Origin of the sequence: Pseudomonas sp. B22129, from assembly GCF_044218875.1 — a bacterium.
Taxonomy (GTDB): domain Bacteria; phylum Pseudomonadota; class Gammaproteobacteria; order Pseudomonadales; family Pseudomonadaceae; genus Aquipseudomonas.
The window spans coordinates 3,502,148-3,558,826 of the sequence record NZ_CP162592.1; the positions used below are offsets into that span (position 1 = coordinate 3,502,148).

Here is a 56,679-nt window from a genome sequence, read left to right on the forward strand (position 1 = left end):
CACATTGTCGCCCGCCGCATGGCCGTGGGTGTCGTTGATTTTCTTGAAGTGATCGATATCCAGCATCAGCAATGAGAGCGGGTGCAGATGCCGCCGCGCCATGTCGATTTCCCGTTGCAGGGTCTGGTCCATGGCGATGCGGTTGCCGGTTTCGGTCAACGGATCACGCAGTGCACTGCGAGTGGCGGCGCGATAGAGCAGGGCATTACGCATCGGATACAGCAGCGTCGCCAGCAGGGACTCAAGCTGGCTCAGTTCCTCTTCGATCAGCCGCTGGTTGCGGCGGAATATCAGCTCGCCAAGGTGCTCACCTTCATGGCTCAAGGAGTAGCTCACCGAGTGGTGGCCGCGGTGGCCAAACTCCAGGCGCAGGTCGCTGGCTTCGTGGCGGTATTGCAATGCGTCCAGCGGTACCAGGCGTTGGATCTCGCGAAAGAACATGCCGAGAATACGCTCCGGCTCCAGGCTGGTCTGTAATTGTTGGCTCAGTTGCTGGCGAAGTTGTGTGAACGTAACGGGGCGGCGAGGGCGCAGTGCTGGTTGACCAAACCCCAGGCGTTGCAATTTGGCACTGTCGAAGTCAATTGCGTTGGTCTGGGTCGGTGTTTTCATAAGCGGGCGGCCTCTAAGCACTTAACTGTCTTACAGGCTCGATGAGAGTGGCGGGTGCCAAGCGTCTTACTGTTCCTTCAGTTCTGTAAAACATTGGATACAGTTTAAACCGCTTTGGCCCGGGTTTATAACCCCTGGGCGCTGCCACACGTCCTGTCATCGCTTAACCTGTTGATAAAAGTTAGAGCGAGATTCATGCCACTTCGGATAACTTAATAAAAGTCCTTATAAATCAATCGGCTGATTTGGAAGTTAACTTCAGCCGATGGTTGATGGCGCCAGTTATTTGGCAAGTTGCGCGTCAGCTTTGTACCAGCGTGTTGCGGTCGATCTGCTCAATTGAGGTGACACCCGTCAAGGTCATGGCGACGCGCATTTCCTTGGCAAAGATGTCCAGCAAGTTTTCCACGCCGCGTTGGCCATCGGCTGCCAGTGCATAGGCTGTTGCGCGGCCCAGCAGGCAGGCCTTCGCCCCCAAGGCGAGCATGCGCACCACGTCGAGGCCTGAGCGAATTCCTGAATCCACCAATACCGTCAGGTCATCACCGACCCTTTCGGCAATGGCCGGCAGGGCTTTGGCAGTGGACAACACCCCATCCAGTTGCCGGCCGCCGTGGTTGGAGACCACGATGCCGTCGGCACCGAAACTCACTGCGTCCTTGGCGTCCTGCGGGTCGAGGATGCCCTTGATGATCATCGGGCCTTTCCAGAACTCACGGATCCACTCCAGGTCTTTCCAACTGATGGAGGGGTCGAAGTTGTTGGCCAACCAGCCGACGTAATCTTCAAGGGTGGTGGCTTTGCCAAGGTACTTGGAGATATTGCCCAGGTCATGCGGGCGGCCCATCAGCCCGACATCGAAAGCCCACCGTGGCTTGGTGACGGCTTGCAACATACGCCGCGACGCGGCGAACGGCCCGGACATGCCCGAGTGTGCATCCCGGTAGCGCGCGCCCGGTGTTGGCATATCGACGGTGAACACCAACGTCGTCACTCCGGCGGCCTGCGCGCGCTCCAGCGCATTGCGCATGAAGCCGCGATCCTTGAGCACATACAGCTGAAACCAAATGGATTGCGGGCTCTGCGACGCCACCTCTTCAATCGAACACACCGACACCGTCGACAGGCAGAACGGAATGCCCTGGCTGGCGGCTGCCTTGGCCGCCTGCACCTCACCACGCCGCGCATACATACCGGTCAGGCCCACCGGGCTGAGGATCACCGGCATCGCCTGTTCCTGGCCGAACAGTGTGGTCTTCAAGCTCAGGTTGTCGACATTGCGCAGGATGCGCTGGCGCAGGCTGATCTCGGCCAGGTCCGAGCTGTTCGCGCGCATCGTGTGTTCGGCGTAGGCGCCGCCGTCAATGTAGTCGAACAGGAAGCGCGGCAGTTTTCGCTTGGCGGCTTCACGGTAATCGGACGCGGACGAAATGATCATGAACAGTGTCTCCACAGGGGCAAGGTGGGTTCACGATAAGCAAACATCTGTCATGATAAAAACAACTTTTATCACTGCCATGAAGTCGAAAAAGGAATACCGATGAACTTGAGAGCGTTGCGTGCGTTTGTCGAGGTGGTACGCCAGGGTGGTTTTTCCCAGGCGGCCGAGGTGGTGTCCCTGACGCAATCCACGGTGAGCAAGGCGGTCAAGACGCTTGAAGAGGAATTGGGTATGCCGTTGCTCAATCGCCTTGGTCACAAGAATGAGCTTACCGCTGCCGGCGAAATTGCCTATCGCCGCGCCTCTGTGTTGCTTGCCGAAAGCAATGACTTGATCGCCGAGATCAATGACCTGCGCGGCCTCAAGCGTGGCCAGTTGCGTATCGGCCTGCCGCCGGTGGGCTGTGGTGTGTTGTTTGCGGCGATGTTTGCGGCTTATCGCAGCCGATACCCCGACATCGAAATCGAGCTCACCGAATATGGCAGTAAAAAACTGCGCGAATGCCTGGACGCGGGGGAGGTCGATCTGGCGGCGTTGCTGCTGCCGGTGGACGAGGGCTTTGACTACCAACCCGTGCGCAATGAACCGCTGATGGCTGTGCTGCCGCTGAAGCACCCATTGTCCCGTCGCAAGCGTATTGATTTTTCCGACCTTGCCGACGCCCCGTTCATTTTGTTTGAAGCCGGTTTTGCCTTGAACGCGAAGATTCTTGCCGCCTGCGAGCTAAAAGGCGTCACGCCGAAGGTGACCGCCCGCAGCGGGCAGATCGACTTTATCGTCGACCTGGTGGCGGCGGGGCTGGGCGTCGCGTTCCTGCCGCGCATGCTTGCACACAAGCATCAACACGCGGGCATCGCACTGATTCCCTTGGATGAACCCCATACCGACTGGCACATTGCGTTGGCCTGGCGCGCCAGCGCTCACCTGCCACCAGCGGCGCGCGCCTGGCTGGATTTGGCCACGGAAATGGCCAGCCCGGCCTAGCCAGGCAAGCGGTGATTCGGCCGGATACCTGCAAGTGCTTGACTTCTTCTTTTTAATCAGTAACATACGGCGCATTCCGCGATAGCTCAGTTGGTAGAGCAAATGACTGTTAATCATTGGGTCCCTGGTTCGAGTCCAGGTCGTGGAGCCAGACAAGGTTCCAGAGAAGGCTTTCAAAATCTCTGAAACCCCCGAAAAACCCGCCTTATGGCGGGTTTTTTCGTTTTGGCGTTCTGTCGGATTCCGGTAAGTACCAGCCATTTTAAGGGTAGAGTTTGGGATAAAGGTCAGTTCGATAAAAGGGAGTACCCTAATGTCGCGCACTACTGCTCCACTCTCCGACGCCGCTTGCCGTTCGGCCAAGCACACAGACCGCGCCTATAAGCTTTTCGACGGCGACGGCCTTTACCTTCTAGTCCAACCCAATGGCCGCAAAGGCTGGCGTCAGATATGTCAAACCTGATGGCCGGGAAGGACTGACCTCATTCGGCAACTACCCCATCGTTGGCCTCGCGGATGCGCGCCGCAAGCGCTTGGAGGTCAAGCGCTTGCTGGCGGATGGCATTGACCCTATAGGAGCCAAGCACCAAGCCAAGACGGCCGCTATGATCAAAGGCCACACCTTTGAAAGCGTTGCCCTCGGCTGGCACACGGAAATGTCAGCCAAGTGGGCACCGGACTATTCCAAGACAGTGATGAGTCGCCTCAAAACTCATCTCTTCGCGCTGATCGGCGCCCGCGCCATTGTCGACCTTGATACCCACGACCTTATGCGGCCCCTGGACGCGATTAAGAAGCGCGGAACGATAGACATTGCTTTAAGGATACAAAACTACCTGCAGAGCATCATGCGCGAGGCAAAGCGCCTCCGGCTTATCACCGTAAACCCTGCTTACGACCTGGTAGGCTCGATCAAAGCCTCGCGGGTCGTCCACCGCCCCGCCTTATCCTTATCGCCGCAAGCGATCGCCCTGCTCGAGCAGATCAACGCAATCACAGGAAAATTTGACTTGGTGTTCGCAGGCGATACCAAGTCTTGGAAACCAATGTCCGAAAACACGGTGAACAGCGCGCTTCGGAAGATGGGGTACGACACCAAATCCGAGATCTGTGGGCATGGGTTTCGTTCGATGGCCTGCAGCGCACTGATCGAGTCAGGTTTGTGGACGGACACAGCCATCGAGCGGCAGATAAGCCACAAGGAACGCAACAACGTCCGCGCCGCTTACATCCACAAGGCCGAGTTCATCGAGGAGCGCAGGCTGATCATGAACTGGTGGAGTCGCTACCTTGAGGCTAATCAGCAGAAGCATGTCAGCCCACGCGAATTCGCCAATCAGACGGGTGCTAATGTCTCTCGACTAAAAGCAAAGCGTGGCGCAACCGAGTAAGCGCTCGGTACTCAGTATCTCAGTGATCCGCTTGTCCACGCGGGTCCATCCAAACAGGGCTGCAAAGCCGCCCTGTTTGGATGGACCTCACTTAAAAAATCTAAAGCCCACACAATTGTCTGTGGAAAACCACTGATTTCCACCAGTGGGTAATTTCATCCACAGTCGCAGAACTCCCGAAAATTCGAGCCTTGACCCGAATTATCTACAGGCGTAGAAAAGATCGGGCAAAACGCTGTCGTTGACAGCAACCCAGGTAGCCAGAACCTTTAAGGCTACGCCACACCGTGGTGGTTCTCCCAAAGTGCGATTAGCGTCCGGCGGCTCGCACGGTCACAGCAATGTGATGGATGCCTACTTTTACCAATGTGCCCACTGCAGCAACTCATCCCCTTTCATAGCTGGCCTGCAGCAACCTATCCGCTTGGCCATTTCCTTGCACCAACCTGCGCCCGTCTCTTTCCCCCGGAAAGAGACGGGCGCTCCTACCGCTGCTGCAGCCCAACTCGTACAAGGCTTTGCGGCATTCCCCTTCGTGACAATCGGCGTGACAAACACCGAAGTCACCAGCAACAGCGATGCAGATGATGGTGCCGCAGCTCATGGGATGGACTGCGCCTGACTGACAGTCAGGCACGCCCCAGTCATCGCATTACTGCCTTCACCCGACTCAGGATCTCGCGGCATTGGTCTCGTCAGCCAGTGCAGCCTCTACCCGCCCACTTCTTTGGAGGTGTTCAGGAGGCCAGATCATGAGATGCCCAAGCTCCTGGTCGTAAAGAGCCGCCAGTCCCGCGTTAGTGGACAACCCTCACAGGTCGCAGGGGCCTTGATCCCTGATAACACTCAACATTCTTGGCGGGATGACGTGGGGAAAGTTTTATAAGTTTTGGCTTCGAGAGGAGTTCGATCATGGCACTGTTGGGCAGGCGAGATGGACGCAATTTTGGCTACGGTCGGCAGTTGAGCTATACCGGGCCACAGGCATTGAAAGATCTGTTTGGCGGTGGGCATTACGGGACCGTCAAAGCACACAGTGATCGCTGGCAGGCGTTTGTGCGCTGGTGTCGCTCGGAGGATGGGCCGGGGTTTAACGATGCCCGGCAAATTGATCGACAGACCCTGCGTGACTATGCCGAACATCTGCGTCACCACGTTGAACAAGGTGAGCTCGCCATCACCACTGCGCAAAATCGATTATCCAGCGTTAACCGGACTATGGCTGCGCTTCGCGGTGATCAGTATGTGAAAGTGCCGAATCCGAGCAAGGCGCTGGGTATGCGGCGCACCAGTGTTCGCTGCTCGGTGCCGCAAGGCCAAGACCCCGAACACGTGAAGCAGATCGTCGACGCGCTCTGCGAACACAAAATGCTGCGCGAGGCGGCCATCGCTCAGTTAGTGAGAGCCACCGGCATGCGCTTACGCGAGGCCATTTTGGCGGACCTACCGCGTTTAAAACGTGAGGCCGAACACTACGGCAAGATCAACATCCAGAATGGCACCAAAGGTGGCCGCGCAGGTGCGTCGGCACCTCGCTGGATCACGGTGAACGATCACATCCGCGGTGCACTGGCATTCGCCCATCATGTCTCGCCCGACGGTAGCCACAACCTGCTTGCACCGAACGAAAGCTACCTCGATTTCCAACGGGGAATCGTCCGTCCTGCACGGGACATCCTCCATCAGTACAGTCTCAAAGGTTTCCACGAGTTGCGCGCGGCCTATGCATGCGAACGCTATGAGCAAATCACCCATCATCCCGCACCTATCAACGGTGGCCGTTGCTGCCATCTCGACCAACACCTTGATAAGGATGCCCGAGTGAAAATCAGCTATGAGCTGGGACACGGCCGTATCGGCGTGGTGTCGGCTTACATTGGTAGTCGAGCATGAGCAAGCCATTCGACATGGAGCTATTCCTAGTAAGCGTCTTGACCGGGTCGCACTCCACGCGCCAAAGCCACCTACGCCAGGCGAAAGCTATCCAAACAGCAATCGCTGATCGCTGGCAACGCGACAATCCATGGACATGGAAGCAAAAGCATCTCGCATGGTTCATAAATCACCATGTGAACCAGCACGCTGAATCGACGCGCTATTACTATCTGCTTACCATGCACTTGCTTGCTCATCGCCTAGGAAAATCATGGCAGTTCAACCGTCAGACCAAGATCAACAACCGGCCGAGGCCGTGTAAACACGTACTCAAATACTAACGTCGGACGAGAACAGCTGAAGAATCGCTCTTCTACGCAAAATTCAGATCTGCTGATTAAACGAGCTTTTGCAGATTTCACATAGCGATGCAATCTTAATTCAGATCTGCTGATTAAACGAGCTTTTGCAGATTTCACATAGCGATGCAATCTTAAGCATTCGCACAATGGAAAGGTTCATCTCAGTACCATCTACCACAGCCGTTTTTTTGCTTGAAAACTCAGCTCTTCTGCGGCAAAAAGTCATCCACAAGGCTCCTTTGGTAATTGCACAGACTTGTCGAGCCATTTGCATTCGATCTGACCAGCACACTTCGTGGCCGTAACCGGCAGAGAGCGATTCTGAGCAGCTAGAAGTGACAGGCAGAAACCTGCAAGAAGCCGTCAACACGCGACTCACAGATTTGTTAGATGCCTACCGAAAATTCGGCTACAGATCCATGGCAGTCTTGATTCCGATGTTATCCAGATGCTGCTAAAAGGACGCCCACCGGGACTTGGGAAGAGCAAAACGGCAAAGGTATGTCGTTTTCGAGGTCTTGGATGATAAAGCTCATGCTGGCTTCTATAAATACTATGCGAATGTACGGCTAACTTTGTAGAGAGGCTTGCGGCCAATTTATCTGCAAGGGATTTCAATAGGCGGAGCATTGGTTTTCGGATGCAAATTAGGTGAGCGACCGGGGCCCCGAAGCACGCGACCATCAAGTTGCTCCCTACATATCTAACGTTCTGCATCAGGTTTTCTTACCTCTGATTTTGCGTGCCTCTTTGAATCAAATTTCAGCAGCCCTCCACTACACCAAGGGATGTTTACATAAGGGCTATACATCGGTACTGTATTTATCTATAAATGGAGTTTTATATGCAAACCAGTTATATACCTAGTGCTATTGAGCTGCACTGGCGAGAGTATTGGGAAGCGCGTGATTTCTATGCACCGTCGGGGAAGGGGCAGTCGTTTACTATTTCCCTTCCTCCTCCTAATGTCACCGGAAGTTTGCATATAGGCCACGGATTTGAGCATTCATTAATGGATGCCTTGATCCGCTTCCGCCGTATGCAGGGTCGCAACACCCTGTGGCAGCCAGGCACCGACCACGCCGGTATCGCCACCCAGATGCTGGTGGAACGCCAACTGGAAGCCACCGGCCAGAACCGTCACGATCTGGGTCGCGAGAAATTCCTCGAGAAAATCTGGGAATGGAAGGATCAGTCCGGCGGCAACATCAGCCGTCAGATCCGTCGCCTGGGTTCGTCCGTCGACTGGAGCCGCGAGCGCTTCACCATGGACGACGGCCTGTCGGAAGCCGTGAAAGAAGCCTTCGTGCGCCTGCATGAAGACGGCCTGATCTACCGCGGCAAGCGCCTGGTCAACTGGGACACCAAGCTGCACACGGCGATTTCCGACCTTGAAGTGGAAAACCACGACGAGAAAGGTTTCCTATGGAACCTGAAATACCCGCTGGCTGATGGCGCGAAGACCGCCGAAGGCAACGATTACCTGATCGTCGCCACCACCCGTCCGGAAACCATGCTCGGCGACGCCGCTGTCGCGGTTAACCCGAACGATGAGCGCTACCAGGCGCTGATCGGCAAGTTCGTTGAGCTGCCGCTGGTCGGCCGCCGCATTCCGATCATTGCAGACGACTACTGCGACCCTGAATTCGGCACCGGCTGCGTGAAGATCACCCCGGCCCACGATTTCAACGACTATGAAGTCGGCAAGCGCCACAACCTGCCGCTGTTGAATATCTTCGACAAAAACGCCGTTGTGTTGCCGGCCTGCCAGGTGTTCAACCTGGACGGCTCGCTGAACGACAGCATCGACGGCAAGATTCCGGCCGAATACGCCGGCCTCGACCGTTTTGAAGCGCGCAAGCAGATCGTTGCTGCCTTCGACGCTGCCGGCCTGCTGGTGAGCGTTGACGACCACGGCCTGAAAGTACCGAAAGGCGACCGCTCCGGCACCGTCATCGAGCCTTGGCTGACCGACCAGTGGTACGTGTCCACCAAACCTCTGGCCGAGCCGGCGATTGCTGCCGTGGAAGACGGCCGCATCGCGTTCGTGCCGAAACAGTACGAAAACATGTACTTCTCGTGGATGCGCGACATCCAGGATTGGTGCATCAGCCGTCAGCTGTGGTGGGGCCACCGGATCCCGGCCTGGTACGACGAGTCGGGCAAGGTCTACGTTGGCCGCGATGAAGCCGAAGTGCGTGCCAAGCACAACCTCGGCCCGGACGTGGCGCTGCAACAGGATAACGACGTACTGGACACCTGGTTCAGCTCGGGCCTGTGGACGTTCTCCACCTTGGGCTGGCCGGAAAAAACCGAGTTCCTCGAAAAATTCCACCCGACTGACGTGCTGGTGACCGGCTTCGACATCATTTTCTTCTGGGTTGCCCGGATGATCATGCTCACCATGCACTTGGTGAAAAACGACGACGGCACCCCACAGGTACCATTCAAGACCGTGTACGTGCACGGCCTGGTACGTGATGGCCAGGGCCAGAAGATGTCCAAGTCCAAAGGCAACGTCCTGGACCCGCTGGACATCATCGACGGCATCGACCTGGAGACCCTGGTGCAGAAACGCACCTCGGGCCTGATGCAGCCGAAACTGGCGAAGAAGATCGAGAAGCAGACCCGCGACGAGTTTGCCGACGGCATCGCCAGCTACGGCACCGACGCCCTGCGCTTCACTTTCTGCTCGCTGGCGTCCACCGGTCGCGACATCAAGTTCGACATGGGCCGCGTCGAAGGCTATCGCAACTTCTGCAACAAGATCTGGAACGCCGCGCGCTACGTGCTGGATAAAGGCGAAGACTGCGGCCAGAACGGCGAGGCCATCGAACTGTCCCTGGCGGACCGCTGGATCATCTCCCAGTTGCAGCGCACCGAAGCCGAAGTAACCCGTCAACTCGACCAGTTCCGCTTCGACCTGGCGGCACAGGCCCTGTACGAGTTCATCTGGAACCAGTATTGCGACTGGTACCTGGAACTGTCCAAGCCGGTGCTGTGGGACGAAAACGCGCCGATGGAACGCCAGCGCGGCACCCGTCACACCCTGGTCCGCGTGCTGGAAGTGGCCCTGCGCCTGGCGCACCCGTTCATGCCGTTCATCACCGAAGAAATCTGGCAGCGCCTCGCGCCGCTGGCTGGCAAAGACGGCAAGACCATCATGCTGCAACCCTGGCCAGTGGCCAACGAAGCGCGCATCGATGAGGCCGCCGAAAGCGACATCGAATGGCTCAAGACCTTGATGCTCGGCACGCGCAACATCCGCGCCGAGATGAACATCGGACCGGGCAAGCCATTGGCGGTGTTCGTGAAGAACGCCAGCAGCGAAGACCAGCGCCGTCTCACCGAGAACGATGCGCTGCTCAAGAAGCTGGCGAAGCTGGAGTCGATCACTGTATTGGCCGCAGACGCCGAAGCACCGTTGTCCGCGACCGCTCTGGTGGGCGAGATGGAAGTGCTGGTGCCGATGGCTGGCCTGATCGACAAAGGTGCCGAGCTGGCGCGCCTGGACAAGGAAATCCTGCGCCTGCAAGGCGAAGTGCAGCGGGTGGGCGGCAAGCTGTCCAACGCGGCGTTCGTCGACAAGGCTCCGGCTGAAGTCATCGACAAGGAACGCGCCAAATGGACGTTAGCTAATACTCAATTAGAAGAGTGCATCAGAAAACGCATGAGGTTGGATGAGGCTTAACTAAGCCGGTTTGGAGACTGGTGGTATTTACCCTCTAAATAGGAGGTGAATATCACGTGCGTGTTTAAAAAATAGAAATTAACAACGATATTATCTGACCCCCAAGTAAAATCGGCCAACGCCGCATGTTGCCGGATATATCAATATGGTTATTTAGTCTAGCAATTAAAATTGAAAAGTCATGATGTCAACTCTAGGCTGTTTCTTTGAGTTCGCCAGAATTCACAGACAGAAATTAGCGCGGAGTTATATTCATGAACGCAAATGTTTTTGATATAAGCACCAAAGAAAAGCTTCCAACTTGCAGCGGCCTTATTTCATTGACTGGGTATGAGCCTTGGCCACCTAGATTCATTGCCGGGGTGAAAAACACCATCCAGGATAACCATCCGGTTATTATCAGGTTGCATGGAGCAGCAGAATACCCCTCAACCGCTATGGATAGGTATGCGATCGACTTAGAGTCCCACGCAGTTATGATCGTGGGGTTCGATGATTCTCGTGCTGCCTTTGAAATAATTGACCCGTGGAATAATGCGTTTGGCGGGATCAATGGTGGGAAACGCTGGCTCCCTTATGAAACTGCTGCGTTAACAATTGTAGACGCCAGCCTTGGGATGATGATGGTTGGTAGCCCTCCACTTATAAATATACAAAGTACGGTAGATAAAGCAGGGAATACATCGTTAAAATTCAGGCTTGATTAGGATAATCGTAGGGATATGAATTCTAAAAATTAGCATAATTTCATTTTAAAACAGGTAGTTATTTTTTTATTCGAGTCCAGGTCGTGGAGCCAGATAGAGAAAAGCCTGCAGCGATGCAGGCTTTTTTTTGCCCTGGATTTGGCCGGCCAACCTGCGTTCATGCCTTGGGGGCAGACATCCTGGCCATTTGCGCCATCATGAAATCCGGTGCAAGCCGGCTCATCACGCCGAGTATTTTGGCCAAGCCAGGGCGTATTTCTTGCCGCCCGGCCTCGATGCCTTTGATCGCCTGTTTGACCAGCTCAATAACCGGCATCCCCTTTTGCCCTTTCATTTCCTTCTCGAACTCACCTCGAAACAACGCCGTTTCGGTGCCCGGTGGAAGCAACTCTACAACGCGTACCGAGGTGTTTTTGACCTGTGCCCGCAAGCATCTCGTATAGGCGTGCATGCCAGCCTTGGCGGCGCTGTACACGGGGGCAATCACAAAGGGTACCAAGGCCAGCCCGGACGACACATTGACGATCAGTGCCGCAGGCTGCTGGCGCAACAGCGGCAGCAAATATTGCGTCAGCAGGATAGGGCCGCTCAGGCCTACCGCAATTTCATCCGCAATGCGTTCGGGCTGAGCTACGTGGCTCAGGTCCAGGTTGCGCATGATGCCGGCGTTGTTGATCAGCACATTCAGGGTTGGAAATCGCAGGCGGACCTCTTCGTATAGTGCGGCGATTTGCACCGGGTCGCTCACATCGCTTTGAATGGCATGAACACCGGGGAGCGCCTGGCGAACGCTGGCCAGGCCGGCCGCACCGCGCGCGGTGACCAGTACGGTATTGCCTGCCGCCAGCAGTTGTGTGGCCAGTTCCAGGCCGATGCCGCGTGTGCCGCCAGTGATCAGTATCGTCTTGCCGATGAGTTTCATGGGGATTGTCCAGAAGGCTGGCCGTCGTCAGCGAGGGTTGAATGAACAAGGCCGACACCCTGTTACGCGTGCAATGTAGTCACTGGCAACATAAGTTGTCAATGGCAACATTTGGTATCATGCGTGCTCTCTCAAGAAAGGACCCAGCCGTGGAAGACCTGGAAAAACCGCAGCCCTATCATCACGGTGACCTTCGCTCGGCGCTGTTGACCGCTGCTGAGGCCATGTTGGAGCGTGTCGGTGTGGAAGCATTGTCCCTGCGTGAGCTGACGCGGGAGATTGGCGTCAGCAACAACGCACCGCGTCGGCACTTTCCCGGTAAACAATCGCTCTTGGATGCACTGGCGTTGCAAGGCTTCGAGCGGCTTGGGGCTGCGCTGGACCGCGCTGCCTCCAGCGATGAACCCGAATTTTTCCCACGCCTGATCGCGGTGGTTAACGCCAATATCCGTTTCGTCACGCAGCATCGCGCGCTTTTCCGTTTGATGTTTGCCTCGAAACAGCGCGAAGGCGCCTCAGCACAAATGCTGGAGTCGAGCTATAAATCGCTGCTCGCCGGGCCACAGACGATTGCCTACGGCCAAAGCATTGGCGCGGTCATCGAGGGCGATACCGTGCAATTGGCGCTGACGGTGTTTGCCGCCGTAGAAGGGCTGATTTCTCTGTCAGTGGATGGAAAATTGGGAGGTGTGCCGATTGAGGAGGTCGCCGAGGTGATCGTCGGCAATATCATGCGGGGTCTTAAACCGCGCTGAAGGGACGTGACCGAACTCATCCAGATAAGCAACGTATTGCACAAATGGCGATTTCCCCAACCGTGAAAAACACGAAAGCCCACGCGATTTCTCGCTGCGGGCCTCGGAAGGTGGGCACAGGGTTTCCCATATGCGTTGGGGAGGCATCTAGCGAAAAAATCCCGCTGATACCAACCGAATCCAAAGAGTCAGGCAGATCCTGCATGTCTTCAGGATTCGGCTTTATTTCATGATTGCACGGTTACATTTTGTGCAGGCAGCTCATGCTGTTTGCGCCCCTCCCACTTCGCAATCACCAACGGCGCCAACGCATTACCCAGCACATTCAGCGCGGTCGTCGGCATTTCCATCAGCCGGTACACCCCGGCAATAAACGCGATGCCTTCCAGCGGCAGCCCGGCGCTGCCCAGGGTTGCCGACAGAATCACAAACATGAACCCCGGCACGCCGGCCGCGCCCTTGGAGGTCAGCACCATGGTCACCACCAGCAACGCCTGGTCGGCCAGGCTCAGGTCAATGCCATACAGTTGCGCCACGAACAGCGTGCCGATACCGAGGAACAGCGAGGCGCCGTCGAGGTTGAACGAATAGCCCACCGGCACCACAAAGCTCACCAGCGAAGGCGGCACGCCGTAGGTTTCGAGTTTTTTCATCAGTTGCGGCATCACCGCGGCCGAGCTGGCAGTGGAGAAGGCGAGGACCAGTTCATCCTTGATATGGCGCATCAACGCAAACAGGTTGATCCCGCACAACCGCGCGATGAGGTTGAGCACCACCAGCACAAAAAACACGATGGACAGGTAGCTGACCATGATCAGCTTGGCCAGCGGCAGCAGCGAGCCAAAGCCGAAGTTGGCCACGGTCACGGCGATCATGCCGAACACACCGATGGGCGAGTAGGCCATGATCATCGAGGTGACCTTGAACATCGCATCGGACACGCCGCGCATGAGTGCGATCACCGGGTCCTTGCGCTCAGCCGGCAGGCGCGACACGCCGAGGCCGAACATCACGGCGAAGAACAGCACCGACAACAGGCTGCCCTGGGCCATGGCACTGATCACGTTGTCGGGGATGATGCCGACGATGATCTGCCCCAGGCTATGGCCGCCACCGTTGCTGGTCGGCAGGGTGATGTTCGCCGCCTGCAAGCTGGACAGTTCAGTACCGGCGCCGGGCTCAAGCAGGTTGCCCATGATCAGGCCGACGATGATCGCCAGGGTCGTGATACAAAAGAAGTAACTCAGGGACTTCATCCCGATACGGCCCAGGCTCTTGCCATCGCCGTGCCCGGCGATGCTGACGACCATGCACGCGAACACAATGGGCACCACGATCATCTTCATCAGCTTGATGAAAATATCACCGGCCGGTTGCAAAACGTTGTCTACCAGCCATGGTCGGGACTCGGGAAAACGGTGCAGCAGGGCGCCGATGGCGATGCCGGCGAGCAGGCCGATCAGGATTTGCCAGACCAGCGGAATACGGGGCGTATGCATGGGAATGCCTCATCTGGGATCAATGATTTTTGAGTTGTTGTTGTTCTAGGCAGTCAAAAGGCGGCCTTCCATTGGCCGCCGGGTGTAACCGGGGGTGTTCAGCGCAGGTCGTGGCAGGCGTCTTTGAGGCGACGGCAGCCTTCTTCGATCTCAGCCCGGGAGCTGGCAAACGAAAGGCGCACATACGGCGACATGCCGTACGCCGCGCCGCTCACCGTGGCCAGGCCATAGTCGCGCAGCAGGTAGTCGACCAGGTCGGTGTCGCTCTCAAGGCGTTTGCCCTGTGGCGTGAGCTTGCCCATCAATCGGCTGACATTGGCGAACACGTAGAACGCGCCATCCGGTGGTGTCACGCTTAACTCGCCAATGCCCGCCAGCAACCTCAGCATCAGGGCGCGGCGCTGGCGGTATTCCTCACGCATGTCGGCGATGGGCGTTTGGTCGCCGGCAAAGGCTGCTACCGCCGCCGCCTGGCTCAGGGAGCTGGGGCAGGTGGTGGTTTGCGAGAGCAGCTTGGCGATGGCGGTGATCAGCCAGGCCGGCCCGGCACCAAAGCCCAGGCGCCAGCCGGTCATGGCATAGCCTTTGGACGCACCGTTGACGATCAGCGTGCGCGGCTTGAGGTCGGGCGCCAGGCGCGTCAGCGGTATGTGCCGGGCATCGCCATACACGAAGTGCTCGTAGATTTCGTCGGCCATGACCAGCACGTGGGGATGGCGGCGCAACACCTCGGCCAGCGCCATCAGTTCGGCTGCGTTGTACACCGCGCCGCTGGGGTTGTTCGGGCTGTTGAGAATCACCCATTTGGTGCGTGGGCCGATCGCGTGCTCCAACACCTGAGGGGTCAGCTTGAAGCCCAGGCTTTCGTCGCCGGGGATGATCACGGGTGTGGCGTCATTGAGCCGCGTGATGTCCGGGTAAGACACCCAGTACGGCGTGTGCACGATCACTTCATCGCCACGATTGAGCGTGGCCGCCAGCGCGTGATAAATGATGTGTTTGCCGCCGCAGCCGGCGACCACCTCGTCCAGCCCGTACACCAGGTCGTTGTCGCGTTGCAGCTTCAGGCAGATCGCCTGGCGCAATGCGAGGGTGCCGGTGGTGGCGGTGTAGTGGGTGTCACCGCTGTGCAACGCCACGCTGGCGGCGTCACGAATGTGCGCCGGGGTGTCGAAGTCTGGCTCGCCGACGGTGAAGTTGACGATATCGCGGCCCTCGGCGCGCAAGGCCGTCACCAAGGCGTTGGCGGCCACGCTGGGGGAGGGCGCAATGCCCAGCACCCGGTCGGACAAAAATACTGTGCTCATGGTGATTCCCTTCAGTCCGCCAGGCCGGCGTTGTTCAGCACTTTGTCGATCCAGCTCTGGCGCAGGTTACCGGTGGCGATTTCGGCTTTGACGGCTTCTTCGTGCTCGGCATGTTGCCCGGCGCGGCGCAATACTTCGGCGGCGTCGGCCTGGGAGAAAGCCACCAGGCCATCTTCATCGCCCACCAGCAAATCCCCCGGGTTGATCAGCATGCCGCCGATGGACACCGGCACGTTGACTTCGCCCGGGCCGGTTTTATACGGGCCGGTATGCACCACGGCACGGGCGTAGCAGGGGGTGTCGTCAAAGCTGGCCACGTCACGGATCGCACCGTCGATCACAAAACCCACGCAACCGCGTTGCTGGGCGTACAGCTTGACCAGTTCGCCGATCACGGCGTTGTTGGTGTCGCCCTGGCCGTCCACCACCAGCACGTGGCCGGGTTGCAGCATGCTCATGGCTTTGTAGATCAGCAGGTTGTCGCCGGGGCGGGTCTTGACGGTAATCGCGGTGCCCACCAGCTTGCCGGTGCGGTTGTAGCGCGTCAGGCCCCGGGCGCCGATGTGGCGGCCGAGGTTGTCGCTGATGTGCGGTGTGACCACATGGGCAAACGCTTCGACCAGCTCGGCCGAGGCCATGGGCGCGTTGGGAAGGATGCGGGAACCGGGCAAGGACATGGCAAATCTCCAGAATCGATGGATAGCGATGGGCGATGGCCGGATCTTAGAAGTGATGAACGGACAGTTTTAGCGATATTTTATGATGTGTTAGCATTGCTTTTTCTCATGAATCGGTCGCCGTGATCACCTTCAAACAAATCGACGCGTTGTACTGGATCGCCGAATTGGGCAGTTTCGAGGCGGCCGCCAACAAGCTGAACATGTCCCAGTCGGCCATCTCCAAGCGCATCCAGGAATTGGAAGAAACGTTCGACGTCGAGATTTTCGACCGCAGCAAACGCAATGCCCGGCTGACCGAAAAGGGCGGCGAGCTGCTCGATTACGCCAAGGACTTGCTCAAGAGCCGCGACCAACTGCTCGAACGGGTCAGCGCGCGGGAGGTGCTGGTGCGAAGGTTTCGCCTGGGCGTCACTGAACTCACTGCGTTGACCTGGTTGCCGGCCCTGGTGGAAGCGCTACGCCAGGCTTACCCCAAAGTACAGATCGAACCTTCGGTGGAACTCAGCAGCGAGTTGTTCCGCAAGCTAGAGAGCGACCAGCTCGATTTGGTGATCGTGCCCGACGTCTACAGCGACCCGCGTTTTCACAGCACGGCGCTGCAATGTGTGGAAAACGCCTGGATGTGCTCCCCCGGCCTGATCCCCGACGCCGACCCGATCAGCCTGGAAACCCTGGCCAGTCATACCGTGCTCACCCAGGGCGCGCATTCCGGCACGGGGCTGATCTACGAGCGCTGGCTGGCAGCACACAACGTGCAGATGCCGCGCACCCTGACCAGCCACAACCTGTTGGTGCAGGTGGGCCTGGCGTTGTCGGGGATCGGCGTGAGTTACCTGCCCAAGGCGTGCCTGTCGCACCTGATCGAGCAAGGTACGTTGCGCGCGCTGGTTACCCAGCCGGAACTGCCGAGCATCCAGTACGTGGCGTTGCACCGGGTGGATCGGCAGTTTGGTTTGAACCAGGACGTGGCGCAGCTGGCGCAAGCGAGCTGCGATTTTTCGAAGTTGTTGCTCTAACGGTTTGCGTCGCTCTGCGCTGACAACCTGGCCAGCCCGGCCAGTGTGTCAATCAACTCCGTGCGCCCATGCTTGAGAAACGCCAGTTGATAATTCACCGCCGCCGGTGGCACTTCCAGCGTCACCTCCTGGAATTCACCGCGCTCAATTTCCCCCACAAACAAGCCCCTGGGCAGACAGCTGATACCGACCCCGGCACGAATCAACGCGAGCAACGCAAACAGGCTGTTGCTGCCATACACGTGGTTGAACTCCAGACCCTGCTCGGCGAACAGCTGCTCGCAACGCTGGGTGATGCCCGAGTCCGGGCCTTGCACGATGATCGGCCATAGCGCCAGCTGTTTGAGTGACAGCGTGGTGCCGGCGGGAAACAGACCCGGCGGCGCGAGCCAGGTGAACTCGATGGATTGCAGCGGGATCGCCGCCATGGCGGCGGTCACGTAATCCTGCGGGATCACGATCAGGTCGAGGTCGCCGTCCAGCAATTTGCGTTGCAGGCGCGCGGACAGGTCCACATCCGGGTGCAGTTCGATGTCCGGCAGCGCGGCCTTGCTGCGGGCGACAAAGTCGGTAAACCAGGTGATGGTCACCAATTCGGTCAGGCCCATGCGCACCGTACGCAGGGTCTGGCGGCTGGCGTCACGCAGGGCCTCAAGGCCGGCCAGGCTGTGGATCAGGCCTTCGCTGGCCTCCAGCAATTCGGTGCCCTTGGCGCTCAGTTGTACCTTGTGGTTGCCGGGCTGGAACAAGGGCAGGCAGGCCTGTTTTTCCAGCTCTTGCAGGCGTTTGCTCGCGGCTGACTGGGTGATGAACAAACGCGTGGCTGCGCGCTGCACGGTGCCCAGTTTCAGCGTCCAGTAGAACGCTTCGATCTGTTTGATATTGATCATGCCGGCCGCCCGAATGGCTGTTGCAGGTCGCAATGTGTGCCCATCAGTTCCACCACGTGCCGATGGAACGGGCTGTAGCTGTCGGCCCGGGCCAGCGCCACATACGGCGTGGTCGGCAAAGGCGGTTCGACGTCGAGTTTCACCAGTTGCCCCGTGAGCAGGTAAGGCGCGGCGGTGGCGTCGGGCAAGTAGGTCACGCCCAAACCGGACACCGTCAAACCGATCAGCGCTGCCAGGCTGCTGCAGGGAATGTGTGCGCTGGGGCGGGCCTGATGAGACACAAGCCAGCTGTCCATCAACAGTCCGGAACCGGAGGATTTGCCCTGGGCCAGCAAGGTGAACCGGGTCAAATCCTCCAGCGTCAGTGGCTGATGCGGGTCCAGCAAGCCGGGCGCGCAGAACCAGTGGTTACGCACTTCATCCAGCCGCACCTTGATCAGCCCGTTGCTGCTGAAGGCATCCGGCACCACGATCACGTCCAGTTGGCCGGCCATCAGCAACCCATGCAAGCGCACGCTCAAATCCACTTCAGGCTCGATGCGCACCTTGGGGTAGTCGGCGGCAATCGCCTGGATCAGGCGCGGCAGCCAGGTCAGCGCGCTAAGCTCGGTGATACCGATGCGCAGTTTGCGGCTGAGCACGTCGGGGCTGAGCAGGCAACTGTTGACGATCTCGCGTTGCAACAGCACCTCCCGTGCCTGGGCCACTACCTGCGCGGCCAATACCGTGGGTTTGGCCCCACGACCGCTGCGGTCGAACAGGGCAAAACCGAGCCAGTGTTCCAGTTCCTGGATCTGCCGCGAGATGGCCGATTGCACCTGGCCCAGGCGATTGGCGGCGCCGTCGAAGGTGCCGTGATCGACCACGGCAATCAACGCTTGCAGCTGTTTGAAGGTGGGCACGGGAGAATTCTCATCATGATTTGGAATGTTTTTAGTTCACGGAATATCTCTATGTCTACTTAAATTTCCTCGGCACTATTTCGCTCACGGCCTACTGGCGTGAGGGTTTCTTCACGACGTACCGACCATAACTCCAAGAAAAACCGGTGAAGAAATGAATGCTGATTCCAAACCTGCCAGCCGCTTTCGCTGGGTCGTGGCGGCGCTGTTTTTCCTTGCGTACATGGTGGCCGGCGCCGACCGCGCCAACATCGGCGTGGTGGTGCCGTTCATCAAACAGGAATACCACCTGAGCAACACCGACATCGGCGCCCTGGCCAGCCTGTTCTACCTGACCTACGCCATTGTGCAGATCCCCGCCGGCTACCTGTTTGGCCGCTACGGTATCCGCAAGCTGCTGACCGGCTCGCTGGTCCTGACGTCCCTCGCCACCTTGTTGATCGGCTTCACCAGCAGCGTGCTGCAACTCAAACTGGCGCGTGCCCTGCTGGGGGCGGCGGAAGGGCCGATCAACATCGGCATCATTTCGATCATCAACCGCTGGTTCCCGGCGCGTGAGAAGGGCTTCGCCACCGGCATTTTCATGTCGGCGGCGAAGGTGGCCCCGGCGATCGTGCCGCCGCTATGTGCCTGGATCGTGCACCTGTATGGCTGGCGCGAAGTGTTCTTTATCTTCGCCATCCCGGGTTTTTTCGTGGGCGTGTTGTGGTGGTGGCTGGTGAAGGACGACCCGTCCGACAGCCGCCATTGCTCGCCGGCCGAGCTGCACTACATTCAGGACAACGGCCCTCAGAGCCAGGCCATGAACACGCCGATGGTGCGCATTCCGGCCGGGTTCGACCGCCTGATGCGCACCCGTGAAGCGCCCTTGTTGAGCGACAACAAAAGCATCCTGGCCTCATGGAACGTATGGGCCTGTGCGCTGGGCTACTTCCTGATGGTCGGCATCACCTATTCGATCATGACGTGGGTGCCGACCTACCTGATCACCGTCAAACAGTATTCGGTATTGAAAATGGGCATGGTCGCTTCGGCGCCGTGGGTCGGCGCGATCATTGGCAACCTGCTGGGCGGCTGGCTGTCGGACCGCGTGTTCGACCGTCGGCGCAAACCGGCGATGCTGATCAGCTCCCTCGCCACCGTGATCATGATGTTCGTGCTGCTCAACGCGCCCACCGACCCACTGTTGCTGTCGGCGGTGTTCCTGCTGGCCGGCATCCTGTTGAACATCGGCTACTCGACCTTTCTGGTGTACCCGATGGGCCTGGCGACCAAGGCCCGCGTGCCGTTCGCCGCGTCCATCGTCAACACCGGCGGCTCGCTGGGCGGCGCGTTCACGCCGTTCGTGGTCGGGCTGTTGCTGGACCATTTCAATTGGGACTACGTGTTCGGTTTTCTCGGCGTGAGTTCGCTGATCACCTTCGCCATCGTGCTGACCATGATCGAGCCACGTCCTTCCACATCCGTTAACGCCCAGGAGCGCGTATGAACAGTGTCATGCAGGTTTGTCGTCTGGATTTCTGGATCAGCCCCGTGTTCGACGAAATGATCCTTAGCCAGCCGCAACTGGCCTTGCAGGTGATGCCGCGCCAGGGCGACGACGCACGCACCCTCGCGGCGCTGCGCAAGGCCCATGCCTACCACGTGTCGGCGGCCAAAGATGAGCTGCCCGCGCAGTGGTTTGCCAACCAGGCATTGATTGAGCAATGCCCGGATTTGCTCTGCGTTTCTTCCGGCGGCGCAGGTTTTGATACGGTGGATGTAGCCGCGTGCACCCGCGCCGGTATTGCCGTGGTCAACCAGGCCGGAGCCAACGCGCACTCGGTGGCCGAGCACACCTTTGGCCTGCTGCTGGCGGTGGTCAAGCGCATTGTCGAGTCCGATCAAAAGCTGCGCCACGCCGTTGGTTTCAGCCGCGAAGACTTGATGGGCGAAGAGATACACGGGCGCACGATCGGGTTGATCGGGCTGGGGGAAATCGGCGGGCGCGTGGCACGCATCGCCCACGGCTTTGGCCTGGACGTGTTGGCGTATGACCCGCATCTGAGCCATGAAAAAATTCAGGCCCACGGTGCTACGCCGGTGACCCTGGCCGAGCTGCTGCAACGCAGTGATTTTGTGTCGCTGCACTGCCCGCTGGATGCCGGCACCCGTCACTTGATGGGCGCCGAACAGTTCGCGGCGATGAAGCCGGGCGCGGTATTTTTGTCCACTGCGCGCGGTGGCATTCATGATGAAGCAGCCTTGTTCGAGGCTCTGCAAAAAGGCCACCTCAGTGGCGCGGGGCTGGATGTGTGGGCCAGCGAGCCGCCCGCCCAAAACGCACCCTTGATGAGCTTGCCCAATGTGGTCGCGACCTTCCACACCGCAGGCGTCACCCACGGTGGCCGACGCAATGTGGCGCGCTCGTCGGCCGCGCAGATCGCGGCGATCCTGCGCGGCGAGCGGCCGCCGCACCTGCTGAACCCCGAGGCCTGGGAGGCGGTCAGCGAGCGTATCCGCGCGCGCTGATCGTCATATGTTTAAAGTATTCAAACCCCGTTATTTAGATATTTTTCATAGGTGGACGGCGCTGGTAGGCTCTTAAAAAAACAAGAGAAGTGCCCGGTCATGTCCATACGCCTGTCCACCTCCATGAAACCCTTCACCCTCGTTTTGGCGACGCTTGCCTTGGTGAGCACACTGGCCAGCTGTGCCAAGGTCGATGTGCACAGCGAAAACGCCGACAAGCCTGAAGCTGATGCCCGCCAGGTCTTGCGCCTGGGCCATGACGCCAGTGCCTATCCGTTTCTGGTCTACGCCAACGCCGACCTCTACAACCCGCCACAGACTATCGAACGCGCCGTGATCATCCTGCATGGTGTGCAGCGCGACGGCGACCACTACTTCAACACCGGCCGCAAACTGCTCGGCAATGCGCACCTGCCCAGCGCAAGCACGTTGCTGATCGCGCCGAACTTCCTCACGCCTACCGATTCCGGGGTCAGTGATGACATGCCGCTATGGTCGCGCGACCGGTGGATGCACGGCATCGAATCGCAATTCGGCCGCAAGGGCATTCCGGCGTTCCAGGTACTCGATGACGTGGTCGGTTATTTGTCCGACCGCCAGCTTTACCCGGCACTCAAGGAAATCGTGATGGTCAGCCACTCGGCGGGGGCGCAATTGATGCAGCGTTACGCGGTGATGAATGACCTCGACACTGCCCTCAAGGCCCACGGCCTGACGATTCGCTACGTGGTCGCCAGCCCGTCAAGCTACGTGTACTTCGACGATAACCGCCTGCAGGGCGGCGCGTTCAAGCCGGTGGTGACCATCCTGTGCCCCAGCTACAGCCGCTATCGCTACGGCATTGAGGGCGCCCCCGCGTACCTGCTGAACCAGCACTTGTCGAGCCGTCAGGTGTTCGCCCGCTATGCCGCGCGTGACATCACCTACCTGGTCGGCGGCCAGGACAACAACCCCACCAGCCGTGTGCTGGACACCTCTTGCGGCGCCAATTACCAGGGCGACACGCGGCTTGATCGGCAGTTGAATTACATCAGCTACGAGCAGTTCCTGTCGGCCCAGTGGCAGATCCCGCTGCGCCATCCGCAACACACGATTCCAGGCATCGGCCACAACGCGGCGCGGTTGCTCGGTGATAAAGCCGTCGCACGGATGCTCTTCCCTTAAGCCTCACGCTTTCGCCCAACGCTGCGTCTCGATAAAAACAATAAGAGAACTGTATGAGCCCAACTCTCCCCGTTACCCGGGCGCCCCGCGCCTGGGGGCCTGGCGCATTGTCGCTGCTGGCCGCTGCCTTGCTCACCACCCACGCCCAGGCCGACACGCTGCCGTCGTCCGGCACCTTGTTCGACAACAGCCGCTCGGTGCTGCGCCCCACGGACAACGCACAACCGGCACCGCCCGGCAGTGTGCGCATTGAAAGCCAGAACGACGAGCCCGCGCCCGCCACCAGCCCCTCGACCTTGCAGCTGCAGGTGCTGCGGTTTGTGGTGAAGGGCAACCGCGAACTCAGCGACGCCGAGGTGCAGGCCGCGCTGCAACCCTATGTCGGCAAGACACTCGGCCTGGAGGGTTTGCGTGACGCGGCGGCGCAAGTCACCGCGCTGTACCGTGCCCGAGGCTACCTGGTGGCGCGCGCCTATCTGCCGGCGCAGGACATTCAAAACGGCCAGGTCACGGTGGGCATTTCCGAAGGTGTGATCGGCCAGGTCAGCGCCTTGCCGGACGCGAATGTACGCCTGCGCCCCGGCGTGCAGCAGCAGTTCATCAATGCGCTGCCCACCGGCACCATCATCCGCGAGCAAGACCTGGAGCGCGTACTGCTGCGCCTGTCGGACATCACCGGCGTGGCGGTGCACGCGATCCTGCGCCCGTCGCAGCAGCCGGGCGCCGCCGACATCGTGCTCAAGCTCAGCGAGATGACGGCGATTACGGCCCGCGCGACTATCGACAACTACGGCAACTACTACACCGGCGCCAACCGCCTGACCTCCAGTGTCAGCCTCAACGACGCGCTGGGCCTGGGTGACAGCTTTACCGCCACCTCGCAGAATTCTTTCGAAGGCCTCAACATCAAGGGCGTCGGCTACCAGCAACCGCTGGGCGCCACGGGTATTTCGGTGGGCGCCAACTACGCCGAGCTCGAATACAGCATCGGCAAGAACCTCAAGGGCCTGGACGCCGACGGCACCGCGCAAGTCTCCTCGGTGTTTATCAACAGCGCGCTGCTGCGCTCGCGGGACAGCAATATCAGCTTCAACCTGGCCGAAGATCACCGGCGCTTCGAAGACTCGGCCGGTGGTTTTACCGTGAACAAATCCGCGGTGTTTCGCAGCGCCACGCTGTACGGCAACTGGCGTGATGACTGGCAGGGCAGCAACGCCTGGAGCCTGTCTTATGGCATCGGTGACCTGGACAAAAACACCGCCGCCGACGCTACGCTGGATGCGCTCATCGCCAACGCCGCCGGGCGCTACAAGAAAGCCAACGCCAGTTTCAGCCGCCTGCAAAACCTCGGTGGTGGTTACTCGCTGTTCGGCTCGTTGACCGGGCAATGGGCCGACAAGAACCTCGACTCTTCGGAAAAAATCAGCCTCGGTGGCCCCAACGGCGTGCGTGCCTATCCGGTCGGCGAAGTGGCCGGCGACGAAGGCCTGCTCGGCCGCCTGGAGTTGCGCAAATACCTCGGCCGTTTCCAGGGCGCCATTGCCGAAGGCACGCTGTTTGCCGACGCGGGCAAGGTCAAGGTCAACAAGAACCCGTGGGACGCCAGCGAAAATACCCTCACGCGCTACGGCTACGGCGTGGGCCTGAACCTCTATCACCGTGACCTGGTGATGAACACCAGCCTGGCCTTTTCGCCGGGCGCCGACCCTACCAGCGACGACCGCGCGGCCAAGCGCCTGTGGTTCTCGATTTCCGGTTCGCCCCAGGCGTTCGCCGGGCTGGCCAGCGACCTCGGCTCCAAAGGCGAAGACTTCGAAGTGGCCGAGACCGACACGGTCATCTACGGCGACTTCGGCATCGTCCCCGAATACGTTGACCGCCACGGTTCCACACCCGCCGCGCCCGCCAACCAGAACCGCCTGGCCACGCCGAACGGGCGCAACATGGCGAGCTTCTGGCGCGCCCGCGATAACGTCTCGGCCATCGGCGTGCACGGCGGCTATGGCCTGAGCGACGACTGGAAACTGCTCTGGCAGCTGGAATACGGCATTTCGATGAACTACACCGCCAGCGATGACAAATCGGTCAACCCGTCGGCCTCTCCAAGTACCAAATTGCGCAACACCGGCGCGGCGTTCAACAACACCGATTACGGCACGCTGCTGTATGGCGTGTGGGACATGCCGATGAAGGAGGCCACCACCAGCCTCGACCCGTTCAACGGCAAAACCAGCGCCGCCTACTTCAACATCATCGGCTCGCCGGGTTTCAGCGCCGGGCTGTCGACCAACGTCAACGGCCCGCAAAGCTTTGACGACACGGCGGTGAACGGCGATGCGGCGTTCAACCGGCGCCAGTCCGGCGTGGTGGAGTACTGGACACCGGTGTGGAACGGCCTGCAGCTCAAGCTGGCGTATTCGAACAACGGCATGAGCGTGGCCAATGATGTGGACAAGGGCTACATCTACGGCACCAGCCTGAGCTATAACAACGGCGGTTTCACGGCAGTGTTCGCGGCCGAGCGGCACATCAACTATTTCGGCATTGCCGACCTCGGCCGTAACGCCCGTGGGTTGGGCAGCAGCACCCACGTTACCGATGGCACCTCTTCGGATGATTTCAGCTTTCGCTACGGCCTGGCCTACGACTTTGGCGACACCAAGCTGTCGGTGATCGCCGACGACCTGTCGTACTCCGAAGATGGCGTGGTCAACACCAGCACCACCTCCAGCGACCTGTCGCGCTATCGCCGCCGCGCCTATCTGTTGGGGGCGAGCCACAAGATAGGTCCCTGGACCTTGAAGGCCAGCTACGGCAAGGCCCTGCCGGGCAAATGCGAAATGATCGGCGCCGCCGCCCCCGACTGCGATACCCACGGCATGGGTGCCACCCAATACGCGGTCGGCGCCAACTACAAACTGACCAAGCGCATCGACCTGTTCGGCCAATACGTGCTGCTGAAAAACAACTCGCTGGCCAACTACAACTTCGCCTTGACTGGCGTCACGGCGGCCAGCGGCTACTCGCCCGGCGTGGGCACGACCATTAGCGCCATCGGCACTGGCATCAACTATTCGTTCTGAGGAGAAGGCTGTGAGCAAACCCCAAATCCAAACCGCGCTGCCTGTTCTCAAACCCTTGAGTTTTGCCGTGCTCTGCGCGTTGTACAGCCTGGCCCCGATGCCCGCCCTGGCCCTGGACAGCAACGCGCTGCCCACTAACGGCCAGGTGATCGCCGGCAGCGGCAGCCTGAGCAGCAACGGCAATGTGCTGACCGTGCACCAGGGCAGTGACCGCCTGATCACCACCTGGGACACCTTCAATATCGGCAGCAACGCCCAGGTGAATTTCCTGCAACCCGGCGCCTCTTCGGTGGCGCTCAACCGCGTCACCGGCAGTGACGGCTCGCAGATCCTTGGGCACCTGAATGCCAACGGCCAGGTGTTTCTGGTCAACCCCCAAGGCGTGCTGTTTGGTGCCGGGGCCATGGTGGATGTGGGCGGGCTGGTTGCCAGTTCGCTGAACATCTCCAACAGCGATTTCATGGCGGGTAAAAACGTTTTCGCCGGGCCCGGCGGTGGCGCGGTGGTGAACCAGGGCACGATCAGCGCGCGGGACAGCGGCAGCGTGGCGCTGCTCGGCGCCCAGGTGCGCAACGAAGGCACGGTGGTTGCGCGTCTCGGTTCGGTGGTGTTGGGCGGTGGCGAGAAAATCACCCTGGATTTCAACGGCGACGGCCTGATCAACGTCGAGGTCAACGACCCGGCCATCGGCGCCAGCGTGATCAACCGGGGCTTGCTCAGCGCCAACGGCGGGGCCGTGGCCATGACCGCCCGCGACTCCCAGGCCATGCTCAGCAACGTGGTGAACAACGAGGGTGTGATCGAAGCCCGCAGCCTGCAACAACGCAATGGCCGCATCATGCTCGACGGCGGCGACAGCGGCGTGGTGGTCAACAGCGGCGTGCTGGACGCGTCGGGCAAAAGTGCCGGTGAGCGCGGCGGCAACGTGACCCTGACCGGGCAGTACGTCGGCCTGTTCGACAGTGGCCGCATTGATGCCGATGGCGATGTCGGCGGTGGCACGGTGCTGATGGGCGGCGATTACCAAGGCAGTGGCAACCTGCACCAGGCCGACAGCACGTTCATGGGCAGCGACGCGCGCATCAGCGCGAATGCCTTGAGCAGCGGCGACGGCGGCAAGGTGATCCTATGGTCCACAGACAGCACGCAGTTCTACGGCACTATCGGCGTGCGCGGCGCCGGAAAGCAGGGGCGTGGCGGGCTGGTGGAAACCTCCGGGCATGCGCTGGACGTGGCGGGTATCGTCGACCTCAGCGCGGTGTCGGGGCAGGGCGGCAGCTGGTTGATTGACCCGTTCAACATCAATATCACCAGCGGCGCCAGCAGCGGCACGTCGAGCAGTTCGCCGTTCACGCCGAATGCCGGTGGCAGTTCCAACCTGAGTTCGGCCACGCTGAATGCGTCCTTGTCGGAAGGCGCGAATATCCTCGTGACCACCTCCTCAGGCGCGGGTACTTCGGGGGATATCAACGTGCTGTCCAACGTCAAGGGCGTGGGCAATGCGACCCTGACGTTGCAGGCGCACCGCAATATCGTAATGACCAACACCAGCATCAGCAATGGCACCGGCAAGACGCTGAACGTGTCGCTGGTGTCGAACTTCAACAACAGCGGCAACGGTTCGGTAGCCTTGAGCAACGCGAGTATCAGCACCAACGGCGGCAACCTGACCATCAGCGGCGCTGCGAACCCGGCCACGTCCTGGGCAAGCACCAACGTCAGCAACGGCACGGGCATTTCGTTGAGCAATGGCACGCAACTGACCACCCGCGGCGGCAACATCACCCTGCGCGGCGCCACGTCGGCAACGCTGGCGGCGGGCTCCACGGCCACCGCGATCAACATCAGCGGCAGTACGCTCAACGCCGGTGGCGGTAATATCAGCATCAATGCCTTGCAGGCCAGCACCAGCGGGACCGGCGATGCCTTCGTGCTGACCGGTGGCAGCAGCCTGCTGACCTCGGGCGCAGGCTCGATCAGCGTCGACAGCAACAACCTGGGCAGCGGCAACGGCACGCGCATTTTCAGTACCAGCAATACCCTTGCGGCCACCGGCAGCGGCAATGTCAGCGTGCGCGGCAGCGCGGCGTCGGGTGCGGCGGTGCTGGTGTGCTCCACGGCAGCAAGCTCGACCCAAACGCTCAGCGTGGGTAGCGGCACGCTGACCGTGCAGGGCAGTGGCGGTGGGCGCGGCGTGTTCCTTGCGGCGTCGGGCAACGGTGCCGTCAACCTGAATGCGGCGCAGGGCGGCGACATCGTGATCGACGGCAGCAGTACCAGCAGCTACGGCACGATTTTAAACTCCACTGGAGTCACGTCGGCAATCAACCTCACCACCGACGGCAACATCAGGGTGTCCGGCGTCACCTCGGGCGGCACCACGCCAGCCTTGGCGTTGATCGCGTCCGGCAACGGCACGGCCGCCGCGCCGGGCGCGCAGATCAACCTGACCAGCACCCGTGGCAATGTAGCGCTGAATGCCAACCACAACGCCGTGAGCACCGCCACCGGCTCGTTCAAGGCCATTTCGCTGGACGCTGGCGGGGCGTTTTCAGCCATCAACCTGTCGACCCAAAGCGGCAACCTCACGCTGGACGGCACCAGCACCTCCGGGCGCGGCGTGGACATTGCGCCATCGGGCGTAGGCGCTGCGATCAACCTGGCGACCACTACCGGTGATATCAACCTCAACGGCAACAGCACCACCTCGTTTGGCGGCTATGGGATTTTCTTCAACTCCACCGGCAATTCACAAGGCGTGAGCGTCAGCACGGGCACCGGCGATATCACCTTGCGCGGCGACTCGGTGGGCACCTCCGACGCCATCGCCCTTGGCGGCAGCACCGGCAATGGCAGCTCCAGCAACCGCATTACCTCAAAGGGTGGCGACATCAGCCTCAACGGCAACTTCCACTCGCCCAACGCCGGCGAGCTGGACCACGGCATTGCGATCCTCAGCGTCAACAACATCATTCAGACCACCGGCAACGGCAACGTGACCCTGACCGGCAACGCCCGCGATTTGGGCAGCGGCATTGAGGTGTACGGCAATGGCCGGGCGCAATTGAGTGTGGAAAATGGCGCGCTGACGCTGACCGGCAGCAGCGGTGCGGGGGACGGGATTGGCCTGTTGACCGGGCAGAACTCGCTGCGCGCCACGGGCAGTGGTTCGGTCACGCTCAACGGCACGTCGGACACGGCGTCGGGGATCAATATTTTTCCGTCCGGGAGCAGCAGTGCCGTGACGATTTCCACGGCCAGCGGTGACCTTTCGCTGACCGGCACGGCAGGCCCGGCGTCGGGTGCACCGGGTATCAGCATCCGCAGCGGTGCGTCGGGGGCGGGCAATGGCGTGAAGATTGTCTCCGGCAGCGGCGATATCAACGTGACGGGCACCGCCCTTGGCAGCGGCGCCGGGGTGGCCATCGGCGCAACCAATGCCCGGGGTTTCAACTCGCTGGTGAGCGGCGCCAACCTCAGCGTCACCGGGCGCAGCACCCGTGGCGCGGCCTTGAGCTTTGACAGCGGCACCAATACCTTGCAGGTCGCCGACGGCATCCTGCGCCTGGACCTGGACACGCCGTCGGGCAACTTCCTCAGCCAGAACAACGACAGCACCTCGATCACCGCCACGGGCAACGGCGCGGTGTTGATCGACCGTGGCGGAATCATTCACAACGGGTTGCTGCCGATCACCTCCGAACCGACACGCCAATATCATCAAAGCCAGATGGTCGGCGACACCTGGCGCAAACCGTTGACTGGCGACTATCACCTCACGCCGCTGGGCAGCGTGGCGGACGAGGTGAGCATTGAAGTCGCCCAGGGAGCGTCGCAATGACCGAGCCGGCGTTCTCCCTCGAAGCCTTCGAATACCTGTGCTACACCCGCGACCATGAGGGCGGCGCCCGCGAGCTGGTGCGCCTGCTGCAATTGATCGACCGCAACTACGGAAAACTGTCCGAGCAGTTTTCCCTCAGTGTGTCCCCGGCAGTCACCCCGGGCGAGCTGGAAAGCCATGTGCTGACGCGCCTCACCAGCGCCATCACGGCGCTGTTGTCCGACCCGGGGTTTACCCTCAGCCCGGGCGGGTTCGGCCAGTTGATCAACCTGCAACGCTGGCTGTCGTCGCTGTTTGCCGCCAGCGCGTTTATCAATTGCGACCACATCCTGCGTTCGCTCAACCTGCTGGGGCCGAACGGCAATGACTACCGCCTCGCCGAACAGGACCTGGTGAAATTCTGCCTGCTGTATTCGCCCGAATCCCAGTTGCCGTTGGATGTGGAGCTGCTGTGGGCGCAGAACCCGACCCTGGCGGCGGCGTTGTTCATGGCCTTGATGTCGCCCAGGTTTCTCGGCACGCCAGCGGCGCATTCCAAGCGCGAGGCCTTGCTGGCCTGGTTGCCGGGGCGCTTGGAAACGCTTGAGCATCTGGATGCATTGCCGCTTAACGTGCTGCATGACGTGTACATGCATTGCAGCTACGCCGACTTGCCGCAGCGCCATCGCATCAAGGCGTCGATCAACACGCTGATCGAACGCAAACTCGCCAGCGTGGGCATTCTTGGCGTGCCCGCCGCGCCGCAACCGGCCCGCGACAAGCCGCTGATGCTGGTGCTGCTGGAGTGGTTTTCCGGCGGGCATTCGATCTACCGTACCCACTCGCTGACGCTGCAGGCGGCGCGGCGGGATTTTTACGTGGTGGCGATGGGGTATGCGGCCAATGTGGACGGGTTGGGACGTGAAGTGTTTGATGAATTCATTGAGTTGCGCGAGCCGGATGACCTGTTCTCCTGCCTGCGGCAAATCACGGCATTCGCTACCGAACAGCGCCCCGACGTGTTCTACATGCCCAGTGTCGGCATGTTCCAGATCACGATGTTTGCCAGCAACCTGCGCTTTGCGCCGTTGCAGGTGGCGGCGTTGGGGCACCCGGCGACCACGGCGTCGCGGCATATCGACTGCATCAGCGTGGAAGCGGATTTTGTCGGCGACCCGGCTTGTTTCACCGAACGCCTGTTGCAACTGCCGGCCAATGGGCAGCCGTATCGGCCGTCGGCGATTGCGGTTGAGCTGCCACGAAGGGTGCGGCACGACACTGAATGGGTGAACATCGCTGTCGCCGCCACCACCATGAAGCTCAACCCGACCTTCTTGCGTGCGTGTCAGGCGATTGCCGTGCGCACGTTGCACTCGAGCGGCAAACGCGTGCGTTTTCACTTTCTGGTGGGGCAGGCGCAGGGGCTGTTGTTTCCGCAGCTGGTGCGGTTGATTGAACGCTATGTCGGCGATGCCACGGTGTATCCGCACCAGGCCTATGCGCACTACATGGCTACGCTGAACGGCTGCGACCTGTTCCTCAGCCCGTTTCCGTTCGGCAATACCAACGGCATTATCGACGCCTTCACCGTGGGCCTGCCGGGCGTGTGCAAGACCGGGCCGCAAGTGTTCGAGCATATCGATGAAGGGTTGTTTCGGCGGGTGGGGTTACCGGCATGGAGCATCGCGCGAACCCATGAGGCGTATGTGGAGGCGGCGGTGCGGCTGGCGGGCGATTACGCCGAACGTTCGGCGTTGTATCGGCATCTGGAAACCAGCAACCCGTTGGAGGTGCTGTTCAGCGGCGAGCCGCATGCGTTGAGCGAGGCGTTGCTGGCTGAGCTTTCTGCGCTGAGGTGAGCCGGCTTGCCACAGGGGGGCTTGTCACTCCACCCGCACCAGCAACGCTGTCGTCAGCGCAACAAAATCATCATACGGCTCCAGCGAGCGCTCGACCTTGCCACGCAGCACCGTGCCTTGCAGGGCGTTGATCAAAAAACGTGCGGTCGGCTCCGGGTCCAGCCCCTGGCGGAATTCGCCGCAGGCCACTCCTTCACGCACCAATTGCGCAAAAGGTGCGGCCCATTCCAGCAACAGGCGCGCGATGGTTTCGCGCACTTCGTCGTGCCGCGTGGCCATTTCGGCGGCCAGGTTGCCAATCAGGCAGCCATAGCGAAAGGCTTCAAGGCGTGCGGGGGTAGAGATGCCGATCAGCCCGTCGAGTTTGCCCATCGAGCTCAGGGCCGGGTCGGCCATGATCGCCTGTGCGTGTGCGGTCCAGTCCTTGAAATAGCCGTTGAGGGCTTCGCTGGCAAAGGCTTCCTTGGAGCCGAAATGCCCGAAGAACGAGCCTTTCTGCATGCCGGCGTGTTCGACGATGGCGTCCACCGACGAACCGGCGTAGCCCTGGCGATGCAGCACCTCGATGCCCGCTGCCAGCAGCTCATCCTTGCGTGATGGGCGCCCCATTTCGTGCCTCCGGTTATGCAATTAGTTGAAATAAGTCTAGGCGCGGTGCTTGACGTCAGTCAAACCGACTAGTCAGTATATAAACCCATTTGAACCCGACGAGCATCAACCCATGACCAACACAGTAGTGGTGTATTTCTCCGGCTACGGCCACACCCGCCGCGTGGCGCACACCGTGGCAGAAGGCGCACAGGCAAAGCTGGTGGAGGTGACCGAAAACGGCGACGTGTCCGAAGAGGGCTGGGCGTTGCTCAACGCCGCTGACGGCATCATCTTCGGCACGCCGACCTATATGGGCTCCAGCGCCTGGCAGTTCAAGAAATTCTCCGATGCCACGGCCCAGTACTGGTTTACCCGAGGCTGGCAGGACAAGGTCTTCGGCGGTTTCACCGTCAGCGCCAGTTTCAGCGGCGACAAACAAGTCACCCTGATCGGCCTGCAAACCCTGGCTTCGCAGCACGGCGGCATCTGGGTCAGCCTCGGCCTGTTGCCGGCCAACACCCTGGCGGCCACACGTAACGACATCAACAACCTGGGCGGTTCGGTGGGCTTGATCGTGCAGGCGCCTTCGGATGCGGATGCTTCGGCGATCCCCGAAGGAGATATCCAGACGGCGCTGCTTTATGGCCAGCGTGTGGCGACGTTTGCGGCACGCCTGAAAGCGGCCAACTGAGGCAGTTGGATTTATGCACCGGGTACTGATAAACAGGAGGTCATTCTTCCTGTACCCATACCCGGTGTAATCCATCATGAAGCGCCATTTCGAGGATCTGCAGCTGGGCAGCATCGAGCTGTTCTGCCTTGCTGCCGAAGCCAGCAGCTTCACCGCCGCCGCCCAGGTTGCCGGTGTGACCCCGGCCGCCGTCAGCCGCAGCATTTCGCGCCTGGAAGAACGCCTGGGCTCACGCCTGTTCGTGCGCACCACCCGCAGCATTCGCTTGACTGACAGCGGCCGCACGTTCTTCGAGCAATGCCGCCAGGCCCTGACTCAATTGGTCGAGGCGCAACAGGAAGTGATGGGCGCCCAAGCCGTGCCGTCCGGCTTGCTGCGCATCAGCATTCCCACCACCTACGCCCACCATCGCCTGCTGCCGATGCTGCCGAAATTTCGCGCGCTGTACCCGCAAGTCACCGTGGATGTTCACATCAGTAACCGCAACATCGACTTCGTCGCCGAAGGCTACGACCTGGCCGTGCGCGTGCGCGCCCAGCCGGACTCCTCACTCATCGCCCGATTGCTCGAAGACGCCGAGCTGGTGGTGGTGGCGGCGCCGTCTTACCTGCAACGCGCAGGCATCCCGCACACCCTCGAAGACCTGGCCGCCCACGAATGTATCCAGTACGAACTGCCCAGCAATGGCCGGCGCATCTCGTGGCTGTTCAACGTGGAGGGCAAGGCGCGGGAGTTCGCGGGGGAGGCGGGGTACAGTTGTTCCGACGATGTGCTGGGTGGCGTGACCTTGGCCCGGCATGGCGCGGGGTTATTTCAGACCTACCGGTTTATCGTCGAGCAGGCGCTTGCAGATGGCAGCCTGGTGGAGGTGTTGAAACCCTTTGGCGGCCGCTCGCGGCCGTACACATTGCTGTATCCCCACGGGCGCTATGTGCCGCATCGGGTCAGGGCGTTTGTGGATTTTCTGCTGGCATCTCGGGATGAGAGGGCGGCGCTGGCCACGTCAGCAAAACCTGACTGATGGCTGCGTCAATGGTTTCAAAGGGCGTGTTATCCCGCGCCAGAATCGAAATGCCCTGCAAGAAACTGTCAAACACCGTCGCCATCACGTGCGGGTCCAGCGCGCCGGGCAAGTCACCGGCATTCACTGCGCGCTGTACACACGCCACGATCCCCGCCCGCGTGCGCAACCGCGATTGCGTCAATGCATCGGCCACCCGCGCGTTCTCCGGGCTCGGCGCGCTCATCACCCCCAACGTCACCATGCAGCCCTTCGGGTGGGCGTTGTCGCACTGCATGCGCGCTGATTGGCGCAATGCGGTCTCGACCGCCTCGCGCGGTGGCAGGCTTTCGTCCCACAGACACTCGGTGACTTGGGCGTAGGTCACGAGGTAGCGCTGCACGCATTCATCGAACAAGGCTTCCTTGGAGCCGAACGCGGCGTAAAAGCTCGGCGCAGAAATACCCCCGCCCAAACCGGCCTTGAGCTGGGCAAGGGAGGTTGCGTCATAGCCATGTTGCCAGAACAGGTGCATGGCCTGATCAACGGCTTGGTCGCGGTCGAAATTACGCGGGCGGCCCATTTGTGCCATGTGCGGTACTCCTGTGGAAACGAGATAGATACTAGTCGATACATAAGTCATTGACAACGCGCGGTGCGCGCCCGCAACATTTGTATCGATCAGTATTTAAGTCGCCCCAAGGAGCTTCCCGTGACCCCTTCACTCAGTTTGTCTGCGTCATCCGACCGCCTGCCCATCGGTGCCTTGCTTGCCCTGGCCATGACAGGGTTTATCTGCATCGTCACCGAAACCCTGCCCGCCGGGCTGTTGCCGCTGATCAGCGAAGGCCTGGCGATTTCGCCGGCCATGGCCGGGCAGATGGTCACCGCCTATGCGCTGGGTTCGGTGCTGGCGGTGATCCCGATGACCATCGCCACCCGTGGCTGGCGTCGGCGCAATGTGCTGCTGCTGACCCTTGTCGGTTTTCTGCTGTTCAACTCGATCACCGCAGGGTCGTCCCACTATGGCGTGACCCTGGTGGCGCGGTTTTTTGCCGGGGTTGCGGCGGGGTTGGCCTGGAGCCTGCTGGCCGGGTACGCGCGGCGCATGGTCGCGCCGCACCAGCAGGGCAGGGCGCTGGCACTGGCGATGGTCGGCACACCGATTGCCCTGTCCCTTGGCGTGCCGCTGGGCACCTGGCTCGGCGGGCTGATGGGCTGGCGTACCACGTTCGGCCTGATGTCGGCATTGAGCTTGATTTTGATGGTGTGGGTGCTGGTCAAAGTCCCGGATTATCCACCGCAGGCCGCACATCAGCGTCTGTCCCTGGCAGAGGTGCTGACCACGCCCGGTGTGCGGCCGGTGCTGGCGGTGGTGATCAGCTGGATGCTGGCGCACAACATTCTGTACACCTACATCGCGCCGTTCGTGGCCCGGGCCGGTTTGGGCGACCGCGTGGATGAGGTGTTGCTGGTGTTCGGCCTCGCCGCGTTGGCGGGTATCTGGGTCACGGCCAAATTGGTCGAACCGGTGCTGCGCAAAACGGTGCTGGTGAGCCTGGCGATGTTTGCCTTGGTGAGCGTGGTATTCGGAGTGTCGGGAAATGTGCCGGCGGTGATTTACCTCGGCGTGGCGGTGTGGGGGTTGAGCTTTGGCGGTGCGGCGACCTTGCTGCAAACGGCACTGGCGGACGCGGCAGGCGACGGCGCGGACGTGGCGTTGTCCTTGAATGTGGTGGCATGGAACAGCGCGATTGCCGCCAGTGGCGTAGTCGGCGGTGTACTGCTGGAGACTTGGGGCGCCACGTCGTTTCCCTGGGCCATGCTGCTACTGATTGTCGTGTCGTTCATGATTGCCTGGGCCGCGCAGGCCCATGCTTTCAAACCGGGTGCGCGCAGTGCAGGAAAACCGGCGGCCAGCGGGCACTAATGTGACTTGACCCGGTCAATAACCCTCGCAATATCATTCACTTGGCTCCATTTTATGGAGCCTGCCGCCTCAGTTCTCTTCAAAGAAGTCATCCATGCACCTGCGCACCCTTGCAGTCGGGCTGTCTGCCCTTGTTTTGCTCTCCACCGGCGCCGCCGCGCGCAACCTTCCCGACCTTTACTCCCAACAGGAAAAGCAGCTGTCCTTCGACAGTTGCGCGGACCTGTTTCCAGCCTCACACCCCATCAACACCGCTACCGTCCCCGCGACCATGAAACCCATGGCGCTGTGCTCGGACAATTTCGCGGTGCTGTACTCGCAAACCAGCAAGACGCCGCTGGTGGTGGTTGAGCGCCTCAACGCCGCGCAACTCAAAGACGCCAAAGGCGAAGAGCGCACCAACCAGTTCTACGCCGACCCGCGTATCCCCAAAGGCGCCCGCGCCGAGTTGAGTGACTACCGCGCCCAGCACCCGGCCATGGACCGTGGCCATCAGTCCCCGGCTGCCGACGCACCGAGTGCCAACGCCATGGCCCAGTCGTTCGCGCTGTCGAACATGGTGCCGCAAGACCCCACCAACAACCGCAAGATCTGGAGCAAGGTCGAGGCGGACGTGCGCAAGTTTGCCGTGCGTGCCGGCGGCGATGTGTTCGTGTTCACCGGGCCGCTGTTTGACGCGGGCTACGCCACCATCGGCGACAACAAGGTCTGGGTGCCGACGCGCCTGTTCAAGCTGGTGTACGACGCATCGTCCAAGCGGGCCTGGGCCTACGTGCTGCCCAACGCTGAGACGCGTATCGAACGGCCGATGGACTATGAAACATTCGTGAAGACCACCGGGCTCAAGCTGCTCGGCAATCTACCGGTTACGGGGTCGGTGGGTCGGACTTGATCCACTGAGGCTTGTCCAACTGGCGCTTCATCGTCCAGATCGCCACGCCCACGGCGAGGATGCCCGACACCGCGCCGACCACCAGCGACCACCGTGGACCCAGGTGGTCGGCGACCCAGCCGACAATGGGTGCGCCAATCGGCGTGCCGCCCAGCGCCACCGCCACACGCAAGGCAATCACCCGGCCGCGCATGGCCGGTTCGGTGGTGAGTTGCATCAGGCTGTTGGTGGTGTTGCTGAAGGTCATCGCGCCCACGCCGATGATCACCAGCGCAATGGCAAACGTCCAATAGTTCGGCGCCAGGGCCGCCAGCGTACACCCCAGCCCGAACACCGCCGCGCCGGTCAGCAGCGACTTGAACTGCGGCCGCTCACTGCCCGCCGCGATCAACGCGCCGGCGATGGTGCCGATGGCCAGGGTCGACGTCAGCAGGCCGTAGCCGCGTGCATCGGCATGGAACACGCTGACCGCCATGGTCGAAATGAAGATGGGGAAGTTCATGCCGAAAGTGCCGATCAAAAACAGCATCAGCAAAATCGCCTTCAAATCCGGCCGTGCCCAGACATAGCGGATGCCTTCAGTGAGGCTGCCTTTAGTGCGCAGCGCACGCACTTTGGCCTGGCCGGAAACCCGCAGGAAAAACAACGACGCCAGCACGGCAAAGAAACTTGAGCCATTGAGCAGGAATGCCCAGCCGGTGCCGACTGAAGCAATCGTCACGCCGGCCACTGCCGGGCCGATCATGCGCGCCATGTTGAACGACGTGGAGTTGAGCGCGATGGCGTTGGACAAGTCTTTCTCGCCCACCAGTTCCGCCACGAAAATCTGCCGCACCGGCGCATCGAACGCCGAGGCGCAACCCGATAAAAACGCGAACACATACACGTGCCACAGCTCGACAAACCCGGTGATGGTGAACACCCCCAGCGTCAACGCCAAAAGGCCCATCACCGCCTGGGTGGTGATCAACAATTTGCGCTGGTCGTAATGGTCCGCCGCAAACCCGGTCCACGGCAGCAAGAGCAACTGTGGCCCGAACTGCAAAGCCATGACGATGCCGACGGCGGCCGCGTTGTGCGGGGTGAGCTGGGTGAGTACCAGCCAGTCCTGCGCCGTGCGCTGCATCCAGGTGCCGACGTTGGAGACCAGTGCGCCGGCTGCCCAGATGCGGTAATTACGGCTGCGCAGGGAGCGGAAGGTGCCGAGCAAACTCATGGGTTTTTCATGCCCCCCGGTTGTCGAGCAAACCAAGGATGGCCTGCGTGGTGCCCGACTCGCCGAGCTTGGGGAACACATTATTGAGGCTGTAGGCGTGGGCTTCTGCGTTGGCGTCGGTCATGGCGTCGGTGGCGAGCGTGACGTTGAAGCCGGCCTCATAGGCCTGCCGGGCGGTGGCCTCCACGCCGGTGCCGGTGGCCACGCCGGTGATCACCACCTGGCTGACATTCAGCGCCTTGAGGTGTGCTTCAAGGTCCGTATTGGCAAATGCGCCCCAGGACTTTTTGGTCACCTGAATATCACCGGGCTGCTGCCCGAGTTCGGGAATCAGGTCGGCCCAACCTTCGGGCAGCACATCGCTGCGCCGTGGCCGTTCGGTGCGCCCCGGTGCGAAGCCGGTGACATTGACCAGCACCACCGGCAAACCGCGCTCGCGAAAGGCGTTGAGCAGTGCGCGCGAGCGTTCGATTACGGCATGGATGGGATGGATGAAGGGGTAACCGATGATGCCTTGTTGCAGGTCTACGATGATCAGGGCGGTGGTTGGGTCCAGCGAGGTGACAGCCATGCTATGTCCTCAATCAGTGCGTTCAAAAATCGGCGAGGCGTTCCAGCAGTTTTACCGCAGCAGCGAGTTCGTGTTGTTCCTGGGGGGTCAGCTGTTCTTGCAGGGCGTGCAGCAGCCAGTCGTCTTTGGCGGCGCGGCTTTCGATCAGGTGTTTGCGCAGCGTGGGTGTCAGTTGGATCAGCGTTTGGCGGCCATCGCTCGGGTCGGGTTGGCCGCTGACTGCTTGCATGGCTTCAAGCCCGGCGACGGTGATGCGCATGGATTGCGGGCGCACACTTTCTGCGCGGGCGAGGGCGGACACGGTGGTCGGGCCGTCGCGGTCCAGGCGCAGCAGTACGGATTTTTGCGCGGAGGTGAAATCGTCGGGGTGGGTTTGTTCGCGCAAGCGGCGGATCAGTTTGCCCAGGGATATACGCAGCTCGGCGGCCAGCGTGGCGGTTTGGGGGTTGTGATCGGAGGGGGATTTAGTCATGCCGGGACGGTAGCATGATGGAAGATAAACTGTACAGTTTGGCTGTATTGTTTTTTGATCTAACTGGAGGGCGGGTTATTCGGTCAGGTTGTTGGGGGTATATCCGTTATTGGGGTGATGGCTTATATGGGTTCCGCCCTTACGGCGGGTCACTTTGAAAAGCGCAAAGTAACCAAACGCTCTTGCCCCTACACTCGGTGCCTCGCCCAGGCTCGGCATGCCCGAACGCAGGCTTGAATCCGTGGGCCGACGCCATGGGCCATCCCTGGCCCATCGCGGCTAACCCGGCGTCCTGCCGGGTTGCCCACGGATTCAAGCCTGCGTTCGGCCAGCGTGTTTAACGGGGCGCCTGAGATCAAGATCAAAAGCAAAAGCACGGCGGCCTGACAGCCGGCCTGAGTGGTTGAATCAAAAGCGCTTTTTTTGCTAGAGCAGACCGCGTTCCCCCAGACAAAATGGAGATCCAATTGTGGGAGCGGGCTTGCTCGCGAATGCGGTGGGTCAGCCAATAAATCTGTGGACTGACACACCGCATTCGCGAGCAAGCCCGCTCCCACATTTTTTGGCCGAGTGAGCCTCTAATCTCTGCACAAATCTGCTTCTCTGTGGGAGCTGGCTTGCCTGCGATGGCATCAACCGGATATGTCTGATGTACCGAGTTGCCTGTATCGCAGGCAAGCCCGCTCCCACACAAACCGCGTTTGCTTCACACCACTCAGGCCGGCTGTCAGGCCGCCGTGCTTTTGCTTTTGATCTTGATCCTGGGCGAGGTGCCGAGTGTTGGGGCAAGAGCGTTTGGTTACTTTGCGCTTTTCAAAGTGACCCGCCGTAAGGGCGGAACCAATATCAGCCCCCCAAAAAAACGGATATCTACCCAAAGACCCGCTCCCCACCCAAAAATGTGTAGATACCTACGATTTAACGCGCGTTAATACTCAACCCCTTTTGACCAACCCCACTCACACATACCGGAACCCCCATGAGCACCACCCACCTCATCCCCCAAACGCGCAAACCCGTCGCGCCGCTGCTGGCCTTCATCATCCTGGTGCTCGGCGCCCTGTTCCTGCAAAACAGCGTCGGCGCGCGCCAAGTGCTGTTGCTGGTAGTCGGCGCCGCGCTGGGCCTGACCCTCTACCACGCCGCCTTCGGCTTCACCTCGGCCTGGCGGGTGTTCATCAACGACCGTCGCGGCGCCGGCCTGCGTGCACAAATGGTCATGCTGGCCATCGCAGTCGTGCTGTTCTTTCCGGCCTTGGGCGCGGGCACCTTGTTCGGCCAGCCAGTGGTCGGGCTGGTGGCGCCCGCTGGGGTCTCGGTTGTATTCGGTGCGTTTATCTTCGGCATCGGCATGCAACTGGGCGGAGGCTGTGCCTCGGGCACCCTGTTTACCGTGGGCGGCGGCAACGCGCGCATGCTGGTGACGCTGTTCTTCTTTATCTGCGGTTCGCTGATCGCCACGCACCACGTGGATTGGTGGTTTGCACTGCCGGCGTTTCCGGCGGTGTCCATCGTCAAGAGTTTCGGCGTAATGCCGGCGCTGCTATTGAGCCTGGCCGTGTTCGCCCTGATTGCCTGGGTCACCGTGCGTTTGGAAAAGGGCCGCCATGGCCAGCTTGAAGAAGGCATCACCAGCCCGCACACCGGCCTGCGCCGTTTCCTGCGTGGGCCGTGGCCGCTGGTGTGGGGCGCGATTGGCCTGGCACTGCTCAATTACGCGACCCTGGCGCTGGCCGGGCGGCCGTGGGGCATTACGTCGGCGTTCGCGCTGTGGGGCGCCAAGGTGGCGAGTGGTTTGGGTGTGGACGTGGCCAGTTGGGCATTCTGGCAGATGCCGGGTAACGCCAAGGCGTTGGCTGCGCCGGTGTGGGAAGACATCACCAGCGTGATGGACGTAGGCATCATCCTCGGCGCGTTGCTGGCCGCAGGCCTGGCCGGGCGTTTTGCGCCGAGCCTGAAAATCCCCGCGCGCTCGCTGGTGGCCGCGGTGATCGGTGGCCTGCTGCTGGGCTACGGTTCGCGCCTGGCCTATGGTTGCAACATTGGTGCGTACTTCAGCGGCATCGCCTCGGGCAGCCTGCATGGCTGGGTGTGGCTGGTGGCGGCGTTTATCGGCAATAGCGTGGGCGTGCGCCTGCGGCCCTTCTTCTTTGCGGGCGAGCGGCCGCAGGTAGCATTGAGCGGTTGCTGACTGATTAACCTTGAGCGGTAGGGTGCCAGGATGATTCGAGAGTTGAGAACCTTTGTATCCGCCGCACGGCGCGGCACCTTTGCCGCTGCCGGGCAGCAGGTCGGGCTGACGCAGTCGGCGGTGAGCGCGCAGATCAAGCACTTGGAGGACGCGCTGGGGGTCAAGTTGTTCGACCGCACCGGGCGCTCCGCCACGCTCAATGCCGCCGGGCAGCGCGCAGTGCCGCTGGCCGAGGAGATCCTCGATATCTTCTCGCGCATGGGCACCCCCGACAGCGCCAACAACTTTCACGGTTCGTTGCGTATCGGTGCTATCGGCAGCGTACAAACCGGCATCCTGCCCCAGGCCCTGGTGGCGCTCAAACGCCGTGCGCCATTTATCGAGGTGAGCCTGGTGCCCGGCGTGTCGCTCAACCTGCTCAGCCAGGTGGATGCGGGCGAGCTGGACCTGGCGATCATGATCCATCCGCCGTTCAACCTGCCCAAAGACCTCAACATCGAAGTCATTGCCCGCGAGCCGTTTGTGCTGATCACCGCGAAGGACGTGGAGGGCGACGACCCTTTGCAGATCCTGCGCGAGCAACCTTTTGTGCGTTACGACCGTGGCTCGTTTGGCGGGCGCCAGGTCACGCAGTTTCTCAAGGAACACAAGATCCAGACGCAACAGGCGCTGGAGCTCGACGAGCTGGACGCTATCGTCAAGATGGTACGCAGCGGCCTCGGCGTGTCCCTGGTGCCCCTGGCCGGTTTGTGGCTGGAACACGACGCCGAGGTGCGGGTTTTACGATTGGACAAGCTCACGTTTTATCGCGAAATCGTCTTGCTGACCAAGTACACCCAGCGCCAACTGCCGCTCTTCGCGTTGTTCAGGTCGTGCATCATGGAAGTGCTGGGTGCGCCGAAATAGCGCGCGAGCATCGAAATTATTGAGGCTCAGGACGAAAGATATCCGCTTTATCCGCAAGGTTTTCTGGTGAAGAATCGAGTTCTAAATAACAGAACGTGCAGGTAACCACCGTGAGCCTTTCACCCTTTCATCTGGCAATTCCCGTCTATGACCTCGCCGCCGCGCGCCACTTCTACGGCGACGTATTCGGCCTTTCGGAAGGCCGCTCCAGCGCGCAATGGGTGGACTTCGACTTCTACGGCCACCAACTGGTGATCCACGAACACCCAAAGACCGAATCCCAGGAATCGGTGCACTCCAATCCGGTAGACGGCCACGACGTGCCGGTTCCGCATTTTGGGATCATCTTGCAGTGGGAGCAGTGGGAAGCCCTGGCCGACCGCCTGCGCGCTCGCGAGACCCGATTCGTCATCGAACCCTACATCCGCTTCCAGGGCCAGGTCGGCGAGCAGGCCACCATGTTCCTGTTCGACCCCTGTGGCAACGCCCTGGAATTCAAGGCGTTCAAAGACATGAGCCTGCTGTTCGCCAAGTAAGCCTGACTCGCGCGACCGTCGCCAGCAGAGCGACGGCGTTAACAATACGTGAAGCCTGACCGGGCCTGCCGCCTGCGAGATACGACGTTATGTCCGACGTTAACTGTGATGTCCGTGAACCGCTGCGGCCGGTGTGTGCCGAGCCGCAGTGGCGGTTCGAGCCTTGTGGTGACAGCTGCATCGTGGTGGTCTTTGCCAGCGTGTTCAGCGCCCAGGCCAATCGTCGCGCCGTGGCATTGAGTGCCACGTTGCATGACCGGCTGGCGCGCGGGTTGCTCACAGGCGTCACGGATGTCATCCCGGCGATGGTCTCGGTGGGCATTCACTATTGCCCGCAAGTGTTCGCCACGCTTTACCCCGAATTGATGCCCTATGACGCCGTTGCCCACGTGCTGGGCGACGCCCTGACACACCTGCAAAACGCGCCACACACCACCCCCAAACGCCTGGAAATTCCGGTGTGCTACGAGGGCGACTGCGCGCCGGATCTGCAGGCCATCGCCACCGCCTGCGCCATGACCCCAGGCGAAGTGATTTCCGCACATACCGCTCAGTGGGTGGATGTGCTGATGGTGGGTTTTGCGCCGGGCCATCCTTATATCGGCATGCACGACCCTGCGCTCATGCTGGCGCGCCGGGCTGTGCCGCGCACGCAGGTGTTACGCGGCAGCGTGGGCCTGGCCAACCGCCAGAGCGTGATTTACCCCTCGGATTTGCCGGGTGGCTGGAACATTGTCGGGCGCACGCCGCTGACGATGTTTTCACCCGCCCATGAGCCGCCATGCCTGCTGACGGGCGGCGATCAAGTGCGTTTTGTACCGATCACGGCCCGCGAGTTTGAGCTCATGAGGGGAGAGCAGCCATGACCCTCAAAGTGATTCGGCCCGGGTTGTTTTCCTCGTTTCAGGATACCGGTCGCGTGGGCTTTCAGCATTGGGGCGTGCCGGTCAACGGCGCCATGGACCCGGACGCCCATGCGCTGGCCAACCTGTTGGTCGGCAACCCGATCAGCGCCGCCACACTGGAAATGACGATTCAAGGCCCGGTGCTGTGCTTTCAAGCCAAGGCGTTAATTGCACTGGCCGGCGCCGACCTTGGCGCACACCTCGATGGCGTTGCGCTGAAACCGGGGCAGGCCGCCTGCGTCAAGCCAGGCGCCATGCTGCGGTTTGAAAAGCGCGAATACGGTGCGCGTGCCTACCTGGCCGTCAGCGGTGGTTACCTGCTCGACCCGGTGATGAACAGCCGCAGCACCTACAGCCGGGGCGGGTTTGGCGGGTTGGACGGGCGCGCGCTGAAAGCCGGTGATGTGATCCCGATCTGCTCGTCATTCGCCAACCCGCCGCGCCTGAACATTCCGGCCGGTTTGCTGTTTGCCGCGCCGACCCAGCCGGTGACCATCCGGGTGCTTCAAGGGCGCGAGTGGGCCGATTTCAGCGAAACCGCCCGGCATGATTTTCTCACTGAGCCCTACCAGATGAGCGCCGCGTCGGACCGCATGGGCTACCGGCTGGACGGCGCCGCGCTGGACCTGACCCAGCCCAGGCAACTGCTGTCAGAAAGCGTGGCCTTCGGCACCGTGCAAGTGCCCGCCGGCGGCCAGCCCATCGTCCTGATGGCAGACCGGCAAACCACCGGTGGCTACCCGCGCATCGCGCAAGTGGCGAGCGTGGATTTGCCCCGGCTGGCGCAACTGATGCCGGGCGATGAAATCCGCTTCTCCCTGATTGATCTGCGCACGGCCCAGCACCTGCTGGTAGCACGTGCCCGCACCCTGAAAAGACTGGAGGCCGCCCACCCATAACCATCGCCGCTACCCAATAATAAAAACAGGAGCGCTACATGATTAAGCCCACTTTCAACATTCCTACTGTCGAGCATTAAAACCTCTCGGTTCCCGAAGGGTTTACTTCTGGGTGGTGCAAGCCACCTCAATAACTCAAATGACCAGTGGTCAGAGTGGAAGGTGTTTATGTCTCGAGTTTTCCCTGTGACGGCCCCGACAGTCAGCTTCGGCGAGCCGGGTACGACCGCAACCACCAGCGCCACCAAAATTGCCAAGCGCGCAGCCATCGCCGCCGCCACGGGCACGGCGGTGGAGTATTACGAGTTCGGTGTGTACGGTTTTATGGCGACGATCATCGCGCCACTGTTCTTCCCCAGTGACAACGCTGCAGCTGCCTTGCTGGCCACGCTGGCGGTGTTTGGCAGTGCGTTTTTGATCCGGCCCCTGGGCGGTATCTTGCTCGGGCGCCTGGCGGACCGCATCGGCCGGCGCAAAGTGTTGTTGAGCACGGTGATCGGCATGGGCACGGCGACGGCGGCGATCGGCTTGCTGCCGACCTCGGCCCAGGTGGGGATTGCCGCGCCGATTCTGCTGGTACTGATCCGCCTGGCCCAGGGCTTTTTTGCCGGAGGCGAAGTGATCGGCGCGGCGGCCTTCCTGGCCGAGTCCTCGCCTAAAGGCCGGCGCGGCTTTTATGGCGCGTTCACCCCGGTCGGCGTGGCCATTGGCGGTTCGATGGCGGCGATTATCTGCGGCATTACCACCGGGCTGGTCGACGCCGAGCAACTGCAAGCCTGGGCGTGGCGCATCCCGTTTTTTCTCGCGATCCCCTTGGTGATTTTCTCCTGCGTGATGCGCCACAACGTCGAAGAAACGCCTGAGTTCAAAGCCTTTCTTGCAGTGGAAAAGCCGCCCACGGCCCCGGTCAAGGAAGTGCTCACGCGCAACCTGCCTGCGGTGCTGCGCGTCGTGGTGTTCGCCTTTGCGCAGAACGCCGGCTATTACATCGGCCTGGTGTTCATGAACATTTACCTCACCACTTACCTGCACTTTGAGAAGGCCAAAATCTACTGGGTGATCGCCGGCATCAGCCTGTGCATGGCGGCGATGATGCCGTTCTGGGGCGGGCTGTCCGATCGCATCGGGCGCAAGAAGGCGCTGACCATCGGCTTTGTCGGCTACGCCGTGCTGGTGATTCCGATGATGGTGCTGATGAACAACAGCAGTCTGTTGATTGCGGTCATCGCGTTTTTCGTGGCGACGTTGCCGATGCCGGTGATTCAGTCTGTGGGGTATCCCACTTATGCGGAGCAGTTTCCGACTCGCGTGCGTTACACGGGCATGGCCATCAGCATCAACCTGGGGGCGATCCTGGGCGGTGGTATCACGCCTTACATCGTCACTTCGTTGATCGGCTCGACCGGCAACTTGCTGGTCCCGGGGTTCTTCATGGCCGGGGCGGCAGTGTGTGCATTGGTGGCCTTGACCACACTGCGGGAGACCTCGCAGGGCGAACTCAAACGCTGAAGCGCAGATGTCCGAATCCGTCCTCAAGTGGTCCGTGGCGGGGCTGTCGGCTTTTGGGGGGCGTTCTTAGTATGGCTTGCATCAACCATCACGTTGCAAGCCACGAGGACACACCATGAGCCGCAAAGCCCTGATCGTTATCGATGCCCAGCACTCGTTCCGCCATTCAACCTACTGGTCCGAAAATGACCTGCCGGGCTACCTGGAAAAACAGCAAGCCCTGATCGATGGGTGTGTTCAACAAGGCATCCCGGTGGTACAAGTTTTTCATGTTGAAGAGCAGGGGCATTTTTCCATGGCATCGGGCAACGTCAGGGCATTGAGCGAGCTGTCGATCAACCCCGACTTGATCATTCACAAGCGTTATCACAGCGCCTTTGCCGGTACGCCGCTGGCGGCACGCCTCACGCAGATGGGCGTCACCTCGCTGATCATCAGCGGCATCCGCACCGAGCAGTGCTGCGAAACCACCACCCGCCATGGCTCGGACAGCGGTTTCAGCGTGGATTTTGTCAGCGAAGCCACGCTGACCTTCCCGATGACCCATGTGCGCAGCGGCCGCGTGTACACCGCGGCGCAAATCCGCGAGCGCACCGAGCTGGTTCTGGAAGGCCGCTTTGCGCGTATCGTCACCGTCGCCCAGGCGCTGGAGAGTTGACCCCATGAGCGTGCCGGTGCTGTTCGTGCTGCTGCCCAACGTGCTGATGCTGGACTTGGCGGGCCCGGCTGAAGTACTGCGCCTGGCCGCGCAAATCGACGACCTTGCCGCCGTCGATTTCGATTTGCAGTACGTCAGCCCGGTGGCGGCGCTGCACACCTCCATCGGCTTGCCGCTCAGCGGCCTGGCGCCACTGCCGCAGCGCCTGGCACCTGGCACGTGGGTGGTATTGGTGGGGTCCACGTTGAAGGTGACGAAAGCGCACCGGCAGGCTTTTGAAACCGCCAGCAATACGCTGGTGCAGTGGTTACAAACCGTCTTCGCGCCGTCGGGTGAACGGCTGGTGTGCGTGTGTGCCGGGGCGTTGACGGCAGCGCGGGCCGGGTTGCTCGACGGTCGCCAGTGCACCACGCACCATGCGCTGTGCGAGGCATTGCAGGCCATGGCGCCCAAGGCACGGGTGTTGGAAAACCGCTTGTACGTCACCGACGGTCCGGTCAGTTGCAGTGCCGGGGTCACCGCCGGTATCGACTTGATGCTGCACCTGGTGGCCGAGCTGGCCGGGCCCCGGCTGGCCAGCTCGGTGGCCCGTGACATGGTGGTGTACATGCGCCGCAGTGGTGCCGATCCGCAATTGTCGCCGTGGACGTGGGGGCGCAATCATCTGCACCCGGCCGTGCACCGCGTGCAGGATGCCGTCGCCGCTGCGCCGTGCGAGGCCTGGAGCGTCACGCGCATGGCTGAACTGGCCTGCACCAGCAGCCGCCACCTGGCGCGGTTATTCCATGAGCATGTCGGTGTCAGCCCACTGGATTACCTGCACCGGCTGCGCCTGGCGGTAGCCCGTGAATTACTGGCCGAGTCGAGCCTGGATATGGAGTCGGTTGCCGAACGCGCGGGCTTTGGGTCGGCGCGTCACTTGCGGCGTATCTGGGGCAAATATGAAGCGGGCACGCCTTCAGCTGGGCGTGTCAGTGGTTTCGGTTGAGGTTTGGGTGGCTTCGGCTTCCAGTTTCAAGCGGTCGGCCTTGCTGATGTAGCGGTCCTTGCTTTTGGGCGCTAATTTGGCGCTGGCCTTTTTTGCTTTGGCCTTGAAGAGCTGCTGCAATTTCTTTTGGCGGTTCATGATGGGTGGTTACTCAACGGTTAATGGTTGGAATGATATCAGCGTCAGTCCCGGCGTTGTGGAGTCGATACATGCTTAAGTTCAGTGCCTGCCTTGCCAGCCTCGCCCTTTTCTCGATGCAATCAATGGCCCAGGCCGGCGACACGTTCTACATCAACCCCGGATCGACCGCTGCACAGTGGGTCAAGCAAAACCCCGACGCGCCTGACACCGCGAAAATCCGCACAGCCATTGCCAATGTGCCCGGCGCCCTGTGGTTGACCGGCACCAGCCAAGGCGCCGACCAACTGGAGGCGCGCGTGACCCATTACGTATCCGCTGCCGCCAGCACCCACGCCACGCCGATACTGGTCGCCTACAACCTGCCGCATCGCGATTGCAGCGGTGGCGCCTCAGCGGGAGGCGCGCCGAACGCGGCGGCCTATCGCGTCTGGATCGATCATGTGGTCAACGGCGTCGGCGGCAACCCGGCCGTGATCATTCTTGAGCCGGACGCGTTACCCGATCTGCAATGCCTCAGCCAGGCTGACCGCGACGAGCGCCTGTCGTTGTTCAATTACGCAGTGTCAGGTTTCAAACTGCGTGCGCCGCAAGCCAGGGTTTACCTCGACGCCGGCAACGCCGGCTGGAAGCCCGCAGCCTCGATGGCGGAGGCCCTGCACGCGGCCGGCGTGAAAGACGCGCGCGGTTTTGCCCTGAACATCTCCAATTTCTACACCCTCGAGCAATCGCGGCAGTACGCGGACCTCATCAACAAAAAGCTGTCGGCGGACCATGCCTACACCAAGGCGGTGGTGGTCGATACCAGCCGCAACGGCAACGGCGCCCACCCCGGCGATTGGTGCAACCCGCCGGGGCGCAAGCTGGGTCTGGTGCCGCAAACGCTGTCGCCGACCCTTCTGGCGCTGTGGATCAAACAACCGGGCAACTCGGACGGCGCCTCTTCAGCCACCGCCGACTGCCACGGTGGGCCGGCCGCCGGTACGTTCAGTGCTGAGCTGGCGGTTCGGTTGATCGAAGGCAGGTAGATGCGCGGTACTTATTCGGTCTCAACCGTGTTGACCAACGCGGTGCGAGAGAGAGCGGCACTGCGAAAATGCATCGGGGATTTCCCGGTAACGCGTTTGAAGGCATTGCTGAAAGCGCCTTCCGACGTATAGCCCAGTTCACGTCCGATATCGCCGACCTGCGCCTTGTTCTCGCGCAGGGCCCGTTCTGCCAGGCGCATGCGCCAATGCGTGAGGTAGGTCATGGGCGCGACGCCCGCGACGGTCTTGAAATACAGCGCAAACGTCGCGCGGGACATGGCCGCCGCTTTCGCCAACTCTTCGAGCCGCCAAGGCCGGCCAGGGTCGCCGTGTATCAGGCGCAAGGCGGGGTTGACGCGTTTGTCGGTCGCCACCCTTAGCCAGCCCGCCGCCATGGGTTCAGCCGTGTCGAAATGGGCGCGCAGGGTATGGATAAACATCAGATGGGCGAGCTGCACTGAAGCGGCCCCGGCGCCTGGCGAGTCGTCCCGGGCTTCCTCGATCAATTGCTGCATCAGCCACGCCAATGTGCGGGCGTGGCGCGAACCGTTCTGGACGTGAATGAACGGGGGAATGGCGTCGAGCAACAGCCGAGGGTAGTCGGCGCTCCATTCCACACTGGCGATGATGAGCTGGCAATCGTCACCGATGCCGTAGTGGGCGGTGGTGCCGGAGCGATGTTTCAACACCTCGGCCAGCTCCACGCGAGGCGCACTGAGGTCGCTGGCCATGACCAGCGCGCGGGAAGCCGAAGACAAAAATACATCGCCTTCCTGCAGATGGAAGGGCGCCGCTTCGCCCTCGAATGCGAGCCAGCAACTGCCGCGCGCGACGCCCCAGAACTTGATGGTGTCCGGCGGCGGAATAGCGATCGCCCACGCGCCGCCCGCCACCAGCGCGCCGGACATGACGCAGCGGGTGTTGACGAGTTGCAGGAAGCTTGAGAGCGGGTCGTTTTGCATGCTCAGACGATTGCGTAAAAAAGGCAGAGTTTCAAGTATTAATAATCTTGTTCGCTGGCGCTATTTTGACAATGCACCGCCCACTCTTCCTTGTAAGGTTTTCAAATGACACAGCGCACCTGGTTCATCACCGGCGTTAACAGCGGTTTCGGCCGCCATATGACCGAGCAATTGCTCGCCCGCGGCGATCGCGTCGCCGGCACCACCCGCAAGCTTGAGGCTCTGGACGATCTCAAGGCTCAGTACGGTGACCGCCTGTGGCTCGAGCGCCTGGACATGACCGACACGGCAGGGATCCAGCGCGTGGTGCGCCAGGCGTTTGCCGACCTCGGCAGGATTGATGTGATCGTCAGCAACGCCGGTTACGGTTTGTTTGGCGCGGCGGAAGAATTCAGCGACGCGCAAGTCGACCACCAGATTGCCACCAACCTGCTGGGCCCAATCACGCTGGTGCGCGCCGCCTTGCCACACCTGCGTGCCCAGGGGGGCGGGCGGATCATTGGCCTGTCCACGGTCGGCGGCCAGGCGGTGCTTCCGGGCGGGTCGCTGTACCACGCGAGCAAGTGGGGCCTGGAAGGGTTTCTGGATGCGTTGTCCATCGAGCTTGCCCCTTTTAATATCGGCGTGTCGATTATCGAACCTGGCAGCGCCCGCACCCATTTTCGCTACGTCAACGCGCAGCTCGGCGAACCGTTGGAGGCCTACAAAGGCACGCCGGCAGGGTTGGTGCATGGGCTGTTCAAAGATACCTCGCGCCTGCCGCTAGGTGACCCGGCCAAAATGTCCGCCACCATCATCGCCAGCGTTGACCAGACACCGGCGCCCAAGCGGATCGTGCTGGGCAGTGATTGCTGGGGGCTCATCACCAAGGCGTTGACCGAGCGCCTGGCGGCGGTAGAGGCACAGAAGGAATCGGCGAGTTTGTCGGATTACCCACCGGGTGCTTAAGGCGCATTCCCGAATAGAATAAATGCTATTCCCCCGGCTCCTCTACCGTGGGAACCCCCCATGGACAATGCTTGTTCAACGGTTCACCTGGCCGCCCCTGCGGCGGCCAACGGTGCCCTTGAATCATCCAGTCGGCATTGTTCTACAGGTAGCGTTATGAACGGCAAGCGAGTGACACGAGAGCAAGTACTTCACGCCAGCAAGGGCATGCTGCAGAAACAGTTCTATGCGGTCTTTTCCACGCCCGCCAACGGCATTGAAGCCGTCATGGAAAACCTGCACGAACACCTTGAACATCAATGCAGGATCGAACGCGACGGCATCCTCGTTGCGGCTGGCCCGCACTGGAGTGACGACGAGCAGTACTGGGACGGCGACGGCCTGTTCATCATCCGCGCCACCTCGATTGAACATGCCAAAAGCATTGCCGCGCAGGACCCCATGCACCAGTGCGGCGCGCGCACATTTTCCGTTCGCCCCTGGCTGGTCAATGAAGGGCGACTGAACCTCAGCATTGAATTTTCAACCGGGAAGTTCACCTTGAGCTAAGCGTGGCCCGGCGAAACACCCCACTCCTTCGTAACTTCAGGAATTGAACATGACTCTTCAAGCCAAACTTGATGCCTTTAATGCTGACTTCGTAGCAGGCAAACCGCCTTACAACGCACCGCCGCAAGTTCACGTCATCATGAAGCGTGCGACCGCCGAGCTGATTGCCAGCGGCCAGGCTGAACGCGCGTTGAAAGTCGGCGACAAGGCCCCCGAATTCACCCTCAACGACCCCGATGGCAAGCCGGTTTCCTCCGTGGAATTGCTGGCCAAGGGCCCGCTGATCATCACGTTTTACCGGGGCGTGTGGTGCCCTTACTGCAACATGGAACTGCAAGCGCTGGAAACCGCGTTGCCGGGTTTCCGTGAATTGGGGGCCAACCTGGTGGCCATCTCACCGCAGAACAACGTCAACAGCCGTAAATCGGTGCGCGAGAATCACCTGAGCTTCCCGATTCTGTCCGACACCCTGAGCGACGTGGCGGCTGCGTTCGGCCTGCGTTTCACACTGCCGGACTACCTGGTGGACCTGTACAAATCCTTCGGCAACGACCTGCCGGCCTTCAACAACAACCCGGCCTGGGAGCTGCCGATGCCGGCCCGTTATGTGATCGGCCAGGACGGCGTGATCACTTACGCCGAAGTCAACCCGGACTACACCCAGCGCCCGGACCCTTCGGAGTTGCTGCCGGCGCTGCGCGGCAAGCTCTGATGCCCGTCAGTTAAAAATTAGGAAGAGTAAAAAGTAACCTGTGGCGAGGGAGCTTGCTCCCGTTGGACTGCGTAGCAGTCCCATTTCTGGGGCCGCTTCGCGGCCCAGCGGGAGCAAGCTCCCTCGCCACAGGAACAGCGGTCGCCCTTAACTGACGGGCATTACGACAAGCCCGCTCACCACAACACGGGTATTTTGATTCACACCCGGATGTTTTCCAGCAACTGCTCCACATAGTCGACAAATGCACGGGCCTTGGCGCTGGCCATGCGCCCGGTCGGAAAGATCGCCCACAGGTCCAGCTCCGGCAGTTCCCAATCCTGCAAAACCGCCACCACCTCGCCGCTCACCAGTTCAGGCCCGAACACCCATTCCGACGAGACCGTGAGGCTGTAGTCCGACAACACGGCGGTGCGCACGCCCTCGGCGGCGCTCATGCGTATACGGCCGCTCAAGGTGACTTGCTGCTCAACGTCGCCTTTCTTGAACACCCATGAAGCCCCCCCGGCACCGATCATGTAGATCACCGCTTCGTAACCGGCGAGGTCTGCGGGTGATTGCGGTATGCCGTAGCGTGCCAGGTAAGCCGGTGTGGCGATCACCCGGCGCCGGCATTTGCCGATCTTTCTGGCCGTGAAATTCGAATCGCTGAGGTGGCCCATGCGAAGGGCCACATCGGTGCCTTCCTCGATAAGGTTCATCGACCGGTCGTCGAGGCGCACGTCCACGTCCAGCAAGGGGTGCCTGTCGAGGAAACCGCCCAGGTAGGGAAGGATGTACAACCTGGCAAACGTCACTGTGGTGGAGACCCGCAACGTGCCCGCCAGCCCGGTAGCCGCCCCGCGCGCAAGCCGTTCGGCTTCGTTGGCGTTCTCGATGACGGTTTTGGCCTGCTCAAAAAACAGCAGGCCTGCCTCGGTGGGCGACAGGCCGCGCGTGGAGCGGCTGAGCAGGCGAACACCGAGGTGTTCTTCGAGCTGCGCGATGTTTTTTGAGACAGCAGGCTGCCCGACGTTCAAGCGCCGGGCCGCTGCAGAAAAAGAACCTGTCTCTACCACGTAGACAAAGGTTTCCATCGCCGCCAGCCGATCCATTTTATTCCCCGTTGGAATGACTCATATCACTGCGAGCAGTCTGCCGGTAATGCGGTGGGCCGTGCAAAATTTTTCTGTCGGTTATCAACCCCGGAAATAACAACATGTCTTTCACCCACCCAAGGTATTCCCTCGTGCTGCAAGTTCTCGCCTTCGCCACACCCAACAGTTTGAAAGTACCCATCGCTCTGGAAGAGTTGGGGCTGGAATATGAATTGAAAGCGGTCAATGTTCGTCAGGGCCAACAAAAGTCGGCCGATTTCCTGGCGCTCAACCCGAACGGCCGCGTGCCGGTATTGATCGACCCCGAGGGCGCTGGCGGCCAGTCGCTGGTGTTGACGGAGTCGGCGGCGATTCTGGTTTACCTGGCGGAAAAACATGGCCGCCTGCTGCCGCAGACCGTTGAAGCGCGCGTGCGTGTGTTCGAGCAGTTGTTCTTCCACGCCTCGACCCTGGGGCCTGCCTTCGGCCACGCGGGTTTTTTCCTCAAGCACGCCACGGCGGCCATGCCGATTGCCATCGCGCGTTTCCACAACGAAGCCTTGCGCACGCTCGGCCTGCTGGAGGCCTTGCTGGAACGTCACGAGTTCGTGGCGGGCGATCAGTTTTCAATCGCCGACATCGCGCATTTCGGCTGGATGTGGCGTAAAGAATTTGCCGAGGTGGATTTTTCCGCGTCACCTAACGTTCAGCGCTGGTATGACGCGCTGTCTGCACGGCCTGCGGTGATACGGGCGATCAAGCGCGTGGAGGCATTGATTCCCGACGCGTGAGCCTGCGGCCGCGTCAGGGTGTACGCCGACCCGCCAAGGCGACCCCAAGCCAGTACAACAAGCCCCCGGCGATGACGAACAGGGCCAGCACGTAGAACATGGTGTGGGCCGGCTGTGTGGCCAAGACGACCCCGCACAGTACCGGCCCCAACGCTGCGCCGACCGTGCTCAGGTTTTGCGCCGCGTAATACATGCCGCGCAAGGGGTTGGGCGCGATGTTGTCGATGAACATGTATTCGGCGGGAAACACGATGATTTCGCCGACGGTGAACACCGCCATCGACAACACCCAGCACACCAGCGTAGTGGACAGCGCAAAACCGCCCAGGCCCAGGATGAACATCGCCAGGCCGCCGGCAAGCCACAGGTGCAGATGTGCAGGGGTAATCCGTTTGCCGAGGCTGTACTGCAAGCCGATCACCATCAGGGCGTTTGTCGCAACGACGGTGCTGATGATTTTGTACGCCGCCCGCGGCGTAGTGGTGACGATCAAGTACTGCGAGAGGTACGCCGTGAACTGGCCGAACACCACGGCGCTGAGCACACCGCCCAAGGTAAAACACACCAGCCGGTGATCGCGCAGCAGCACTTTGCCAACCGCCAGAAAGGCCGTTTTCTGGCCGGTTTCACCGACCGCCAGGCCTCTGTCACCCCACACGAAATAGACAAAAAAGAACCCGGCGCCCAGCCCGGCCGACATCAAAAACGGCAGGCTCACGTCCAGGCCTGCCAACCCCGCGCCCAGAAACGGGCCGACGGCATAACCGATGTTGGTCAGCGTGTACTTGATCGAGAACACTTCACTGCGCCCATTGACGGGCACCAGGCTGGCAAAGGCGGACTTCACGGCGATATCGATCACGGCATACGCCAGGTTGACCGACACCAGGCACAGGTAAAACAGCCACAGTTCGGGGGCTAAAAATGCCCCGAGAAAACCTGCGGTGAACACACCGCAGAAGGTCAGGATCAGCCGGTAACTCGACAGGTTGTCCACCAGGAAACCGCCATACAGGCTCAGCAAAGAGCCGATGATCAGCGTGCTGCCGATCACCAGGCCGATATCGGCAATGCTCAAGCCAAAGTTGCCCGACAAATAAATTACCAGATAGGGCAGGGTGATCGCGCGAGCCAGGGTCAATACCAGTGACGCAGACAGCAGCAGATTGAGGGTTGAAGAGTAATTCCTGAGCGTGGCCAGCATCCGTGCCTCATCGTCGGCTTTTTAAGGTCCGGGCAGCTTACTGTTGACGGCATTTCTGATTTAGGATGTTTTTTATCGAAACGCTGGAACTAAATTCATCAATCAAGGACGTGCATGTTTTCCTCCGAACGCTTAAAAGGTATCGATGTATTTGTGTGCGTCGCGCAATGGGGCAGCTTCACGGCAGCCGCCGAGAAACTGAGCCTCACGGGTTCTGCCATCAGTAAAAGCGTGGCGCGCCTGGAAAAACGCCTGGGTGTTCAACTGTTCCAACGCACTACGCGCAAACTGGCGCTGACGGATGCGGGTGTCGCTTTTTTGCGCACCTGCACCGCCGTGCTGGCCGACCTGGAAGAGGCCGAGCTGTCACTGCAGGGCGAAAACACCGAACTGCGTGGGCGCGTGCGCATCGATTTGCCCGGCGCCTATGGCCGCGCACAGGTGTTGCCGGTGCTGCTGTCATTCGCCAACGCTCACCCTTCGCTCCAGCCGCACATCACCTTCAGCGACGGTTACATCGACCCGCTAAAGGAAGACGTGGACATTGTCGTGCGTATCGGCCACGCCGACGCCTGGCCCGAGACGGTCGGGCATCGCCTGCTCACGCGGGAATGGCACCTCTTTTGTGCCTCGCCGGATTACCTGGCGCGCCATGGCGTGCCCCTGTCCGAGCACGACCTGGAGCAGCATCAGTGCATTGCCTACGGCTGGCTGGACGGCCGGGTCAGCCCTTGGCGCCATGTGGATGAAAACGGCGCGACATGGCGCCGGCCAGTCACGCCGCAGCTGGTCGTGGGCAATGGCGAGGGGCTGGTGATGGCCGCAGAAGCCGGCTTCGGGATTGTGCAGTTGCCGTCTTGGCTGGTGCAACGACAGTTGGAGCAGGGAAGGTTGGTGGAAGTGCTTCCTCAGTTGGCATTACCGGGGGCAGACATCAACGTAGGCTGGGTCAAAAGCCGCGAGACGCTGCCGAAGGTTCGATGGTTGGTGCAGGCGCTGGTTGACGGGTTGCAGGCGCTACGTTGACCTACAGCGCCCCGCAAACCTCCTCGGCCACCGCCACAAACGCCCGCGCCGCCGCAGACTGATAACCCCCTTTACGGCGCATCAGCACCGCCGTTCTTTGCAACCGTTGCGGCCCCAATTCAATCGCGACCAACTCCGGGTGCGCCCGCGCAATCGCTGCTGGCAACACCGTCGAAAGCCCCGTCCTGCGCACCACCTCCAGCAGTGCGCCGATCACATTGGCTTCCATCACCACATTCGGTCGGATGCCGTGTTGCCGGCAGTACCGATCGATCTGCTCGCGGGTGGCAAACTCGGCACTCAGCAGAATCAGGGATTCGTTGTTCAATGCCTCCAAACCAATGACACGCTCACCCGCCAGCGGGTGTTGCCGCCCGACCACCAGCGCCAGGGTTTCCACCAGCAAGGGCAGGGCGTCGATGTCTTGCGCGTGTACCTGATCAAACGCGATTCCCACTTCCAGCTCGTCGGCCAGCAGTTGTTGTTCCATGGATTCCTGGGCGACTTCCCGCACGGTCAACGTGATGTTCGGGTAGCGGCGGTGAAAGGCTTCCACCAGCGGCCCGACGAGGTAGGTGGTGAAGGTCGGCGTCACTGCAATCCGTAAAGTGCCGCGGCTGAGGTCGCCTACATCATGGATCGCGCGCTTGCCTTGCTGCAGTTCCTGCGCCGCACGCAGGGCATGGCGCAGGTAAACCTCACCCGCGTCAGTCAGGCGCGTCTTGCGCCCTGAGCGGTCGAATAGCTGCGCACCGAGGCTTTCTTCCAGTTGCCGGACTTGCTGCGACAGGGCCGGTTGCGAGACGTGCAACGCCGCCG

General features: G+C 61.0%; 49 protein-coding genes, 1 tRNA gene and 1 pseudogene (2 of these 51 only partly in view). 33 read left to right on the forward strand and 18 right to left on the reverse strand.

Going from position 1 to position 56,679, the window contains the following annotated elements; genetic code table 11:
• Both AB4P94_RS16150 and lldD read right to left on the reverse strand, forming a co-directional pair.
• A protein-coding gene (locus AB4P94_RS16150; protein WP_395606398.1) for a GGDEF domain-containing protein crosses the window boundary here: on the reverse strand, positions 1-612 show its 5' portion. Its footprint begins 315 nt before the window's first position; the window shows 612 of its 927 coding nt (coding positions 1-612); its start codon is at positions 610-612; the stop codon falls past the left edge of the window.
• Positions 613-913: 301 nt separating this feature from the next.
• Complete coding sequence (gene lldD / locus AB4P94_RS16155) at positions 914-2,050, reverse strand: FMN-dependent L-lactate dehydrogenase LldD (protein WP_395606399.1); 1,137 nt, start codon at positions 2,048-2,050, stop codon at positions 914-916.
• A gap of 102 nt (positions 2,051-2,152) precedes the next feature.
• On the opposite strand from lldD, the gene AB4P94_RS16160 reads away from it, so the two are divergent.
• From AB4P94_RS16160 to AB4P94_RS16190, 7 genes and pseudogenes are all read left to right on the forward strand, one after another.
• Entirely contained in the window at positions 2,153-3,037 is an 885-nt protein-coding gene (locus AB4P94_RS16160; protein WP_395606400.1) for a LysR family transcriptional regulator, read from the forward strand.
• A 75-nt stretch (positions 3,038-3,112) separates the two neighbouring features.
• Positions 3,113-3,188, forward strand: a tRNA-Asn gene (locus AB4P94_RS16165).
• Positions 3,189-3,350: 162 nt separating this feature from the next.
• Positions 3,351-4,428 (forward strand): annotated as a pseudogene (locus AB4P94_RS16170) (tyrosine-type recombinase/integrase).
• A gap of 912 nt (positions 4,429-5,340) precedes the next feature.
• Positions 5,341-6,321: an integrase gene (locus AB4P94_RS16175; RefSeq protein WP_395606401.1), complete on the forward strand. Its 981-nt coding sequence runs from the start codon at positions 5,341-5,343 to the stop codon at positions 6,319-6,321.
• The gene (locus AB4P94_RS16180; RefSeq protein ID WP_395606402.1) at positions 6,318-6,644 is read left to right on the forward strand and encodes a hypothetical protein; all 327 of its coding nucleotides are present in this window, start codon (positions 6,318-6,320) and stop codon (positions 6,642-6,644) included. Before AB4P94_RS16175 ends, AB4P94_RS16180 begins: the two co-directional genes overlap by 4 nt.
• Positions 6,645-7,509: 865 nt before the next feature.
• A complete protein-coding gene (locus AB4P94_RS16185; protein WP_395606403.1) occupies positions 7,510-10,356 on the forward strand; it encodes a valine--tRNA ligase in 2,847 nt (948 codons plus the stop codon).
• A gap of 254 nt (positions 10,357-10,610) precedes the next feature.
• Entirely contained in the window at positions 10,611-11,063 is a 453-nt protein-coding gene (locus tag AB4P94_RS16190) for a C39 family peptidase (protein WP_395606404.1), read from the forward strand.
• 157 nt (positions 11,064-11,220) lie between these two features.
• On the opposite strand, the gene AB4P94_RS16195 is transcribed toward AB4P94_RS16190, so the two are convergent.
• Positions 11,221-11,985 (reverse strand): SDR family oxidoreductase, encoded by a 765-nt coding sequence (locus AB4P94_RS16195; RefSeq protein WP_395606405.1) that lies wholly within the window; start codon positions 11,983-11,985, stop codon positions 11,221-11,223.
• Positions 11,986-12,026: 41 nt separating this feature from the next.
• Between AB4P94_RS16195 and AB4P94_RS16200 the strand changes: the two genes are divergently transcribed.
• A complete protein-coding gene (locus AB4P94_RS16200; protein ID WP_395606406.1) occupies positions 12,027-12,740 on the forward strand; it encodes a TetR/AcrR family transcriptional regulator in 714 nt (237 codons plus the stop codon).
• 227 nt (positions 12,741-12,967) lie between these two features.
• On the opposite strand, the gene AB4P94_RS16205 is transcribed toward AB4P94_RS16200, so the two are convergent.
• The 3 genes from AB4P94_RS16205 to AB4P94_RS16215 all read right to left on the reverse strand — a co-directional run bounded on the left by AB4P94_RS16205 (position 12,968) and on the right by AB4P94_RS16215 (position 16,223).
• Positions 12,968-14,239, reverse strand: a complete 1,272-nt coding sequence (locus AB4P94_RS16205) for a cation:dicarboxylate symporter family transporter (RefSeq protein WP_395606407.1) — start codon at positions 14,237-14,239, stop codon at positions 12,968-12,970.
• Positions 14,240-14,337: 98 nt separating this feature from the next.
• The gene (locus tag AB4P94_RS16210; protein ID WP_395606408.1) at positions 14,338-15,546 is read right to left on the reverse strand and encodes a pyridoxal phosphate-dependent aminotransferase; all 1,209 of its coding nucleotides are present in this window, start codon (positions 15,544-15,546) and stop codon (positions 14,338-14,340) included.
• Between the two features lie 11 nt (positions 15,547-15,557).
• Positions 15,558-16,223: an RraA family protein gene (locus tag AB4P94_RS16215; RefSeq protein ID WP_395606409.1), complete on the reverse strand. Its 666-nt coding sequence runs from the start codon at positions 16,221-16,223 to the stop codon at positions 15,558-15,560.
• Positions 16,224-16,345: 122 nt separating this feature from the next.
• Here AB4P94_RS16215 and AB4P94_RS16220 point away from each other — a divergent pair, with 122 nt between their 5' ends.
• Entirely contained in the window at positions 16,346-17,242 is an 897-nt protein-coding gene (locus AB4P94_RS16220) for a LysR family transcriptional regulator (protein WP_395606410.1), read from the forward strand.
• Here the strand turns inward: AB4P94_RS16220 and AB4P94_RS16225 are convergent.
• On the reverse strand, positions 17,239-18,132 hold the full coding sequence (locus AB4P94_RS16225; RefSeq protein ID WP_395606411.1) for a LysR family transcriptional regulator: 894 nt from the start codon (positions 18,130-18,132) through the stop codon (positions 17,239-17,241). The genes AB4P94_RS16220 and AB4P94_RS16225 overlap by 4 nt on opposite strands.
• Positions 18,129-19,034 (reverse strand): LysR family transcriptional regulator, encoded by a 906-nt coding sequence (locus AB4P94_RS16230; RefSeq protein ID WP_395606412.1) that lies wholly within the window; start codon positions 19,032-19,034, stop codon positions 18,129-18,131. The genes AB4P94_RS16225 and AB4P94_RS16230 overlap by 4 nt, the downstream gene beginning before the upstream one ends.
• Positions 19,035-19,188: 154 nt before the next feature.
• Here AB4P94_RS16230 and AB4P94_RS16235 point away from each other — a divergent pair, with 154 nt between their 5' ends.
• From AB4P94_RS16235 to AB4P94_RS16260, 6 genes are all read left to right on the forward strand, one after another.
• Positions 19,189-20,523: an MFS transporter gene (locus AB4P94_RS16235; RefSeq protein WP_395606413.1), complete on the forward strand. Its 1,335-nt coding sequence runs from the start codon at positions 19,189-19,191 to the stop codon at positions 20,521-20,523.
• Positions 20,520-21,545: a hydroxyacid dehydrogenase gene (locus AB4P94_RS16240; RefSeq protein WP_395606414.1), complete on the forward strand. Its 1,026-nt coding sequence runs from the start codon at positions 20,520-20,522 to the stop codon at positions 21,543-21,545. Before AB4P94_RS16235 ends, AB4P94_RS16240 begins: the two co-directional genes overlap by 4 nt.
• 99 nt (positions 21,546-21,644) lie before the next feature.
• Entirely contained in the window at positions 21,645-22,709 is a 1,065-nt protein-coding gene (locus AB4P94_RS16245; protein ID WP_395606415.1) for a hypothetical protein, read from the forward strand.
• 53 nt (positions 22,710-22,762) lie between these two features.
• Positions 22,763-25,792 carry a porin gene (locus tag AB4P94_RS16250; protein ID WP_395606416.1) on the forward strand — a complete coding sequence of 1,010 codons (3,030 nt, stop codon included), beginning with the start codon at positions 22,763-22,765 and terminating at the stop codon, positions 25,790-25,792.
• A 10-nt stretch (positions 25,793-25,802) separates the two neighbouring features.
• Positions 25,803-29,633 carry a beta strand repeat-containing protein gene (locus AB4P94_RS16255; RefSeq protein WP_395606417.1) on the forward strand — a complete coding sequence of 1,277 codons (3,831 nt, stop codon included), beginning with the start codon at positions 25,803-25,805 and terminating at the stop codon, positions 29,631-29,633.
• Positions 29,630-31,471 (forward strand): peptide transporter, encoded by a 1,842-nt coding sequence (locus AB4P94_RS16260; RefSeq protein ID WP_395606418.1) that lies wholly within the window; start codon positions 29,630-29,632, stop codon positions 31,469-31,471. Before AB4P94_RS16255 ends, AB4P94_RS16260 begins: the two co-directional genes overlap by 4 nt.
• 24 nt (positions 31,472-31,495) lie before the next feature.
• On the opposite strand, the gene AB4P94_RS16265 is transcribed toward AB4P94_RS16260, so the two are convergent.
• Positions 31,496-32,080 (reverse strand): TetR/AcrR family transcriptional regulator, encoded by a 585-nt coding sequence (locus AB4P94_RS16265; RefSeq protein ID WP_395606419.1) that lies wholly within the window; start codon positions 32,078-32,080, stop codon positions 31,496-31,498.
• Between the two features lie 112 nt (positions 32,081-32,192).
• On the opposite strand from AB4P94_RS16265, the gene AB4P94_RS16270 reads away from it, so the two are divergent.
• Both AB4P94_RS16270 and AB4P94_RS16275 read left to right on the forward strand, forming a co-directional pair.
• A complete protein-coding gene (locus AB4P94_RS16270; RefSeq protein WP_395606420.1) occupies positions 32,193-32,753 on the forward strand; it encodes a flavodoxin family protein in 561 nt (186 codons plus the stop codon).
• 76 nt (positions 32,754-32,829) lie between these two features.
• Positions 32,830-33,774 carry a LysR family transcriptional regulator gene (locus AB4P94_RS16275; protein WP_395606421.1) on the forward strand — a complete coding sequence of 315 codons (945 nt, stop codon included), beginning with the start codon at positions 32,830-32,832 and terminating at the stop codon, positions 33,772-33,774.
• Here AB4P94_RS16275 and AB4P94_RS16280 read toward each other — a convergent pair.
• A complete protein-coding gene (locus tag AB4P94_RS16280; RefSeq protein WP_395606422.1) occupies positions 33,698-34,345 on the reverse strand; it encodes a TetR/AcrR family transcriptional regulator in 648 nt (215 codons plus the stop codon). The genes AB4P94_RS16275 and AB4P94_RS16280 overlap by 77 nt on opposite strands.
• A 120-nt stretch (positions 34,346-34,465) precedes the next feature.
• Here AB4P94_RS16280 and AB4P94_RS16285 point away from each other — a divergent pair, with 120 nt between their 5' ends.
• Together AB4P94_RS16285 and AB4P94_RS16290 are read left to right on the forward strand one after the other, a co-directional pair.
• Positions 34,466-35,683: an MFS transporter gene (locus tag AB4P94_RS16285; RefSeq protein WP_395606423.1), complete on the forward strand. Its 1,218-nt coding sequence runs from the start codon at positions 34,466-34,468 to the stop codon at positions 35,681-35,683.
• A gap of 94 nt (positions 35,684-35,777) precedes the next feature.
• Positions 35,778-36,575, forward strand: a complete 798-nt coding sequence (locus tag AB4P94_RS16290) for a DNA/RNA non-specific endonuclease (RefSeq protein ID WP_395606424.1) — start codon at positions 35,778-35,780, stop codon at positions 36,573-36,575.
• Here AB4P94_RS16290 and AB4P94_RS16295 read toward each other — a convergent pair.
• From AB4P94_RS16295 to AB4P94_RS16305, 3 genes are read right to left on the reverse strand one after another with little or no spacing between them, the layout of a single operon-like run.
• Entirely contained in the window at positions 36,550-37,791 is a 1,242-nt protein-coding gene (locus AB4P94_RS16295) for an MFS transporter (protein ID WP_395606425.1), read from the reverse strand. The genes AB4P94_RS16290 and AB4P94_RS16295 overlap by 26 nt on opposite strands.
• Positions 37,792-37,798: 7 nt before the next feature.
• A complete protein-coding gene (locus AB4P94_RS16300) occupies positions 37,799-38,362 on the reverse strand; it encodes an isochorismatase family protein (protein ID WP_395606426.1) in 564 nt (187 codons plus the stop codon).
• Positions 38,363-38,384: 22 nt separating this feature from the next.
• Positions 38,385-38,834, reverse strand: coding sequence for a MarR family winged helix-turn-helix transcriptional regulator (locus tag AB4P94_RS16305; RefSeq protein WP_395606427.1), 450 nt, complete (start codon positions 38,832-38,834; stop codon positions 38,385-38,387).
• Positions 38,835-39,813: 979 nt separating this feature from the next.
• Between AB4P94_RS16305 and AB4P94_RS16310 the strand changes: the two genes are divergently transcribed.
• The 8 genes from AB4P94_RS16310 (at position 39,814) to AB4P94_RS16345 (ending at position 47,426) form a co-directional block, all read left to right on the forward strand.
• Positions 39,814-41,025, forward strand: a complete 1,212-nt coding sequence (locus AB4P94_RS16310; RefSeq protein WP_395606428.1) for a YeeE/YedE family protein — start codon at positions 39,814-39,816, stop codon at positions 41,023-41,025.
• A 30-nt stretch (positions 41,026-41,055) separates the two neighbouring features.
• On the forward strand, positions 41,056-41,931 hold the full coding sequence (locus AB4P94_RS16315; RefSeq protein WP_395606429.1) for a LysR family transcriptional regulator: 876 nt from the start codon (positions 41,056-41,058) through the stop codon (positions 41,929-41,931).
• A 110-nt stretch (positions 41,932-42,041) separates the two neighbouring features.
• Positions 42,042-42,467 carry a VOC family protein gene (locus tag AB4P94_RS16320; RefSeq protein ID WP_395606430.1) on the forward strand — a complete coding sequence of 142 codons (426 nt, stop codon included), beginning with the start codon at positions 42,042-42,044 and terminating at the stop codon, positions 42,465-42,467.
• An 89-nt stretch (positions 42,468-42,556) separates the two neighbouring features.
• Complete coding sequence (locus AB4P94_RS16325; RefSeq protein WP_395606431.1) at positions 42,557-43,333, forward strand: allophanate hydrolase subunit 1; 777 nt, start codon at positions 42,557-42,559, stop codon at positions 43,331-43,333.
• On the forward strand, positions 43,330-44,271 hold the full coding sequence (locus AB4P94_RS16330) for a biotin-dependent carboxyltransferase family protein (protein WP_395606432.1): 942 nt from the start codon (positions 43,330-43,332) through the stop codon (positions 44,269-44,271). The genes AB4P94_RS16325 and AB4P94_RS16330 overlap by 4 nt, the downstream gene beginning before the upstream one ends.
• A 168-nt stretch (positions 44,272-44,439) precedes the next feature.
• The gene (locus AB4P94_RS16335) at positions 44,440-45,780 is read left to right on the forward strand and encodes an MFS transporter (RefSeq protein ID WP_395606433.1); all 1,341 of its coding nucleotides are present in this window, start codon (positions 44,440-44,442) and stop codon (positions 45,778-45,780) included.
• Between the two features lie 115 nt (positions 45,781-45,895).
• Complete coding sequence (locus AB4P94_RS16340; RefSeq protein WP_395606434.1) at positions 45,896-46,438, forward strand: cysteine hydrolase family protein; 543 nt, start codon at positions 45,896-45,898, stop codon at positions 46,436-46,438.
• A gap of 4 nt (positions 46,439-46,442) precedes the next feature.
• A complete protein-coding gene (locus AB4P94_RS16345) occupies positions 46,443-47,426 on the forward strand; it encodes a GlxA family transcriptional regulator (protein ID WP_395606435.1) in 984 nt (327 codons plus the stop codon).
• Here AB4P94_RS16345 and AB4P94_RS16350 read toward each other — a convergent pair.
• Complete coding sequence (locus AB4P94_RS16350; RefSeq protein WP_395606436.1) at positions 47,397-47,564, reverse strand: DUF2986 domain-containing protein; 168 nt, start codon at positions 47,562-47,564, stop codon at positions 47,397-47,399. The two genes, AB4P94_RS16345 and AB4P94_RS16350, sit on opposite strands and share 30 nt — an antisense overlap.
• 71 nt (positions 47,565-47,635) lie before the next feature.
• Between AB4P94_RS16350 and AB4P94_RS16355 the strand changes: the two genes are divergently transcribed.
• On the forward strand, positions 47,636-48,592 hold the full coding sequence (locus AB4P94_RS16355) for a glycoside hydrolase family 6 protein (RefSeq protein WP_395606437.1): 957 nt from the start codon (positions 47,636-47,638) through the stop codon (positions 48,590-48,592).
• A gap of 11 nt (positions 48,593-48,603) precedes the next feature.
• On the opposite strand, the gene AB4P94_RS16360 is transcribed toward AB4P94_RS16355, so the two are convergent.
• Positions 48,604-49,554 carry an AraC family transcriptional regulator gene (locus AB4P94_RS16360; protein ID WP_395606438.1) on the reverse strand — a complete coding sequence of 317 codons (951 nt, stop codon included), beginning with the start codon at positions 49,552-49,554 and terminating at the stop codon, positions 48,604-48,606.
• Positions 49,555-49,659: 105 nt separating this feature from the next.
• Between AB4P94_RS16360 and AB4P94_RS16365 the strand changes: the two genes are divergently transcribed.
• From AB4P94_RS16365 to AB4P94_RS16375, 3 genes are all read left to right on the forward strand, one after another.
• Positions 49,660-50,502, forward strand: coding sequence for an SDR family oxidoreductase (locus AB4P94_RS16365; RefSeq protein ID WP_395606439.1), 843 nt, complete (start codon positions 49,660-49,662; stop codon positions 50,500-50,502).
• 156 nt (positions 50,503-50,658) lie between these two features.
• A complete protein-coding gene (locus tag AB4P94_RS16370; protein WP_395606440.1) occupies positions 50,659-51,051 on the forward strand; it encodes a YciI family protein in 393 nt (130 codons plus the stop codon).
• Positions 51,052-51,100: 49 nt separating this feature from the next.
• Positions 51,101-51,763: a peroxiredoxin-like family protein gene (locus tag AB4P94_RS16375; protein WP_395606441.1), complete on the forward strand. Its 663-nt coding sequence runs from the start codon at positions 51,101-51,103 to the stop codon at positions 51,761-51,763.
• Between the two features lie 200 nt (positions 51,764-51,963).
• Here the strand turns inward: AB4P94_RS16375 and AB4P94_RS16380 are convergent, their stop codons facing one another.
• A complete protein-coding gene (locus tag AB4P94_RS16380; RefSeq protein WP_395606442.1) occupies positions 51,964-52,857 on the reverse strand; it encodes a LysR family transcriptional regulator in 894 nt (297 codons plus the stop codon).
• A 104-nt stretch (positions 52,858-52,961) separates the two neighbouring features.
• Between AB4P94_RS16380 and AB4P94_RS16385 the strand changes: the two genes are divergently transcribed.
• Positions 52,962-53,630, forward strand: a complete 669-nt coding sequence (locus AB4P94_RS16385; protein WP_395606443.1) for a glutathione S-transferase family protein — start codon at positions 52,962-52,964, stop codon at positions 53,628-53,630.
• Between the two features lie 13 nt (positions 53,631-53,643).
• On the opposite strand, the gene AB4P94_RS16390 is transcribed toward AB4P94_RS16385, so the two are convergent.
• On the reverse strand, positions 53,644-54,834 hold the full coding sequence (locus AB4P94_RS16390) for an MFS transporter (RefSeq protein WP_395606444.1): 1,191 nt from the start codon (positions 54,832-54,834) through the stop codon (positions 53,644-53,646).
• Between the two features lie 114 nt (positions 54,835-54,948).
• Between AB4P94_RS16390 and AB4P94_RS16395 the strand changes: the two genes are divergently transcribed.
• A complete protein-coding gene (locus AB4P94_RS16395) occupies positions 54,949-55,860 on the forward strand; it encodes a LysR family transcriptional regulator (protein ID WP_395606445.1) in 912 nt (303 codons plus the stop codon).
• Position 55,861: 1 nt separating this feature from the next.
• On the opposite strand, the gene cynR is transcribed toward AB4P94_RS16395, so the two are convergent.
• A protein-coding gene (gene cynR, locus AB4P94_RS16400; protein WP_395606446.1) for a transcriptional regulator CynR crosses the window boundary here: on the reverse strand, positions 55,862-56,679 show its 3' portion. It continues 64 nt past the right edge of the window; only the last 818 of its 882 coding nucleotides appear in the window; its start codon lies off the right edge, out of view; its stop codon occupies positions 55,862-55,864.

What these genes read in the sequence shown, in the direction of transcription:
- AB4P94_RS16265 (WP_395606419.1), bottom strand. Translation starts at nt 32,080, where the DNA reads ATGGGGCGCCCATCACGCAAGGATGAGCTGCTGGCAGCGGGCATCGAG.
- AB4P94_RS16225 (WP_395606411.1), bottom strand. Translation starts at nt 18,132, where the DNA reads ATGATCAATATCAAACAGATCGAAGCGTTCTACTGGACGCTGAAACTG.
- AB4P94_RS16305 (WP_395606427.1), bottom strand. Translation starts at nt 38,834, where the DNA reads ATGACTAAATCCCCCTCCGATCACAACCCCCAAACCGCCACGCTGGCC.
- AB4P94_RS16280 (WP_395606422.1), bottom strand. Translation starts at nt 34,345, where the DNA reads ATGGCACAAATGGGCCGCCCGCGTAATTTCGACCGCGACCAAGCCGTT.
- AB4P94_RS16345 (WP_395606435.1), top strand. Translation starts at nt 46,443, where the DNA reads ATGAGCGTGCCGGTGCTGTTCGTGCTGCTGCCCAACGTGCTGATGCTG.
- AB4P94_RS16160 (WP_395606400.1), top strand. Translation starts at nt 2,153, where the DNA reads ATGAACTTGAGAGCGTTGCGTGCGTTTGTCGAGGTGGTACGCCAGGGT.
- AB4P94_RS16245 (WP_395606415.1), top strand. Translation starts at nt 21,645, where the DNA reads ATGTCCATACGCCTGTCCACCTCCATGAAACCCTTCACCCTCGTTTTG.
- AB4P94_RS16395 (WP_395606445.1), top strand. Translation starts at nt 54,949, where the DNA reads ATGTTTTCCTCCGAACGCTTAAAAGGTATCGATGTATTTGTGTGCGTC.
- AB4P94_RS16375 (WP_395606441.1), top strand. Translation starts at nt 51,101, where the DNA reads ATGACTCTTCAAGCCAAACTTGATGCCTTTAATGCTGACTTCGTAGCA.
- AB4P94_RS16210 (WP_395606408.1), bottom strand. Translation starts at nt 15,546, where the DNA reads ATGAGCACAGTATTTTTGTCCGACCGGGTGCTGGGCATTGCGCCCTCC.
- AB4P94_RS16340 (WP_395606434.1), top strand. Translation starts at nt 45,896, where the DNA reads ATGAGCCGCAAAGCCCTGATCGTTATCGATGCCCAGCACTCGTTCCGC.
- AB4P94_RS16335 (WP_395606433.1), top strand. Translation starts at nt 44,440, where the DNA reads ATGTCTCGAGTTTTCCCTGTGACGGCCCCGACAGTCAGCTTCGGCGAG.
- AB4P94_RS16190 (WP_395606404.1), top strand. Translation starts at nt 10,611, where the DNA reads ATGAACGCAAATGTTTTTGATATAAGCACCAAAGAAAAGCTTCCAACT.
- AB4P94_RS16370 (WP_395606440.1), top strand. Translation starts at nt 50,659, where the DNA reads ATGAACGGCAAGCGAGTGACACGAGAGCAAGTACTTCACGCCAGCAAG.
- AB4P94_RS16290 (WP_395606424.1), top strand. Translation starts at nt 35,778, where the DNA reads ATGCACCTGCGCACCCTTGCAGTCGGGCTGTCTGCCCTTGTTTTGCTC.
- AB4P94_RS16365 (WP_395606439.1), top strand. Translation starts at nt 49,660, where the DNA reads ATGACACAGCGCACCTGGTTCATCACCGGCGTTAACAGCGGTTTCGGC.
- AB4P94_RS16200 (WP_395606406.1), top strand. Translation starts at nt 12,027, where the DNA reads ATGAACAAGGCCGACACCCTGTTACGCGTGCAATGTAGTCACTGGCAA.
- AB4P94_RS16260 (WP_395606418.1), top strand. Translation starts at nt 29,630, where the DNA reads ATGACCGAGCCGGCGTTCTCCCTCGAAGCCTTCGAATACCTGTGCTAC.
- AB4P94_RS16180 (WP_395606402.1), top strand. Translation starts at nt 6,318, where the DNA reads ATGAGCAAGCCATTCGACATGGAGCTATTCCTAGTAAGCGTCTTGACC.
- AB4P94_RS16385 (WP_395606443.1), top strand. Translation starts at nt 52,962, where the DNA reads ATGTCTTTCACCCACCCAAGGTATTCCCTCGTGCTGCAAGTTCTCGCC.
- AB4P94_RS16195 (WP_395606405.1), bottom strand. Translation starts at nt 11,985, where the DNA reads ATGAAACTCATCGGCAAGACGATACTGATCACTGGCGGCACACGCGGC.
- AB4P94_RS16275 (WP_395606421.1), top strand. Translation starts at nt 32,830, where the DNA reads ATGAAGCGCCATTTCGAGGATCTGCAGCTGGGCAGCATCGAGCTGTTC.
- AB4P94_RS16355 (WP_395606437.1), top strand. Translation starts at nt 47,636, where the DNA reads ATGCTTAAGTTCAGTGCCTGCCTTGCCAGCCTCGCCCTTTTCTCGATG.
- AB4P94_RS16235 (WP_395606413.1), top strand. Translation starts at nt 19,189, where the DNA reads ATGAATGCTGATTCCAAACCTGCCAGCCGCTTTCGCTGGGTCGTGGCG.
- AB4P94_RS16250 (WP_395606416.1), top strand. Translation starts at nt 22,763, where the DNA reads ATGAGCCCAACTCTCCCCGTTACCCGGGCGCCCCGCGCCTGGGGGCCT.
- AB4P94_RS16325 (WP_395606431.1), top strand. Translation starts at nt 42,557, where the DNA reads ATGTCCGACGTTAACTGTGATGTCCGTGAACCGCTGCGGCCGGTGTGT.
- AB4P94_RS16300 (WP_395606426.1), bottom strand. Translation starts at nt 38,362, where the DNA reads ATGGCTGTCACCTCGCTGGACCCAACCACCGCCCTGATCATCGTAGAC.
- AB4P94_RS16330 (WP_395606432.1), top strand. Translation starts at nt 43,330, where the DNA reads ATGACCCTCAAAGTGATTCGGCCCGGGTTGTTTTCCTCGTTTCAGGAT.
- AB4P94_RS16270 (WP_395606420.1), top strand. Translation starts at nt 32,193, where the DNA reads ATGACCAACACAGTAGTGGTGTATTTCTCCGGCTACGGCCACACCCGC.
- AB4P94_RS16315 (WP_395606429.1), top strand. Translation starts at nt 41,056, where the DNA reads ATGATTCGAGAGTTGAGAACCTTTGTATCCGCCGCACGGCGCGGCACC.
- AB4P94_RS16185 (WP_395606403.1), top strand. Translation starts at nt 7,510, where the DNA reads ATGCAAACCAGTTATATACCTAGTGCTATTGAGCTGCACTGGCGAGAG.
- AB4P94_RS16380 (WP_395606442.1), bottom strand. Translation starts at nt 52,857, where the DNA reads ATGGATCGGCTGGCGGCGATGGAAACCTTTGTCTACGTGGTAGAGACA.
- AB4P94_RS16350 (WP_395606436.1), bottom strand. Translation starts at nt 47,564, where the DNA reads ATGAACCGCCAAAAGAAATTGCAGCAGCTCTTCAAGGCCAAAGCAAAA.
- AB4P94_RS16215 (WP_395606409.1), bottom strand. Translation starts at nt 16,223, where the DNA reads ATGTCCTTGCCCGGTTCCCGCATCCTTCCCAACGCGCCCATGGCCTCG.
- AB4P94_RS16390 (WP_395606444.1), bottom strand. Translation starts at nt 54,834, where the DNA reads ATGCTGGCCACGCTCAGGAATTACTCTTCAACCCTCAATCTGCTGCTG.
- AB4P94_RS16175 (WP_395606401.1), top strand. Translation starts at nt 5,341, where the DNA reads ATGGCACTGTTGGGCAGGCGAGATGGACGCAATTTTGGCTACGGTCGG.
- lldD (WP_395606399.1), bottom strand. Translation starts at nt 2,050, where the DNA reads ATGATCATTTCGTCCGCGTCCGATTACCGTGAAGCCGCCAAGCGAAAA.
- AB4P94_RS16310 (WP_395606428.1), top strand. Translation starts at nt 39,814, where the DNA reads ATGAGCACCACCCACCTCATCCCCCAAACGCGCAAACCCGTCGCGCCG.
- AB4P94_RS16240 (WP_395606414.1), top strand. Translation starts at nt 20,520, where the DNA reads ATGAACAGTGTCATGCAGGTTTGTCGTCTGGATTTCTGGATCAGCCCC.
- AB4P94_RS16295 (WP_395606425.1), bottom strand. Translation starts at nt 37,791, where the DNA reads ATGAGTTTGCTCGGCACCTTCCGCTCCCTGCGCAGCCGTAATTACCGC.
- AB4P94_RS16360 (WP_395606438.1), bottom strand. Translation starts at nt 49,554, where the DNA reads ATGCAAAACGACCCGCTCTCAAGCTTCCTGCAACTCGTCAACACCCGC.
- AB4P94_RS16205 (WP_395606407.1), bottom strand. Translation starts at nt 14,239, where the DNA reads ATGCATACGCCCCGTATTCCGCTGGTCTGGCAAATCCTGATCGGCCTG.